The following is a 57,536-nucleotide window of genomic DNA, read 5'->3' as shown; positions in this document are numbered from 1 at the left end:
CCTTCATAGGCGTTCATGATCAGCCGCAAGTCGCTTATTTTTTGATTGAGGTTCGCTCCCCCCCAATCCACATTTTCCGATTGGGTAAAAGAAACGCCATACGACTTGCACTCGCTGATCAGACGGCCGAGCTGGGAGGCGAAGCCCGGCTGCATCGCAGACCGCCCGAATACTTGCAGCTCCTCTTTATGCCGCTCCAAAAGCATGCGCAGCACCATGTGCTTTCCGAGATCGTCAACCGCTACCGTCGTTAAATCCCCTAGTTCTTGTAGCAGCCGATGAGCCAGCCGTCCGAAGCTCAATACTTGCGAGCCAATCACGCCACTCAGCCCGGGCAAGGTGGCGAGGGCGTATTCTTCCTGAAAGCTGGCCTGTTCCGGCACAAGCAAAATCATCGGCGTACCCAGCGGCTGTTCACGCAGTCGCTGTTGCATCTGCTGACGAATCGCTTCTGTCTTGCCCGTTCCTGCCCGTCCCAGTATGAATTGGACTGCCATGTTGTTTCCCCTTCCCTACTCCATTTCCAGCATCAGCTTGCTGCCTTTGCCCATCGGCTCTGCCGGAGTCACTACCAGACGGCGCGGCATGCGCACACGTATTTCCGGAACGTGACTGATGACGCCAATCGTAAAATCGTCCATGCGCAGCCGCTCAAGCGCATCCATGACGACCTCCAGCAGCTCGGGATCGAGCGTTCCAAAGCCTTCGTCCAAAAAGAAAAATTCCAGTCTGCCGCCGCGCATCTGAATCTCCATCGACAAGGCTAACGCCAGCGACAGCGAGGTCAGGAACGTTTCTCCGCCGGACAAGGTGCTGACTGGACGGCGCATACCGCCTGCGCCCTCGTCGCGCAGGACAAACTCTCCCTCGTCGCCGATTTCCAATCCGTAGCGATTGGCCGTCATCCGCTTCAGATGGTAGGAAGCATCTCTCGCAATCGTCACCAGCTTTTCCTCGGCAATGAACTGGACAAACGCCTTGGCTTCAAACAGCTTTTTCAGTTCTTCCAGACGGCTTTGCTCATCTTGCTGCTCGACAATTTGCTGGTGCAGCTCCTGCCACTTGCTATGGTTTTTTTCCATGCGATCGACGTGCTCTTTCGCTACGGCGACTTGCTTTTGCGCCTCGGCAAAAGACTGCTCCCATGTGCCCCACGCCTCTTTGGCAGCGAGCAGTTCTTCCGTGCTGACCGTGCGCCCTGCAATGGCTTGCAGCAGCCTGTCTTCCTCGTAACGCAGCTGTGTCAAAGCACGCGTATACGCTTCGACCTGCTCCCTTGCTTGGGGCAATTGCCCGCGCTCTGCGTACCTTTCTTGTACCCGTTCCACGTTGGCGAAGCCCGTCTCCTGCAACCCTTGATACAAAGCCTCGTGCGCCTCTGACCGCTGTCTCGTCAAGACAGCCAGCGCCTCGGAATGCTTGACCAAATCGTTTTGAACCAATTGTCTTGCCTCGGCAGCCGTTTTTCGCTTGTCTTCTGCCTGTGCCAACGCTTGACGCAAAAGCGACAGCGCCTGCTCCGTCCGGGCCAGCCCTTCGCTCGCGGGAGTGCCGCCTGTCCGCTCCAGCCACTGGGCGTGCTTTTGCTCCCACATGCGCTTCCTGTCTGCCAGGCGTTCTCCGAGAGCAGCTTCACGGTTTTTCCAGTCGGCTCTGCGCGTCTTGGCTGTCTCCACCTGTGTCAAAAGCTGGCTTTTCAGCGCTTCCTGCTCGGCACGCGTGCGCTGCAACTGTGCCAGCAGCCGATCCAGACGGCCGATTTCCTCATACTGCTGGTCAATGTCCTCAACAGGAATGTCTTGGCGCACCTCATTCAGCGCTTGCCATGCCTGGTTGGCAGCTTGCTGCACCACAGCAAGGCGGGCTTGTATTTCCGCTGCTGACTGCTGCGCCTGTTCGAGCAACAGCGCGCTTTTTTCCATTTGCCGCTTCTTGTCGGCCTCTGCCTCGCGGAGCACTTCCAACTGCTTTTGCTGCTGTTCCCGCTCGGCTTTTGCCTGTTCCCGTTCGGCATGCTTGGCTGCCAACGCTTTTTCCTCGCGCTGGTACACACTGATCAGCTCTTCAAAAGTGTCGACTGCCCAAGGCTGTCCATGCCCGTGACACTCCGCCTTGATGGCAGTTAGCCGCGCCACCAGCTCTTTGTGCTCTGCCTGTATCGCGGCAAGCCGCTCCTCGACGGCTGCCAACGCCCCTTTGGCAACGACCCACGCTTCTTTGTCTCCGGCTGCTTTCTGTTCGGCAGCCTTCCCTGCTTCCTCTGCGGCTTTGATGCGTGTACGCAGCTCATCGCCAGCGACTTTGGCTTCACCGTCCGCCAATTGGTCCTGATGATCCAGCGAATGGTGCACAGAGCCACACACTGGACATTCTTTGCCCTGTTCCAGACGCTCTCGCAAATAGCGCGCCATGTTTTCCTGCTGCCACTGCTCCCACGCCTGCCTAAGCTCCTCCCGCTCGGTCTGGCGCGCAAGAACAATCGCCTCGCTCGATTGAGCGGCCAGCGCCAACTCTTGGCAGCGCTTTTGCACCTGTATGTGCTCCTGCTCGATCTTTTGCCGCTTTTCCTGCCAGCCTTCCACAGCCTGCAAACCTTCCCGCCATTGGCGGCCGATCTGCTTCATTTCGCCCAGCACATTGCGGGACTGCTCCCACTCTGCATCGCTCATGACCGGCTTGTCCGCTGCTTTCGCCATCTGCTCCTTGTGCGCTGCCAGGTGGCTCTCTGCCTGCTCCCAGTCGCGCTTATCCGCAGCGGCCTTTTCGGTCAACACCTGCAAACGCTGCACAAGCGTCTTCTGCTCTGCTTCTTGCTCACGCAGCTTCGCTTGCTCCCGTTCCCACTGCTGTTTCGCTTCTCTCGCCTGCGTGATCCGATCTCGCCACTCCGGAGCAACCATGGCCTTTTGGCTTGTTTCCTCCAGCCTGTTCCACTCCTGTTGCCAGTTCTCCAAGGCCGCTTCGTCTTGCTGTAGCTGCTGTTCTGTTTGCAAAAGGCCACGCGAGACTTCCTGCCACTCCCGCTCCAAAGCGGTCTGTTCCTCGCGAATCGCTTTTAGCTCGGCTTCCCATTCCTGCGCTTGCACCAGTCTGCCTTTTTGCTCGATCAACTGCGGTTCCTGAGCAGCCAGCTCCGCCTGAGCCTGCGCATATTGAGCTTCTGCCTCTTCCAGAGCAAGCCGCGCCGCTTCCTGTTGTCCGCGGCTTTGTTCCAATGCCTGCCCGGTCCTGACCCACTCTTGGTCGAGCCGCTCGTATTGCTGCACCAGCGGCCACAAGCGGATGCTCGCCTCCCACTCGCCCATTCGCGAAGTCAAAGCAGCCATTTCCGCTTCCTTTGCCGTCTGCTGTTGCAACTGCTGCTGCACGCCCGCAAGCTCTGCCTGCCACTGGTGAAGCTGTTCCAGCTCCTTGAGCTTGCCCGTCAGCTCCTGCTTTTGCTCCGTAAATTCCCGCTCGATGCTGGCTGCCTCTGCGAAAGTTTGTCTCGCCTGCTCCAAAGCCTCTGGCCCCGCATCTCCCAAAGCCGCTGTCGCAAGCTGTAACTGATGCATTTGCTCTTTTACCTGATCAAGGGCGTACCGTACCCGTTCGCTCAGCTTTTCCCCGTAAATATGCAGCCGGAACATCCGTTGCAGCATTTCATTGCGCTCGCTGCCTTTCAATGTCAGGAATCGCGAAAATTGCCCCTGCGGCAACACAACGGCACGGGTAAAGTCTTGCAGTGTCAAGCCAATCAAGTCCTCCACCGCCGCAGTGGCAGCCGTCGCCTTCGACTCCAGCACAACGTCCGGCTCTCCGGTCAAAGCGCCTGACTGAATCAGCCGCACTTCCGGCTGTCGCTTGTTTCCCTTTTTATCCAGGCCAAATTCCCGCTCGATCGTATATCGCTTGCGCTCATCCCCTGTGCCCAGCTCGAAAGTAAAAGAAACGAAGACGCGCTGCTCCAACTGGTTCAGCACTTCTTTCGGATGATTGCCTCCGCCCAGACGAACGACCTGACCGTAAAGCGCCAGTGTAATCGCATCGAGGATCGTCGATTTTCCGCTTCCCGTCGGCCCGAAAATCCCAAACAATCCCGCCTGGCACAAAATTTCGAAGTCAACCTCCTGCATTTCTCGATAGCTGTGCATTCCCGCCAGCTTCAATCGTATCGGTCTCACGCTTCTTCCTCCTCTCCTCCGGTTTCTTGGAGCAAACGCTGAAACAAGGCAACAAGCCGATCGTCCGGGGCCGCTCCCCGCTTGCGCTCATAAAATCGCCGGAACAGCTGATCCGCTGTCAGCTCGGTCAACTCCACCCGTTGCGCCTCTTCTTCCTCGCGCTGCTCGCGTACGACGACCCGCTGGATTTTCAAAAAGTCATCCGATAGCTTGCGCACACGCTGGAACTCAGCAGGGTCGATGACATCCGAAACATGCAGCTCCAGATCAATCCAAGAGCCTGCATCCCGCCCTTCTGCCAGCCAGCGCTCGACCTGGGCGATTCCTTCCGTCGCCTTCCAGCGAGCCAACGGTCGACCGCTCGTCAAGTAAATGATCTCTTCTTGCACCGACTGCCCCGGCTGCACCTCGACCAGTACGACCGCCTTGCTCTGTCCCGCTTCGGAAAAGCTGTAGGAAAGCGGCGAGCCACTGTAGCGAACGAGCGGCTTGTCACTGAGCTTTTGCAGCCGATGCAGGTGACCGAGCGCCACGTAATCGGCGTTTTTCGGGAACGCCTGCGGCGACACCGTCAAGGCGCCGCCTATCTGAATCGGCCGTTCCGAATCTGTCTCCATGCCGCCCATGACAAACAAGTGACTGGTGACGAGATTCACCGTGTCTTCGCGAAAATGCACGGACAAATCCGCAAACAGCTGGGCAATCCGCTCGGAAAAGGCGAGCTGCATCTGCTCCTGGGTAAAGCTCTCGCTGAGCAGCTCCTTCAAGCGCGACTCCGATGGATAAGGCAGCGCAAGCACTACGGCATGGTGCTCGCAGCCGGGCACCTTCAACTCCAGCCAGGAAGGCCCGCCCTGAACGATCTGCACGCGATCCGCCGACACTTCCTGGGCGATCAACGGCGCTTCCTTCGGCAAGCCGAGCAAGACAATCCCTTGCTTCGTAGCGAGCGGTGCTGCTGCCCTGACCCGTTCCGGCTGATCGTGATTGCCCGCAATCACAACGACACCTCTCCGCCCTTCCGCGGACAACCGTTCCAGCGCTTCGTAAAACAGCTCCTCTGCCCATGCCGGAGGGTTAACCGAATCGTACACATCGCCTGCCACCAGTACCAAATCGACTTCGCGTTCCTCCGCAATCCGGCAAAGCTCGTCCACAAACGCCGTCTGCTCCACGCGTCGGTCCCGGCCTTCGAGCTGGCGGCCGAAATGCCAGTCTGCCGTATGTAAAATGCGCATGACTTCCATCCTTTCCTCACGATCATGTGTTTGCTTTTCATTGTAACAAAAGACAGCGCTGTTCGTGATTGAAATTTACGGTACTTCCCGGTTACTTTTGCGCGTTCTCGACGTCTTTTTACTAGAATCACCTATTCCCTGGTACATGAAAGAAAGGAGCACGCTTATTTTGTGGACGCGCCGCCTGTTGTTTTTCGCCTTGGTCGCACTTGTTTTGCCTAACTTTGTACACGCTGCCACTCCCCCATCTGCCAAAGCCGCCACTCCCAACCCGGAGCAGGTCATCGGCTGGATCAATGCGAGCGCAAAAAATCTTGTCGCCTTGCCAAATTTTGATTTTCAACTGGCGAATCTGGACGACGACGCGGATTGGGAGATCGTCGCCAAACAAAATTCTACGGTACACCTCGGAACGTTTTACATCCTCGATCAAAAAGCGGATCGCACCTATTCGCTCGTCGCGGAAAAACCGTGGAACGTCCCGCACCTGCAACTGGAACGGTGGGACTTTTCCAGCGAGCGCAACCACCCGCAGCTTGATCCGCATGCTTCAGACGACTCTGCGGAAGTGGCGGGAAAACGCTTGTTTGAAACGGTTGACCATACAGGCGGAACGGGAATCTCTGTCTATGAAGCCCATCTCTGGTACATGGAAAAAGGCAAGCTGGTCGAAGCCTGGAGCGGTGTTTTGAAGCAAACCTCATCCGTGCCAGGCGGTCAACTTTTCCAGACGCTTGGCAACTACCAGCTGCTTACTGACGACGAGCAGCACCCTGCACTCTACTATTGGACGACGGAACAGGAGCTTGACCCGGATACAGGCAGCCCGCTCTCTGGCAAATCGTCAACCAAGCTGCAAGTATACCGCTTTGAAAACGAGGCATTCACTCTCGCGCCCTGACGCTTTTCGCCACAGATGCACAAAGCCGCACTCCCGGTCGATCAAAGGGAATGCGGCTCTTTTTTTCATCTTACTGCTTATCGTTTCAGCTTGTCCGGCCGCGGTGATTTGAGCGACTGCAAGCACATGTAACAAATGACGCCAAACAAAATCGTGATGATCATCGAGTGAAGCAACGTCGCGTAGAGGTGGAGCTGGAACAAGACGACGAAGCCGCCGCTGAACACTTGAGCGATGACCAGCACAAAAGCGAGGATGCTCGCCCCGTACAGATCGCGACGCGTTTGTTTGAAATGACGGATAGCGTAGATCATCGTTGCCAACAGCACAATCGCCAGCACCAGCGCCCCCAGCCTGTGTGCGAATTGAATGCCGATCTGCCCGGACAGCTCGGGAATGATTTGCCCCTCGCACAGTGGCCAGTCACTACAAGCCATGCTGGAGCCGGTATGTCTGACGTACGCTCCCAGGTAAACCACTCCGTACGTGTAGGCTGCCACAGCCCAAATCCAGTTGCGGAATCCTCTCGGGGCTTTTGCCTGCACCATGCTCGCCATTTTGTCGCGCTGCAACACGAACCCGGTCAAAAGGAACACGCCCGTGAAGGCCAGAAGCGAAAATCCGAAGTGCAGAGCCAGGACGGACGACGACTGCGGCCAGATCACCGCGGAAGCGCCAAGAATCGACTCCAGCACGATAAAAAACAAACCGAACAGGGCGAGATTGCGCACTTCCTGATTGCCCCGGTAATGACGCCAGCAAAGTACGGAGAAAACGATTACCACAATGCCTGCCACGCCTGTAATCAGCCGATGCATGTATTCAATGATTGAAGCCAAGGTATACTCCGGAACCCATTTCCCATTACAGAGCGGCCAGTCGTTTCCACAGCCCAGGCCCGAATCCGTTTTGGTCACAAGCGACCCGGCGATCATGACGATAAACATGACGAGAGTAGCAAGAACGGCTAGAGGTTTCAGCCATTTTTCCATAGTGAATACACCCTATTTCTTGTGATGTTTGAGACTCTCGGTGAAGCAGCCTCTTAACTGTTGCCCTCTCTAACATTAATGAAACATCCCCTGCTAAGCAAGGGATGTTCCGTGAACATTTGGTGAGTGTTTCGTGTCAATAATGGTACACCATTGTGCTGATGACAATGACGGCGCAAAAGACTGTCAAATACAGAATCGAGTAGCCAAAAAGCTTGCGCGCCCACGCCAGATCATCCTTGGCTTTGAAGCCTTGGAACAGCAGCACCATGTACACGATTCCCATCAAGCCCATGACAGCCAGGTAAACATAACCAACGCTTCCATGGATAAAGAGCAGCAACGAAGCCGGGAACAGGACAGATCCCCACAAAACCATTTGCCGCTTCGTTTCTGCGAAGCCTTTGACAACTGGCAGCATAGGCAGATTGCCTGCGCGGTATTCCTCGGTTTTCAGCATCGCCAGCGCAAGGAAGTGCGGCGGCTGCCACAGGAACAAAATCAGGAAAAGCAGCCACGCTGCCGGGTCCATGCTGTTCGTTACAGCAACCCAGCCGATTACAGGCGGAGCCGCACCGGAAATCCCGCCAATGACCGTGTTCAATGTGGTCACGCGTTTGAGCGGAGTGTAAATCAACACGTAGAAAATATGACCGATCAATCCCCAAACAGCAGCCAGCGGATTGGCGAATACGGCGAGCACCGCAAGACCTGCGAGCAGCAAGCCGATCCCCAAGAGGATGGCCGTGCGTGGCGCGATGCGCCCTGCTGCAAGCGCACGCCCTTTGGTACGCTTCATTTTTTTGTCCAAATCACGGTCGTAGTAGTTGTTTAACGTCGCACCCGACATGATCACCAAAGCTGTACCAATCATGGTGAAAATCGCTAGTTTCCAGTCTGGAAAACCGTAAGATGCCATCCATAGGGCAGCAAAGGTAGTCATCAGGTTGGACATGGTAATCCCAGGCTTTGTCAGTTCTACGTAGTCCCGAAAAGTCGCCGGCTCTCCCGGTTGTGCGTGCAGGGGTGTCTCGCTGTTAAGCGATTCCTGCATTGTCACTTGCTGGTCCACGTTTTGTACCTCCTGTCTGAATCTATCTGAACATGCGAATATCCGAATGAAGAACTAACTTCCATTGTATCGAAAGCAAAAGAAGCTAGTCAACTTGAAAAGCGCCCAAGCTACTTTCCAAAAATAACATCCAGAACGCCAGCCGTTTCCCCGCCCGGATAGATGATATACAGCAGAGTGTACACCGTAGCTCCGGTAATGGCGGTCACAAACCAGACGATCGACGTCCACGGCCCGATTTTGCGGTGGGCGGCAATGTTGTTCTTGTAGGCGTGTCTGAGCGTGATCAGCCCCATGACTCCCCCTACGGTTGCCAGCACGATGTGAAAGACGAGAAACGTCTGATAGATTGGCTTCAAGCTGTCCGGCCCGCCGAAATGAGTATTCCCGACAAAAGCCGTTCTGGATACATACGTGATGAAGAAGATCGTCGCACAGATGGCGGCCCACTTCATGATCTTCATGTGCTTATCAATTTGTTTCTTCGCGACCGCATACCAGCCACAAGCGACAAGAATACCGCTGATGACGATAAACGACGTGCTTATCGTAGGCAGCAAGATGGACATTTCTACACCTCATTCAAATAATCTATCTATATTTTTATACCCGGCCTTCATCCATCGTCGGCGTTTTTCTCAGCAGGGCAACCGCGGGCTGCTCATCCATCGGCAGGTCTTCCTGCTTCTCCTGCTTATACCAGTGGTAGAAAACGTAGGCGAGCACGGAACCATACACAAGCTCCTGCACCAGTTTCATGATGATTCCACCAAGTCGCTGGTCACTGAACGTGTCGAGGCTCGGGAACAGTTGCGGAGCCGAGATGTACGTCGCATACAAAGGATCGGACGCGAAAATAATCAACGCACAGGCAGGGGTAATCAGCACCCCGTTGGCAAAAATGTACGTCAATTTTTTTAATCCCGCCAACTGTCTCTTGCTGTCGGACAATGGACTGACAATCGGCCACCACATAGCGAAAGCAGCGAAAATCAAGACGACATGGTAGACTGTCATCCACTCGTGATTAAGAGCCGCTGCATCAAATATAAACGGTATATGGTAGAACGAAAACAGCGTGTTGAACAATAATGCCGCTACCAGCGGGTGAGTAACCGCGCGAAGAATCGCTTTGAGCGGCCGCGGCTGAAAGATTTTTTCCAAAAGCCACTCCGGCATCGCCAAGAGCACAATCGGAGGCAGGGCAAAATACAAAATGGACTGCTGCAGCATGTGCAGGCTGAACAAGTAATGATGGCCATAATAGCTGATCGGGCTTCCTTGTGCCGCGTAAAACAGCAGCAAGCCAAAGACAAACAGCAGCTTTTGCTTTGCTGTCGCCGTGGTGGCATGTTCAAAACGCTTGTGCATGGGACCCGTTACCAGGAAATATACCGTGGCAATTAAAAGAGTGAAGAGCATCACGTCGGGACTCCACAAATCTGAAAAGGATGCCCCCGTGTTCATCGCTGACAGCTCGTGTTGATGCTGACCCATTCATATCCTCCCTTCGAGCTGAGCTTTATCTCGATTTGAATTTTTTTACATTCTAATCTACCTAATAAGGGTGCCCTCTATACAATCTCCATTATACCGTTGATTGCCTGCTTCTTTGATAAGAAAAATGAACAAAGTGTTGACAAATGCTTTGGCAAAAAAAAAGAAGACCAGATCTCCTCTGGTCCCCTTGTAAAACGCGGTCTGGACTACACTCCGAAAGAAACGAATTTCGTCTCCAAATACTCATCCATTCCGTAACGTCCACCTTCGCGTCCGATGCCGCTTTCCTTGAATCCGCCAAACGGAGCTTGCGTCTGGGTCGGCGATCCGTCGTTGATGCCGACGATGCCGTACTCCAGCTGCTCTGCCATCCGGAAGCAGCGCTGGTTGTCACGCGTGTACACGTAAGCAGCCAGACCGTAGCGCGTATCGTTTGCCTGGCGCACGACGTCTGCTTCGTCTGAGAAACGAACGAGCGGAACAACTGGTCCAAACGTTTCTTCGTTTGCGATTTTCATCTCTTCGGTCACACCGGAGATAACGGTAGGCTCGCAATAGAAGCCATTTGCGTAGTCGCCTTCTGTCAGACGGTTGCCGCCGTATACGACTTGGCCGCCTTTTCCTTTCGCGTCCTCAATGTGCTCCAGCACTTTGGAAAGCGCGCGCTCGTTCACCAATGGTCCGATTTCGGTTTCCTTCAGTCGTCCGTCTCCCACTTTGGCCCGCTTCAGACGCTCGACCAATTTCTCGGTAAAGGCGTCGGCTACATCTTCGTGAACATACAGGCGATTCGTGCAAATGCACATTTGGCCGGAGTTGCGGAACTTGCTCTCAAACAATCCTTTTACTGCCGCATCCAGATCGGCGTCAGGGAAGACGATGAATGGCGCGTGGCCGCCCAGCTCCATGCTGACGCGCTTCACTTGCTTCGCCGCTCCTTCCATCAGCAGCTTGCCGACGCGAGTGGAACCTGTGAAGCCGATTTTGCTCAGTTTGGGATTCTCGATAAACTCTTGGCCGATCGATTCCGGCTTGCCGATGACGAGGTTGACGACCCCTTTTGGAAAACCAGCCTTCTCGATCAGTTCAAACAAGCGGATGGCAGACAGCGGTGTCGCTTCCGCCGGCTTCAAGACTACTGTGCAACCAGCTGCCAGTGCAGGAGCGATTTTGCGCGCAACCATGTTCACGGGGAAGTTCCATGGTGTAATCGCGCCGACCACGCCTACAGGCTGACGGAGCACCATGATTCGCTTGTTCGGCACGGACGAAGGGATCGTCTCTCCGTATACGCGCTTCGCTTCTTCCGCATACCAGACGAAGTTGTCCGCTGCACCCAGCACTTCGCCTTTTGCCTCGCCAAGCGGTTTGCCCATCTCCGCAGAGATGATGCCTGCCAGCTCGTCACGGCTCTGCTTGACCAGTTCGGACAAGTTGTACAAATACTTGGAGCGCTCGCGAGCAGTCAAACGGGACCAGCTTCCAAAAGCCTCATGTGCAGCGTCAATCGCTTTTTGGGCATCGCGGGAATCTCCAAAAGCAGCGCTTCCCACGACTTCGCCCGTCGCCGGATTCACGATTTGAATCGATTCGCCGCTCTCGGCAGAAACCCACTCTCCATTGATATACATTTGCTTGTACTCTCCCATGACTATCGCTCCTCTCACTCTCTTCAATAAATTGGCTTTAGCGCCTCAAACGGATTTTTGCAATGCCGGCAATACAAAATGCTGCGGCATGCGGCAGGGCCAAACAAGTTGTCAATTTGCGTATAAGGGGAGTCACAGTAAGGACAGGACACTTCCCATGTATCTCCCGGTTTGAAATCGATTGGCGGAGGAGCAATGCCGAAGCTCTTTAGCTTCCCTCTCGCCTCTGGCACGATGCGATCGGACGTCCAGGCGGGATCGTAGACAAACTGAACTTCCACCTTGCTGATTCCGTCCGCCTCTACCAGCTTCGCTGCGATATTTTTTTTCATGATTTCCAGCGCAGGACATCCGACAAAAGTAGGGAGCACGTCGACATGCGCGACATCGTCCTCTACCCGCACCTTGTGGATCATCCCCATCTCTACCATGCTTATGACCGGAATCTCCGGATCAGTCACTTGCTGTAGCAGTTCCCAGCATGTCGCTTCCAGCCCGTCATGTACATGCATTCCTTCTTGCGCCATGCAGATCACCCTTTCTACCAGCCCGCGGCCGGATCGATGCGATATACTTCCGACAAGGTAGCCAAAGCTTGTGCAAGCTCCGGCGTATGCTGACCGTGACGACCGCGCTGCTCAGGCACTCCCGGCTCACCCGCCCACACGAGGCCCGCTTTTTCAAAAATGCCCTGGGTCAATGTGAGCCACTTCTGTTTCAACTCGCCTTCGCCGGCAATCAGCCCACAGCGGACGATCGCGTCGGCGTTCGCACCGAGCTGATAAAGCTCGCCTGCATCCTTCCATACTTTCTCAATCGCGGCTTCCAGTCTTTTCCGCGCTTCGTCTGTACTGTTGGCCAACTGCGTGAGCCAAACTTGCCAGTGCATCAGATGGTAGCGATGCTCCGTCATCATTTTGCGGCTGACCAGTGCCAGCGGTGTGTACGATGATTGGAGCAAAGACTCCAGGCGAACCTGTTTGTACAGTCCGTACACATAGCTGCGGACAATCGCATACGCCCAGTCATAGTGAGGGTCGGTGTTGTAGTCGCCTTCCCCGTTTTTTCGCTCGACCAAAATCGCATTGCGGAACGCATCTGCTTCCCGAAGCTGTGCGAGATCGTCCGCCTTGCCTACTCCGAGCTGTTCCAGCATCTCGTAAAACATCACGGCATGACCCATCATGTCCTGCGACATCGAAGAAAACGCGACGTCCTCCTCGATGTGCGGAGCCAGCCCGAGCCATTCCGAACCGCGATAGGCGAGAATGAAGTCGTCGTCAGCAAGCTGGAACAGCAAATCAGTCAAGGCTTGCGCGTATTCCGGGTTTTGTTTTGCCGCTTCTGTTGTTTCTACTTGTGAAAAGTCGCCCATGATTGTATCCCCTCCTGCTTAGCTGCCGCTTTCCGCATGCTTTTGTTTTTCTTCGTACTGTTCTCTGTGATGGCGCCATCTTGCCTGCAAGTCGCCATAGCCTCGCGTCTCCCGGTAGCTCTTGTTGTCGAGCCGCTCCAAAAACGGACGCTCTTCCGGCGACAAGCCGTAAATATCGTCGCGCTTCACCACCCAGATGTTAAAACAAGTCTCGCGGCGCAGGAAGTTTTCTCTCGCCATCGCGAGCGCAACTTCCTTGTTTGGAGCCAAGAGGCTGAACTGATGGACAAAAGATGAGCTGACACTTCTTTGACTGAATACTTCGTAAATGAAAAAGTCGTCTCTGACTTCTGTTTCCTTGTTCATATCCATTCACCTACCCTACGTGGCGGCCGTACGACATGATTGCGTCGCGCACCCATTTTGTTTCTTCATACGATGTTTCCCTAAGATTCAGACGATGAGCAGAGCGCGGGCCGTTCCCCTTGACGATCTGCTTGAACTGTTCCCAATCCGGTTGCTGATACACCCATTGGTCTTTTTCTTCATCGAAGTGAATCGTCTCATCCGGCACAGTGAAGCCGAGGTGGAAAATGCGTGGCAAATACTTTTTCAAAAACACTTGCCGCAGTTCCTCATTCGTCTGCGTGCGAATCTTGTAACGCATGTTGGCGGATTGGTTGCTCGTAATCGTACCGTTCTCAGGCGGTCCGAAGAACATCAAAAGCGATGGCCACCAGCGCGTAATCGCTTCTTGCAGCATCTGGCGCTGTTCCTCCGTGCCCTCTGCCAGCTCCAGGACGATGCTCTCGCCGTGCTGCGCATGGAATTTCTCCTCGGCGCAAATCCGGTGCAGCGCCCGCGCATACGGCGCATAAGATGTATCGAGCGACATGGACTGGGTAATGATAGCCGCTCCGTCCACCAGCCAGCCGATTACCCCTGCATCTGCCCAGGTTGGCGCTTCCATGTGGAACACATTGTGAAATTTCAGTCTTTTTGCAAACAAGTCATTCATCAAGTCTTCGCGCGTCTTGCCAAGCGGCGCCAGCAAATCTTCCGCTACCCGCAGCAAAAGCTGCCCGTGTCCCATCTCATCCTGCACCTTCGCCATGATCGCCAGCTTGCGGCGCAACGTCGGTGCCTTGGGTACCCATTCCTTTTCCGGCAAAGCCCCCATGATTTCGCTGATGCCGTGCATCGAAATCAGCTTGATCAGCTGGTTGCGGTAGTCGTCTGGCATCCAGTCGTCCGCTTCGATTTTTCCTCCGCGGTCGATTTTCGCTAAAAACGCTTCCATTTTTTCGTTTTCGGTCAGATCAGAACGTTCCATCTGTGTTTGCATGGAGAATACCTCCTTATTAGCCGTTGTCCATTATGTTAAAATCATACTACGTTTTTATAACGTTATAATAACATAACGTCATACGTTTTAGCAATATCCTTCCGCCTGGAACCTTTGCTTATTCCATCCGCCCGGACAGGACGGCCGCCTTTTTCAGCTGTTCTGCCATATGCCGCAGCTCTTGCATGACAGCGTCCAGCTCCTGAATGCGCGTAGATTGTTGCAGGCTGTGATTCAGCGTCTTTTCCATCTCGCCTGACACGGTGCCGACAAGGGCGTTCATCTCGTCGAGAATGCGAAAAATGTCCTTTGCCGACGTCGAGGTCGTCTGCGAAAACTGGCGAATCTCTTCGGCGACGACAGAAAAGCCCCGGCCTGCCGCTCCGGCTCGCGCTGCCTCCAGGACGGCATTCAACCCAAGCACATTGGAACGGGTGGAAATGTTGCGAATCAGCTCATTGATCTGCGTCGTCTCCGCGATTTTCACTTCCATTTGTCCTGCCGCATCGCTCAGCGTATGGCTGGCCTGCGCGAGATGATCGGCGTCTTTTGCCAGGCTTTCCGTATGTACCGCAATGTTTTCCAAGGCGTTCGTCAAATTTTCCGCCAAGCCGCGCAGCCTGTCCTCCTGATCGGTCGTGACCCCTGTAGCCAGACAGCCCACTACTTGCCCCTTTTCCACGATTGGATAACCGACGGCAATATACGGAATGCCGTAAAGCTCCTTGGAGATCTTCTTCACCACCCGCTTGTTTTCCGCAATCGCCGTGGCATTGATGCTCCCCTGGCGCAGCGGGTCCCCGACTTTGATGCCCAGATTGAGTCCATGCGCCGGATAGTAAGCGAGAAACTTCTCCCGGTCGGTCACTCCGACCATGCAATCGAACAAAAAAGCCTTTTGCAAAATGGGGGCAACCATCAGCACGCTGTTTAACAGTTGAGACATGTATTTACCTCCTGACCAAGGGACGAAAACGGCTATTCTCTTCGCATCCGTCACGTTTGCGAAAAGAACAGCCATCGTCTCCACCTGCATCATCGATTGAATTACTTCACAATCTGGAATTTGCCGCCCTTCACTTCGACCATGATCATGCTGTCTTCCGTCAGTCCGTTGTGATCGTCATTCGAGAAGGTAAATTCCCCGGTAACTCCCACGTACTTCACTTTTTCCAAAACTTCGCCCAGCTTGGAAGCGTCGCCGCCTGCTTGCTTCAACCCTTCCACGAGCAGGTTCAGACCGTCGTAGCCGTATCCGGCAAAACCGTCCGGCTGCGAGCTGTACGCTGCTTGATAGCCTTCTGCGAACTTTTTGATGACCGCTGCTTGCGGGTCGTTTGCATCTACCTGATCCGGCACCAGCAGTTTGCCTGCTACCATCAGGACGCCTTCACCCGCATCGCCCACCAACTCCAAAAACTTGCTGTTGGCTGAACCGTGGCTGCTGATGATCGGAATCGTCATATTGAGCTGTTTCGCTTCCTTCACAATCGTAGCCGGGCCAGGGTTCGTTCCTGCAACGATCAGCGCCTGTGCATCCGTTCCTTTGATCTTGGTCAGCTGGGAGCTCATCGACGGGTCCTTCGTGCCGTACTTCTCTTCCGCTACGATCGTAATGCCGTATTCAGGCGCGTACTTTTGCAATTGCGTTGTCCAGCCGCTTCCGTACGGATTGCTGTCGTTGAGCGTCGCGATTTTGGTAATGCCTTTTTCTTTCAAGTATTTGAAAATGCGCTTCGTGCCGTGTACGTCGGTATGCGGTGTTTTGAAAATGCCTGCGCGCACCGGATTGGTAATCTGATCCGCTGCTGCCATCGAAATCAGCGGCAGCTTCTCTGTTGCGGCAAATTCGGCCATGCCGAGAGATGGTCCGCTGCCGGAGGAGCCGAGGACAGCGACTACTTTTTCTTTGGAAACCAGCTTCTTGATCGCTTTCACAGCTTCCGTGTTATCCGACTTGTCGTCCTCAAACACGACTTCGACCGGGCGGCCATTCACTCCGCCTGCTCCGTTGATTTCTTTGACGAGCAGCTCAACGGCTTGCTTCTCCGGTACCCCAAGCGGGCTGTTCGGGCCAGTCAGAGAGAAAATCGCCCCGACTTTGATTGGTTCCCCGCTGGCGCCACCTGTTGCCGCCGTCTGTCCGCCCCCTGCTTCTGCCGCTGGCTTCGCGCCGCCGCCACAGGCGCTGAGCAAGACGAGTGAAGCAATCGCTACCGGATACAGCCACTTGCGAAACGTTCCTTTTTTCATGGATAAGCCCCCTTGAGTATCTATCTTTTTATCAATGTCAAACCGCTTCGTGGGAGTGTCCCAGATAAGCAGATTGCACACGCGGATCGTTGCTGATTTCCTCAGCACTGCCTTCCAGCATCACTTCGCCTGTACTCAACACATAAGCCCTGTCGGAAATCGCCAGCGCAGCGCGAGCGTTTTGCTCAACCAACAACACGGTTGTACCCCACTCGGAGCGAATCTCCTGAACGATCGTCAATATTTCCTTGGCAATCAGCGGTGCCAAGCCGAGCGAAGGCTCGTCCAGGAGCAACAATTGCGGCCTGGATAAAAGCGCCCGTCCGATCGCCAGCATTTGCTGCTGTCCGCCAGATAGCGTTCCCCCCAGTTGCCATTTCCGCTCTGCCAAAATCGGAAAGCGCTCGTAAACGGTCTGCATTTCTTTGGCGATCTCTTTTTTGCTCGTTTTGGGCATGCGGTGGGAAGCGCCCAGCCACAAATTGTCCTCGACGGTGAGTGTGGAGAAAATTTGTCGGCGCTCCGGCACATGCGCCATCCCGCGCGGCACGACAAGCTCGGCCGGGATTCCGGTGATGTCGGCATCGCGAAACCAGATCTTCCCTTCTTTCGCTCCGTGCAGACCGCAGATGCAATTCAACAGCGTCGTTTTGCCAGCGCCGTTTGCCCCGAGCAGCGAGACGATCTCTCCTTCGTTCACTTGCATCGTAATTCCGTGCAGCACTTCTACAGGACCGTAGCGAGCCGTGACGCCGTCCACTTTCAAGATCGTTTTTCCCATCGTTTTCCCCCCCTACTCCTCTTCCGTTCCCAGATAAGCCGCGATGACGCGAGGATTTTCCTGGATTTCACGCGGGGTTCCTTCCGCAATTTTCGTTCCCTGATCGAGAACCACGATGCGGTCGGCGATGGTCATAATCATGTCCATGTCGTGCTCCACCAGCAAAATCGCCGTTCCGCTGTCGCGAATCTCGCAAAACATCCGGCTCATTTCCGCTGTCTCCGTATGGTTCAAGCCAGCCGCAGGCTCATCGAGGAGCAACAGCCTTGGCCCTGCGACCATCGCCCGGGCAATTTCCATCAGCCTCAGCTTGCCGTAGGGCAAACTTCCCGCCAGCCGCTGGGATTCCGTCGCCAGCCCCACTTGCCCGAGCCAGGCATGTGCCTTTTGCTCCATCAGCTTCTCTTCTTTTTTGGCCTTGCCCAAATTCATGCCGCAGGAGAACAGGCTGGAGCTTGTCTTCGTATGCATCCCGACCATGACGTTCTCCAATACTGTCATGTCGTCAAACGTCTGGAGATTTTGAAAAGTTCGGGTAATGCCCAGCCCGGCATATTCATAGCCCGGCACCTTCGTCATCGGCTTGCTCGCAAAGCGAATTTCGCCAGCGGACGGAGGAATGACGCCGGACACCATGTTGAGCACCGTGCTTTTGCCTGCTCCGTTCGGGCCGATCAGCGCCAAAATTTCGCCTTCCCGCACTTGAAAATCAACCTGATTGACTGCACGCACCCCGCCGAAATCGCGGGACAGCTCTTGTACTTCCAAAAGGGTCGTCATGTTGCCGCCTTCCTTTCCACTCGCTCACCAGACTGTGCTTTGACAGCAGCTTCCTTTGCCTTTTTGGCTTGCGCTTTTTCATAGACGGAACGAATACGCGGCACTAGACCTTCCGGCATAAACATGACAATCAAGACGAGTATGCCGCCGAAAACAATCGTATCGACATCGCCCTGCAAGCCCGGGATGACTTCGCTGAGCAAAATCAGTCCCTCGCTGATAAAGCCGATCAGTACCGTGCCAATCAACGCTCCCCATATGCTCGTCATCCCGCCGATGACGACCATCGTGAGAAATTTGATCGACTCGTGCAGTCCAAAAGGCTGCGGATCGAGTATCCCCATGTAGTGAGCGTACAGACCACCGGAAATTCCGGCGAACATGCCGCTGACGACGAAAGCGTTCAGCTTGAACTTGCTCACGTCAATTCCCATTGAGGTTGCGGCAATCTCACTCTTGTGAATCGCCCGAAACGCTCTGCCTACCCGCGAATGCAGCAGGTTGAGCGAGAACAGGAGCACACAAGTAACGACCGCCCAGATCAGATAGTACATGGACAGCTCGCTGCCTCCGAAGAACGGAACCTGTGGGATGCTGATCATCCCGCTCGCGCCCCCGGTGACTGGCTCCCATTCGGTAATCCCGATCTGGACGATATAGCCGAATGCCAGCGTCGCCATCGCGAGATAGTAGCCTTGCAGTCCCGCTATCGCTCGTCCGAGAATGAAGGCAAACAAGCCAGGAACAATTGCCGAGGCGATGAGGCCGACGAATGGCGACAGCCCGTATTTGGTCGTCAACACCGCGGAAGTGTAAGCGCCGATCCCCCAAAAGGCTGCTTGTCCGAGCGAAATTTGTCCAGCCAGCCCCATCACCAGGCACAGCCCGATCGTCACGATGGCATGCAGCCCGATAATAATGCCGACGGAACGGTAATACTCATCTGGCATCACAAACGGGAAAACGATCATCAAAGCGATGTAAATTCCGAAGCCTTTTCCCCATTTTTGCAACAACTGCTTCATCTATAGCCCTCCTTTCCCCACGCTGCGCTCTCCGAAGAGTCCGGATGGCTTCACCAGGAGCATGCCGATCAAGACCAGAAACGCGATGGCGTCCTTCATCCCGGAGCTGACGTATCCGGCTCCGAGCGACTCGACAATCCCGAGCAAAAAGGCAGCCACAGCCGCGCCAAGCGGATTGCCCAACCCGCCGAGAATCGCGGCGGAAAAGCCTTTGATTCCAAGCAGCACACCGATGTCGTAGGAGGTCACGCTCAACGGTGCGATGACGATTCCGGCAACAGCTCCGGTGGCTCCGCTGATGGCGAAGGCGAGCATGCTCATCTTCGTTGGAGAAATCCCCATCAGGCGGGCTGCCATCGGATTGACCGAACAGGCGTTGATTTTTTTCCCGAGAATCGTCTTTTCCATCAAATACCAGAGGAGAAACAAAATGATAAGGACAGCAGCCAAAATCCAAACGCTTTGCGTCGCGATCGTCACGCCCCCGAACGAGAGGGGTTCGTTGCTTGTAATCGGCTCCAGTGCAAAAGCATCCTTGCCCCAAATAAAGCTGGCGATCCCGCGGATTAAGGTGGAAATTCCTATTGTCAAAATTATCAAACTAATAGGACTAGCTTTTTTCACATAATCAATGACATATTTCTGCATGATGATTCCGATTGCCGTTACTGCCAGAATGGCAAGCAATGCTGCGAGTCCGTAAGGCAGATTCATCCCGATCAAAGCCACCGTAACCATCCCGCCGAGCATCAAAAACTCACCCTGTGCGAGATTGATGACCTTGCTCACGTTGTAAATCGTGATGAAGCCTACGGCAACAATCGCATAAATGCCGCCACTGACGAGGCCGTTTGCGACATACTGCAACAGTTCCGTCATATTCGTGCTGTACCCCCTCTTGTTTCGCGCCTTAACCGCTACCATCTAAAACGCTTACATTTTAATTAATGGAAATATTATTGAAGAAGAAATGCCCTAGCTTGTCACTAGGGCGCTTTCTTCGTAGCAACCGCTTAATGCACAGGTGCAACTTCATACACCGTCTCGAAGAATCGAACTGCCCCTGGATTTAATCGTTGATAATAGTTTTGGAACAATTGATCCGCCTCTTTGCCTAGCCACAGTTCCGGAAGCAGCTCCTGCGGCAAGTCCGGGTCGATAAACAAAAACTTGCGATATTCATGGACGAGCTTCGTCTTTTCCACAAAGCAGTGGCTGTCTGGCACTTCCTCGCCACTGTCTATTTTCGCGGATAGCTGCTCGAATTGTTCGCGGTAGTTGTCAATGAACTCTTTGTACTTCTCGTTGATTTCAGCGATGTTCCAGCACTTTTGCACCAATTGCTTCGGATCGCTCCAGCCCAGATGCTGCGCGCTGAAAATTTCTACATGGTCGGTGATTTCATGCGCCTCGGTCAACTCTTTCACCCGATCTGCGAGATTGTTCGGGCTGATCCACGTGCTCGTCGTCAGCATCCCGAAGCCCATCCACCCCAGTTCCTTGCGCAGCTGATCCCGCAACGCGCGGCGTTCCTCCGGTATGTTGTAGCTGGCGATGCACCATTTTCCGTCCCAGACATCTGTCTCGACTTTATAAATGCGGGCTGCCGCTTCCTCCAGCCGTTTTTTCCCACGTTCGGATACCGAGTAGTAGCTCTTGTTTCCTACTTTCCTGGATTCCAGCCAGCCTTGGCGGAGCATCCTGGAAATGGCGGCGCGAACAGCCGGTTCGGACAGACCAAATTCTCCCATGAGCCGTGTCAGGCTGCCGATCCAGATCTCGCTCCCGTAATGGCGAACATATTCTCCATAAATCGTAAAAAGCATGGATTGTGGCTTCACGTTCTTCAACCCCCAAATCGATTCATACCTTTATGCTGTGAAATTGTACCATATTCTCTAGAAGGTGCGTGAATCGTTTGAGAGTATGACGATAAAATCGTATAACGTAATTTTAACGTTATTATATTAAAACATTTTAAAAGAGTCAATTTATTCTGTACAATTATTTTCCGCAGCGATTTCTGCCTGGAGCGCTTCAAAGCGCCGCCTGATTTCGTGCTTGTTGAAAATCGCCTGGGTAAACGAACCGACCCCGACGCGATTCCGGGCGGTGTCGGCTGTCACCTCGCACACCACCCGATTTTTCGTGACTTCCTGGCACACGGCTTTGAAGGTCACCACTTGACCCGCTACCGCCGGGCCGACATGGCGGATATCCACAGCGAAGCCGGAGCCTTCCTCATCCGCTTCCAAATAAGGCAAAATCACCTGACGCCCTGCCCATTCCATGTAGTAGATCATGCTGACCGTCGACATGACCGGATGCACAACCTCCCCTGCAAACTTGGGCAGCATGTCCTCTGTGACGACCACCGTAAATTCGGCAGTCGTCCCTGGCTTCAGTCCTTCCTTCACGCACATGCACCTCTCGTCACGCGTGATTGCTTTCTACACGCGCTCAATAATCGTCGCGATTCCCTGGCCCACGCCGATACACATGGCAGCCAGACCATAGCGAGCTTCCCTGCGCTCCATCTCGTACAAAAGAGTGGTCAGGATACGTGCGCCACTAGCTCCGAGCGGATGCCCCAAAGCAATCGCGCCGCCATTGACATTGACCAGATCAGGATTGACTCCCAGCTCTTGTACGCAAGCTACCGCTTGTGCGGCAAAAGCTTCGTTAAATTCAAACAGGTCGATATCGGCAAGCGACAGTCCCGCCTGCTTCAACGCCTTGTGCGTAGCCGGAATCGGCCCAATCCCCATGACAGAAGGATCAACGCCTGCCACTGCGGAAGCGACGATGCGGGCGCGCGGTTTAAGCCCAGCAGCCAAAGCCGCCTTTTGCTCCATGATAAGCAGGGCGCTTGCCCCATCGTTCAAACCGCTGGAATTGCCCGCCGTAACGGTGCCGTTTGCCTGAAAAGCTGGCTTGAGCTTTTGCAGTTGCTCTATCGTCGTCTCCGGGCGAGCGTGTTCGTCGCGGTCAAACAGCGTGACATCCCCTTTGCGCCCTCTCAGCTCGACAGGCACAATCTCTGCTGCCCATTTTCCTTCCGCCAGTGCTCTCGCGTAGTTTTGCTGGCTTCGCAGCGCAAACTCGTCCTGCGCTTCGCGGCTGATCCCGTATTGCTCGGCAACCTTTTCGGCTGTTTCGCCCAAGCTGATCGGCGGATACAGCTCGTTCATTTTATCGTTCACCAGCCGCCAGCCGAGCGTCGTGTCCACAAGCTGCTGATTTCCGCGCTGAAAAGCCGCTCCAGGCTTCATCATGACCAAAGGTGCGCGCGTCATGCTCTCCAGTCCACCGGCAATGTACACTTCGCCAGCGCCTGCCTTGATCGCGTTCGCGCTTTGGTTCACGGCTTCCAGCCCAGAGCCGCACAAACGGTTGACAGTCACGCCAGGCACTTCGACAGGCAAGCCAGCCAAAAGCAGCGACATCCGCGCCACGTTGCGGTTATCCTCACCCGCCTGATTGGCACACCCCATCATGACATCGTCAATCGTTCCTACATCAAGCGGATTTCGTTCCAGCAATTTTTGGATAACCAAAGCGCCCAGATCATCCGGGCGCACCTCTTTCAATGCTCCGCCAATCCGTCCGATCGGTGTGCGTATCGCATCGATAATGACAGGTGTATTCATCTTCCACTCCTCCAGTACAGTAGGACATCCCGATTCATCTACAACGCTTCGACCAGCGTAGCCAATCCCTGTCCGCCCCCGATGCACAGCGAAACGATTCCGTATTTCTTTTTGCGGCGGCGCAGCTCGTACAGGAGCGTGCCTGCCAGACGAGCGCCGCTCATGCCGAGCGGGTGACCCAAGGCGATGGCACCGCCGTTCACATTGGTCTTCTCTGGGTCAAGCCCCAGCTCGCGCATGCAGGCGAGCGACTGGGAGGCAAAAGCTTCATTCAGTTCAAACAGGTCAATGTCTTCGACAGACAGCTTGACCTCGGCGAGCAGCTTGCGGATGGCTGCGACTGGTCCTATGCCCATAATGCGCGGGTCGACGCCAGCGCAAGCAAAATGCACGATGCGTCCCAAAGGCGCGGTGCCCGAACGCTTCAACATTTCCTCATTCATGAGCAAAAGAGCCGCCGCGCCATCGTTGATCCCGGAGGAGTTGCCTGCGGTCACGCTGCCGTTTTTGCGAAAAGCAGGGCGCAGCTTGGCAAGCGACTCCACACTGGAATCGCGGCGCGGGAACTCATCTGTATCAAACAGCGTTTCTTCGCCTTTTTTTCCTCGCAAAACTACCGGGATGATCTCTTCCTTGAACAAGCCGGCATCGATCGCCGCGATAGCACGTCTCTGGCTTTCGGCAGCAAACAAATCTTGATCCCCGCGGCTGATGCCGAACTTTTCGGCAACGTTTTCCGCCGTATCGCCCATGGTCAAATCTCCGTAGAGCGACACAGGCGCAGAGCGCGGGCCGCCGAACGATTCCATCAGCGTCTGTGCCCCGCGCTGGTACGGCTGCTCGAATTTCTCCATGATGTACGGCGAGCGCGTCAAATTTTCTACTCCGCCCGCAAGCATCGCCTGGCTGTGTCCGGTCTGGATGGACTGTGCAGCCAGATTGAGCGCTTCCAATCCGGAGGCGCAGACCCGATTCACTGTCAGTCCCGGCACGCTCTCCGGCAATCCTGCTTTCAACAGACCTACGCGCGCGATATTGATGAACGGCCCCGCGGAAATGACGTTCCCCATAATGACTCCGTCGATAGCATCGCTTGTTTGCCCTGCCTGCGCCAAGGCGCCATTCAGCACAAGCGCAGTCAAATCATCCATAGGCGTATGCTTCAGACTGCCCCCGAGCTTGCCGATCGGCGTGCGAACGGCGGCAGCTACGTATACGTCGTTTCTGTTCATCGTCATGCCTTCGCCTCCGCCTTGCTTTCGTATGCGTAAAAACCTTGCCCGCTGCGTACGCCGACTCGCCCCGCCAGCACGAGCTTGCGCAGCAGCGGAGCTGTACGGTAGCGCTCTTCCGCGAGGTCGCGCTGCAAGCCTCTGGAAATCGCATAAATCTCGTCCAATCCGATGCGATCCGCCCATTCCAGCGGACCATACGGATAGTTGGTGCCTTTTTTCATGGCAATATCGATATCGCGGGCAGTCGCCGCCTTTTCCATCAGCGTAAAAGCCGCTTCATTAATAATCAGGGAAAGAATGCGCGGGAAAACCAGCCCGACCTCGTCGTTGACGGCTTCCGTTTCTTTGCCAAGCGACTGGAAAAAAGCTTCCGCTGCTTGCAGCGTCTTTGCATCTGTTTGCAGCGCCGGAGCAAGCTCAATCAGCTCCCGCCCCACCAGCGGAACCAGCGTGCCGAACCCGCACACCCGCTCGGGATGCGCTGTCCAGGAAGCGACCTCTGTCGCCGTGATCGCAAGCGAAGTCGTGAGAATCGGCACATCAGGGGCAAGCAAGCTGTCCAACTGGCGAATCTCCTCAGCCTTTTGCTCTAAATCGAGATTGCTGACCTCCACTGCGAACGCCACCGCCGCAGAATTTGTAGCCGCTTGCGCCAGGGACAGCACTTGATATCCTTTTTCTGCAAAAAGTTGGTGCAGCTCTGCAAAAAGCGGGCTTGTGCCCGTCAGCACGACCGCCTTATTTGTCATAGTCATAGAAGCCTTCCCCCGTCTTTCTGCCCAAGCTGCCGGCCTGAACCATCCGCTGCTGAATCCGGCTGGGCTTAAATCGTCCTTCATGGAAGAAGTCGGTGTACACCGATTCCGTTGTGGCAAAATTGATGTCGATGCCGATCATGTCCTGCAACTCAAACGGACCCATTTTGAAGCCGCCTGCGCGTTTCATGATTCGGTCGATCTGCTCTACCTCTGCCACATGGTCGCCCAAAATGCGCAACGCCTCGTTATAGTACGGACGTGCGATGCGATTGACGATAAATCCGGGCGTGTCTGTCACCAGCACGGGCACCTTGCCCAGTTCTGTTGCGAAGCGATACGCCGCCTGCACGTTGTCTTCGCTCGATTTTTTGCCGCGGATTACTTCGACGAGCGGCATGACTGGCGCAGGATTGAAAAAATGAAACCCGAGAATGCGCTCGGGATGAGGAAGCCCTCCAGCAATTTGCGTAATGGAAATGGAGGAAGTATTGGTCAGCAAAAGCGCGTCCGGTCTGCAAATGCGGCTTAGCTCGCTGAAAATGCCCTTTTTCAAATCGAGCCGCTCCGGCACGGCTTCGATGACAATATCGCACGCCGCCAGTTGTTCCATCTCTGATACGAGCTTTGCCCTGTCCAGCATGTCCGCTTTTTCCTGCTCGCTGATTTTGCCTTTTTCCACATCTTTTCCCGTGATCGATTGCAAGTAGGTCAGCGCTTTGTCCAAAACCGCCTGATTGGCATCCAAAAGCACGACCTGATGTCCTTTGCGAATGCAGACGAGAGCGATCCCCGCTCCCATCGTGCCCGCACCGATAACGCCTACTGTTTTTGTATTCACTAGACTTGTGCCTCCCTTCGCCTAACGACCCGTAAAACGGGGAGCGCGTTTTTCCATGAAGGCCGCTACCCCTTCCTTGTGATCGGCTGTGCTGCCCGCAGCCTCTTGTGCGTAGGCTTCGTAGGCCAACGTCTCTTCCAGTCCCATTTCCAGCCCTTTGTACATCGCGCGCTTGATCAGCCCGATGGCTCTCGTCGGCAAGGCAGCCAGCTTGCGCGCATAGGCGAGGGCATCTTCCATAAAGCTCTCTGCCGGATACACCTGATTGACGAGTCCGATGCCGAGAGCCTCTTGTGCCGATACTTTTTCTCCGGTCATCGCCAGTTCCAGCGCCTTGCCGATTCCGACGATGCGCGGCAGGAAGTAGCAACCGCCCGAGTCTGGAACAAGTCCGATGCCCACGAACGCATTGACAAAAGATGCTTTTTCCGAAGCCAAGCGAATATCGCAAGCGAGCGCCACACTCATGCCCGCTCCTGCTGCCACGCCGTTAACTGCCGCAACAATCGGCTTCTCCGTTTTGTGCATCTGCAAAATCATCGGATTGTAACGCTCGCGTAAAAATCCGCCGAAATCCACGTCTCCGCCAGAAACTTCGCTCAGGTCCTGTCCGGCATTGAAAGCCCGGCCTGCGCCTGTGAGCAAAATGCAGCGAACAGCGTCATCCTTTTGCGCCTGTTTAAGCGCCGCAATGATTTCCTTGTGCATGACTTCTGTAAAAGCGTTGAATTTATCCGGTCGATTCAAGGTGACAATCGCTACGCCTTCTGACACTTCATACAGAATCGTTTCGTACATGGCCGCCTCCTAATTACCCGTAAACCGGGGTTTGCGCTTGTTCAGGAAAGCTTGCATTCCTTCCTTGCGATCCTCGCTGGCGAGCAGCAAATAAAAGCCGTTGCGTTCATAGTCCATGCCCTCGGCAAGCGGCAAATCCTCGGCTTTGTGCACTGCCTTTTTGATCACCTGTACAGCGAGCGGAGGCTGAACGGCAATTTGCTTTGCCAGCTTGAGCGCTTCCTGAAAATACGCCTCCACTGGCACGACGCGATTGACCAGCCCGTAGCGCAACGCTTCTTTGGCCGATATCGGTTCTCCCGTCAGCAGCATTTCCATTGCCTTGCGCATTCCCACCGCACGGGTCAGCCGCTGCGTTCCGCCCGCTCCCGGCATGACGCCAAGCTTGATTTCCGGCTGGCCGATGACGGCTGTCTCCGAAGCGATGACGATATCGCAGTTCATCATCAGTTCACAGCCGCCGCCCAGCACGAAGCCGCTAACAGCGCCGATGATCGGCTTGGAAATAAGCGACATGCGATCCCAGACGGCAAACTGGTCGCGCTTCATGATCTCGATTGCCGATGCCTCTGCCATTTCGTTGATGTCCGCTCCCGCTGCGAACGCTTTGTCATTGCCAGTGAGCACGATCACGCGAATGTCCGGGTCCCGATCCAGCCGTTCCAGCTCGGCGACCAGCTCATCAATCAACTGCAAATTCAGTGCGTTAAGAATCTTCGGTCGATTCAAGGTAATAATACCGATACCGTCTTCGCTGGCCGTTTTGATATATTCGTAAGCCATGCGCTGTTCACACCCTTTTTCGCAGGTAGTCGAGTCGTTAGGAAACTCGCCAGCTAGATCGCTGCCTGGGCTTTGCCCCGATTGTCCACAATGCGAATCGCCTTTCCTTCGCTGCGCGTCAAGGAATTTGGTTGTTGAATCCGCAGCACGACAGACACACCCAATGTATTTTTGATCATATGCCCGATCTCTTTTACAAGATGCGACAACGCAGCGCTTTCATTTCCGTTGATTTCACTGGCGTACTTCTCGGTCAGCTCGCAGTGCACCTCAAAGCGATCCAATGCACCATCGCGCTCGATCACTACCTGATAGTGCGGAGCCAACTGGTTGAAGGTCAGCAAAACAGACTCGATCTCGGTCGGGAACACATTGACGCCGCGAATGATGAGCATATCGTCTACACGGCCTTTGATGCGGGACATGCGCATGGTGGTGCGGCCACACTTACAGGGTTCCGGGTTGAGCGATGCGATATCTCCTGTGCGATAACGAATGACAGGGAATGCTTCTTTCGTCAGGGAAGTGAAGACAAGCTCACCTTCTTGTCCATGCGGCAGCACTTCACCTGTATTCGGGTCGATGATTTCTGCGTAGAAATGATCTTCCGCAATGTGCAAGCCATCCTGGGCCTCGTGGCATTCGATCGATACGCCCGGTCCCATGACCTCGCTCAATCCGTAAATGTCCACCGCCTTGATGTCGAGCGCTTCTTCGAGCTGAACGCGCATTTCCTCCGACCATGGCTCGGCCCCGAAAATGCCGTACTTCACGCTTGTCTCCCGCGGGTTTATGCCTTGCTTTTTCATTTCTTCGACGATGTTGAGCACGTAAGACGGAGTGGCTGCAATCCCGCGTGGCTGGAAGTCCTCAATTAGTGTAATTTGCCGGGAAGTATTGCCCCCGGATACAGGAACCGCTACCGCGCCCATGTGCTCGATTCCGTTATGCAGGCCAAGACCGCCCGTAAACAGGCCATAACCGTAAGCGTTGTGGAAAATATCCCCTGGCTGGCCGCCCGCACAGCAAATGGCGCGAGCGACGATTTCCGCCCAGTTTTCCAGGTCTTTCTTCGTGTAGCCTACAACAGTCGGCTTGCCTTTTGTGCCGGACGAACCGTGAATGCGCGCTACTTCCTTCATGTCCACAGCGAACAGCTTGAACGGATAATTTTCTCGCAGATCGGTTTTTTTCATGAACGGCAGCTTCTGAATGTCTTCGATGGACTGGATATCTTCCGGTTTTACGCCTGCTTCGTCAAAAGCTTTTTGATGAAAAGGCACTCGTTCGTAGACGCGCGCCACCGTTTCTTTCAAACGCTCCACTTGAAGCTTTGTCAGCTCTTCTCTTGACAACGTTTCCATTTCTGTATTAAAGATCATGCCGTTTCCCTCATTCCGTCACGTTATGTCTTTGTAGCTATCGCCTATTCTCCCTTGAATACAGGCTTTCTTTTTTCGCGGAAAGCTTCCAGCGCTTCCAGGCGGTCTTTCGTTGGGATAATGACTTCATAGCACATCGTTTCCACGTCCAGCCCTGTTTGCAAATCGACGCTGCTTCCGCGGTCGATGGCCGCCTTTGCCTGATAGACGGCGAGCGGTGCGTTGCCGAGAATCTCTTGGGCCAGCCCCATTGCCAGCTCCAGCAATTGTTCCCCGTCTTGCGCAACTCCATTCAATATCCCCAAGCGGCAAGCTTCGTTCGCCTGAATGCGCCGGGCTGTCAAAATCAGTTCCTTCGCCTTCGCCGGACTGATCAAACGCGACAGACGCTGCGTTCCGCCCGCTCCGGGAATGATGCCCAGACTGACCTCGGTCAGCCCCATTTTCGCTTCCTCCACGGCGTAGCGGAAATCACAAGCGAGCGCTAGTTCAAATCCACCACCGAAAGCGAAGCCGTTGATCAACGCGATCGTCGGCTGCGGCAATCGTTCCAGCGCAGTGAACACATCGCGAATTTTGCGGACGTTTCTGCGGACTTGCTGTTCGTTCAGCGTGCGCCGCTCTTTCAAATCAGCTCCTGCGCAAAACGCCCGGCCTTCGCCTTTTATCAGCAGCACCCGAATGTCTTTTGAATCAAGCCGCACTTGTTCAATCAGATCACCCAGCCGCTCCAATGTAGCGTAGTTCAGTGCATTCAGCTCATCCGGACGGTTGAGCGTGATGATCGCCACATGGCCGTCTCGTTCAAAGCGAACCGTTTCTTCCACTTCTATCCCCTCCTCGTGCAACCATTCTCTTTAGCTTCGATTGGGATTGACCCGCGCATACGTTCCCGTGGCAAAAGCAACGAGCTTGCCGTCACAGGTGACGCGCGCCTCCATAATGATCAGGCTCTTGCCCTGCTTCAAAACGCGAGACTCAGCTTCCAGCCTCTCCCCGCGGGCAGGGTACAAATATTGAATTTTGCTCTCTACCGTAACGCATTGCTGCACGCCGTCTACATGTGGCGCAGCTCCATGTCCCATCGCTACGTCAGCCAACGTCGCCGTCACGCCACCATGTACGACCCCATCTATGCTGTTGAACAGTTCAGGGCGAATTTTCAGTGCTACCTTGCAGCCCTGCTCATCTCGGTGTACGACTTCTATGCCCAGGTAGTGATTGAATCGATTGCGGATTTCCACTGTCATCCTCTCGCCCCCGTGTCTGGTATCCTCGTGAAACAGGGAAAGGAGCCTGTGCACGCGGCATTCGGCTTCCTTTCTCCGTTTTGTGTGTGCATTTGGTTATTCCTTGTCGTCCAGCGAAATGAAGTATTCATTTTTCCGATAAGCCAGTGCGTCCAATGTCGCTACCAGGCCGTGCTCGGATTCTACGCGGATGCGGTACCAGGCTGTCCGGTTGTTCTTCTTCTCTTCCGTAGCCGTTGCCACAAGCCGGTTTCCTTTCATTGCTGCGGCCAAAAATCCGATGTTCATCGAGAGCGCAACAGATGTTTTTCCGTAGGAGTTACAGGCTGCGGCAAAAACAAAATCAGCCAGGGAGAAAATGATGGCGCCGTGCGCTGTACCGTGCGCATTCAACATATGATCGGCCACCGTCACCTCTGCTGTCGCAGTCCCCTCGCCAAGCTCGATCAGCTTGACTCCCAAAAACTGGGCGAACTGGTCTTGTTTCAGCTTTTCGCAAATCTCGTCGTAATGTTTATGATGCAGCTCGCGCTCGTCAACAAACGATTTTGTTCCCATACGTTAAACCACTTCGGCAAAATGCATGGACACTACTTGGCCTGCAAAACCGCGCAAGTCTTTTCCTGCTGCACGCCCCTCTGGAGATGACAACGCTTCCAACAAGGCTTCCTTCGTTTCAAAGTACATTTCTGCGAGCAGATGCAGATCGGATTCGCCCATCGGCGTGCCGTATACTTTGCTTACCTCCATCTTGATCAAGCCAGGCATTTTCTCAGCGAGTGCAGCGTGCACTTCAAAATAGTGCTTGTCAAAAGCCTCGATATCTTCCGGCTTGCGATAAATTGCCACCAATTTCACCATTGCGATCCCTGCTTTCATTCATTTATTTTCACAAAATATGTGACGACTTAATAATATAACGTTATTTTAACGCATGTTGATATTTTTATTATATAAAGCCTTGTAGATAGGTGCAAGTATTTTTCAAAAAGCGAGAAAACTCTGTCTGCTCCCTCCCTTCCCGAAAAGCCGCTCCTATCCCATGCTTATCTCAATTCCCGCTCGATAGTACAAAAAAATGGCTGCCAGAAATGACTTCTGACAGCCCGAAAAAAAGAGGACAGACTTTTGGTCTGCCCTCTTGCCCTTGCCAAGCGTTCTAGATCCACACCCAGTAAACGAAGACGATTACTGCAAGCAGGATCACGAACAGCCCGGCGAAAATGCTGATCCGTGCGAACTCGTGGCCTTTTTGATCCATGTGCATCCAAACAAACAGTTGGAAGAACGCCTGGATGAAAGCCAAGACGACGATGAACGGTACGGTAAAACCTACCGGAATCACTTCATACGCAACAGCAATAAATGCAAGTGCGGTCAATACGAGAGATCCGATGAAAGCTACAACGTGTCTTTTTGGACCGTCGTGTTTTACTTTCGGCTTGCGTACCTCTTCATTATGAGCGTGTGCTCCCATAGATTATCCCACCTTTCCACCGATCATACCCATGAGATATACCACGGTAAAGATGAATACCCATACTACGTCGATAAAGTGCCAGTACAAGCAGGCCAGGTAGAACTTAGGAGCCGTTACTACCGTCAAGCCTTTCTTCACTGCCGACAACTGCAACAAAGTGATCCAGAGAATCCCGAACGCTACGTGACCCCCGTGGAAGCCAACCAATGTGTAGAACGCAGAGCCGAATGCACTTGTCGAGATTTTATGTCCTTCATGCACATAATGCACAAACTCATAAATCTCCAGGGCAAGGAATCCGAGACCGAGCAATACAGTGATGGTCAGCCAAACTTGAATCATTTTCAAGTTTTTCTTGTGCAGAGCGAGTGTAGCCATAACACTTGTCATCGAACTGGTAAGCAAAAGAAGTGTTGCAGCTGCAACCAGCGGCATGTCAAACAGTTGCTGGGACGTCGGTCCGCCGTTTGCTTGATCACGCAGCGCGATAAAAGTTGCGAACAACGAACCGAAAAGAACAGTCTCTCCACCAAGGAAGAGCCAGAAGCCAAGAATCTTGTTCTTGCCTTCAAGGGTGGCTTTTTCCGGTTCATCAGGTAAAACTGCATTTGCGTGATGTGTAGCCATTAAGCCTTAACCCCTTTCTCTTCGATTTCATCCTCATGAATATGATAACCAGGATCGTCTTTTACAGAACGTGCGAACATGCATCCGAAAGTCAAAATCAAGCCGATCGCTACTACAACGTAGTTGTGGTACATGAAGCCATAGCCTGCAATGAACAGACCGACGGACATCAGGAACGGCAGGAACGATGGCGATGGCATGTGGATGTCACCGAGCGGTTCAGCAGGTGTCATGCCTTTGTTGCCAGCCATTTTCTCGATCCAGAATGCATCCAGACCACGAACCAGAGGTGTTTGGGCAAAGTTGTACTCAGGCGGCGGCGACGGAATTGTCCACTCCAGCGAGCGTCCATCCCACGGGTCCGCAGGTGCGCGTTTGCCTTTTGCTGCAACGACAACGTTGATGAGGAACAGGATTGTACCGATCGTCATACCGAATACACCGATGGTACTGATAAAGTTCCCTACATCCAGGTCCTGACCTTTCAGGTATGTGAAGACGCGGCGCGGCATCCCCATCAGACCAAGGAAGTGTTGCGGGAAGAAGGTAAGATGGAAACCGATAAAGAACGTCCAGAAGTTCCATTTACCGATTGTTTCATTCAGCATTTTACCGAACATTTTCGGCCACCAGTAGTAAAGACCGGCGAACAGACCGAAGACGAGACCCCCTACGATAACGTAGTGGAAGTGAGCTACTACGAAGTAGCTGTCATGGTATTGGTAGTCAGCTGGCGGAACCGCGAGCATAACCCCTGTCATACCACCGATCGTAAATGTCGGAATGAAGCCTACTGCAAACAAGTTTGCGGTAGGGAAGCGAATTTGTCCGCCCCACATGGTCAATAGCCAGTTAAAGATTTTAATACCCGTAGGTACCGCAATCAGCATCGTAGCCAGACCGAACAGCGTGTTGGCAATGGCGCCCAAACCAGTTGTGAACATGTGGTGAGCCCACACCATGAAACCGAGGAAGCCGATCAGCGCAGTTGCGAATACCATGGAGCTGTAACCGAACAGGCGCTTTCTTGCAAAGGTGGAGATAATTTCAGAAATAACACCGAATGCCGGGAGAATCAGGATGTATACTTCGGGGTGACCGAAGATCCAGAACAAGTGCTCCCAAATGACAACGTTACCACCCGCATCCGGGTTGAAGAAGTTACCGCCAAACAAACGGTCGAACATCAAGAGAACCAGACCTACTGTAATCGCCGGGAAAGCGAACAGAATCAGACCGGATGTAATAAAAGACGCCCAGGTGAACATTGGCATGCGCATGAATGTCATCCCTGGAGCACGCATGTTGATGATGGTAACAAGGAAGTTGATACCACCGATCAGCGTACCGAGACCGGCAATTTGCAAACCGAGAACGTAGAAGTCTACTCCGCGGCCGCTATATTGGTTCAAAGCCAAAGTGGTATAAGATGTCCATCCGGCATCTGGTGCTCCGCCAAGGAACCAGCTGGTGTTCAGGAGCACTCCTCCGAAGAAGAACAACCAGAAACCGAGAGCGTTAACAAAAGGGAACGCTACGTCGCGCGCTCCGATTTGAAGCGGAACGACTGCGTTCATCAGCGCGAAAATGACTGGCATGACCGCCAAGAAAATCATCGTCGTGCCGTGCATGGTAATCAATTCGTTAAACGTCTTGGCACCAACTACAGAAGCTTCTGGATACATCAACTGCAAACGGATCAACAGGGCCTCATAACCACCGGCGAGAAAGAAAATACCACCGGCAATCAAGTACAGGATCGCGATCTTCTTGTGATCCACTGTCGTGAGCCAGTCCCACAGCCCTGAACGTTTTGGTGCGGGTGCGTGAGAAGCATGTGCAGACACAGGTTTACCTCCTTTTTAAGCGTCACTGCCTATGACGAAATGTCATTTCATTACGGTAGTTACTTCACGCTGAGTGTAGACATGTACTCTACAAGCGCTTTCACTTGTGCATCGTCGAGGTTGAGGTTAGGCATGTTGTTGCCCGGTTTTACCTTTTGCGGATCTTTGAGCCACTCTGCCAGATTTTCAGGCGTGTGGGCAAGAATACCTGCTACGCGTTCGCGATCTGCGAAGTTGGTCAGGTTTGGACCCAGTTTTCCGCCTTTTCCAGCGATGGCGTGACAGCCGAGACAGCTTTTGTTGAAGATTTCTTGACCTTGTGCAGCACTTGGAGCTGTAGCGGCTACCGGCTCTTTGGACTGAACGCCCTTCATGCCGTTTGCCCAGCTGTCAAATGCAGTCTGGTCCATTACTTCTACCTTGAAGTCCATCAAGGCATGGGACGCTCCACAGAGCTCCGCGCATTTTCCGTAGAAAATACCTGTTTTGTCTGCTTGCAGCCAAATCTTGTTTTCTTGTCCCGGGTTGGTATCGATTTTACCGCCCAGAGCAGGAATCCAGAATGCGTGCATAACGTCAGCAGAGGTCACTTGGAACTGAACCTTTTTGCCAACTGGCAGAACCAGGTCTTGTGCGGTTGCTACTCCCAGATCCGGATACTCGAACTCCCACCAGAACTGGTGAGCGGTTACCTTCACTTGAAGCGCTTCCTCTTTTGGAAATTCCTTGTGCAGGGCGAAACCGGTTGTAACGGTTGGAATCGCCATCACAATCAGGAGCAGGAAAGGAATTACTGTCCAAAGAATCTCAAGTGCATGATTGCCTTCGACCTGCTTTGGAACGCCTTGCTGCCCTGGACGCTTACGGTATCGGATAAGGACGTACGTAAAGATCAGCATAACGACAATGAAGACGCCGATCATGATAGCGGAGGACAGCTTCATCAGGTCATACTGCATCGAAGCAACCGGGCCGGAAGGCTTGAGCGCTGAGAGCTCATCTTTGCCACACCCGGTTAACACCAGCGCCAGCAGACCAAACAGAGAAAGCTGACGCCAAAACTGTTGCCAACCCTTCATACCAATGAACCCCTCTTTCTTCGTGTTGGTAACGTTCTAGCCACGCATACAAACTAGAAGCTTTTTGCTCTTTCAATTTTGCACAAGGATGGCTATCTATTCCTTCCCCAACTATCATACCCAATCAGGAAAAGTATTAGCAGTCATCCCAAAAACAAACAGAAGGAGCAAAAGGGCCGAGATTGCAGACTCCTGCCAATGCGTGGTAACCATTTAAGTATACATAAATTTTCCTTAATCTAAAGGCTATTTGTTATCATTTTGTTAACAAATTTATGAACAAATTTGTGAACTTTTAAGATAAATGTAACCAGTTTAGGCAACTTAAAGGAGAAATATATGAAAAAAAGACCAATTGCACTAATCACTGGCTCCTCCAGCGGCTTCGGCATGCACGCTTCTGTGGCATTAGTCAAGGCTGGATTTTACGTAATTGCTTCCATGCGCGACCCGCAAAAAAGAGGCCCACTTGACAAACTCGCAAACTTGCATATAGCAACCGAACATATGGAAGTGATTTCCTTGGATGTCACCAGCCCTCCCCAGATCGAACAGGCGATCGCCGACATCGCGGATCGCCACGGGCGAATCGACCTGTTGCTCAACAATGCCGGATGCGCATACGGAGGCTTCAGCGAATCGTTGCGCCTGGAGCTGGATCGAACGGATCGCAACCAAAAAGCTGGCTCCTTCGAAAAACGATTGACGCGCGCGCAGAAAAAAAGACAGCCCCGTCTTTTCGCAGATGGACGGGGCTGTCCCGGCAACAATGGCACCTCTATGTGTTTTCCGAGCGGATCGCACGAAGCAGCCATGTATGCTGCAAGTATTCGGCCACACCGTAAAAGATGGCGACAAATCCCGCTCCCATTGCCGAGATTTGGGCATCAGGCAAAAAGACGATGCTGCCGTATACAATCAGAAAACCGATGATAAAATCAATGGCGGTTGTAAGCCACAGACTGCCTGGAGCCAGAATGGCCCTGTCCAGAAAAAATCCGGCAAGAGCAAGGACAAAGCCGACACCGACAGACTGGTACAGGTTCGCAAAATTCACCTCGGGAAAGAGGGCATCAGCCAAAACAACCAAGATCGGGCTTACCAGAAGCTTCATCAAAAGACCGTCCACGTGTGTTTCCACTCCTTTGCTGAGGTCTTCTCAGTATGCCCCGCTTTCCAGCGGCAATCCTCGCGGCAACAAGCCTCCGTCCTCAATGCAGCCACTGCTTGATCCAGTCATCCATCGGCTTGTAGATGATTTCCATCGCATAGACAGGGTTGGGCACAAGACCAAATTGTGTAGCGGCATACATCCCGACACTGATCACGAGCATGACGATAAACACAATCGTTTCTTTTCGCTGTTTCTTGCGGATCAGCCTGGGCAGCTCGTACAGACTGACGACGATGGAGATGAAGACTACCGTCAATACCGACATGACTCCCCCTCCTGATCACTCATTTTTCCTTGAAAGCGTTGTTGATCGTTCCCAGTCGCCTGATTTTCACTTCTGCCTTGATGTGAACCGGGAGCTTGGCAAATTCCTTGTTCCAGTTTTTTTCGAGTTGTTTCCACACCTTCGGATACTGGCGGTGGATGACATCTCCGAATCCGAAAATGTCCACTTCATGCTGCTTCGCATAAGTGACCGCCCGCATTCCTGTAGCAACCATGCCTTTTTCGGCTTCTTTTTGGATTTCTTCGATCGTCTCCATTTTGGTCAGGTCGATTTTGCACTGCACTTCGCCGATGTCATTTTCCAGGTGAATATCGACCATGATTTCCGGCTTGCCATTTTTCAGGATGGCTTTCACCTTGGAGTTCGACTTCATAATTTCCATCGTCAGGCGCCCTCCCCCTTTGCACGGAAGGCTAGCCGTACTTTTGACATTTCCGGTTATGTAGTTGTACGCCTTGCTGTCCTTCTCGTTGAGCCAGCCAATCAGCTTGTCTCCCCGAAAGGCAGCGAGTGTCGTGTACTGCAAAAGCACGTTGGAATCAATCTGCTCCACATTTTCGCGCTGATCCCCTTCCTCCGGCGAGCCTGTCAGCTTTATGCCCGTCAGTACCGCCTGTTTGCCCTTATTCGTCAAGTCCGCAATCAGTTGATCAAGGGTAATCGCGGCGGTTGGCGCCCACGCTTTGGACGACGTCTCCAAGGAAGCGAACAGCTCATTGGCGGGAATCTGCTCCAACGGCGTAATGACCTTCAAGATGTTGTGAGCTGTCGTACCGCGAGCCACAGCAATGTAAAAATCCGTCCGAAACTCGTGATCGCGCGAAACAAAATCAAGCACAGGCGCAATTCCTTCCCGTGCCAGTTCCTCCCCCAAAATCAGCATCCTCGTGTGCGACATATAAATTTTCCGCGGCGATATCGTCGTCATTTTGCGGAGAGCTTCAAATACAGTGGCACCGCTCATCGTAAACAGCGTAACAGGAGCCCTCCCCGGTTTGCCTTTGTTGGCTGCCACCTCAGCCGGGTCCACGACCTGGACAGACACGCTATACCCGGTCTTTACCTTGTCAATTCCGATGCCGACGCAAATCGCCAGATCGTTCAGCTCCTTGCGATTCCAGCAACCGCCCAGCAGGAAGACAAGTGTCAAGCAGAGAAGCACTTTGATGACTTTCATAGAAGTTCACTCCTTGCCTTTTTACCTTAATGCTCTGGCGGCTTCGGCTTCAAATTCGGAGATTGACGGCGCATGTTTCGTTTGGTGATCGACTCTGGGCGTTTGTCCATCATCCAGCGCGGCGCGCGCAAGATCGCATCACGCTGTTCTTTGAAGGAAAACGGGGCGAATGTACTCATGTAGGGTACGCCAAACGAACGCAGGCTGCACAAATGCAGAACCAGCCCAAGCACTCCGACGATAATCCCGTAAATCCCAAAGGAAGCTGCCAAAATCATCAACGGAAACCGGAGAATCCGCACGGGAATCGACATGTTGATCGCGGGAAAAATAAAGCTGGAGATCGCCGTAATCGACACGACGATAACCATCGCTGCCGAGACGATTCCCGCCTCTACCGCCGCCTGTCCGATGACCAGCGTTCCGACAACGGAGATCGCTTGACCGACCGCACGCGGCATGCGGATGCCCGCCTCTCGCAAAATTTCGAACGCGATCTCCATCAACAGCGCCTCTACCAGCGCGGGAAAAGGCACGCCCTCACGCTGCGCGGCCAAGCTGATCAAAAGCTGTGTCGGCAACATCTCCTGATGGAAGGTCGTGATCGCAATATAGAGCGACGGCGCGAGCAAGGCGATAAAAAAGCTGACAAAGCGCAGCATCCGAATCAACGTACTGAAATCAGCCCGCTGGTAGTAGTCTTCAGCCGAATGAAAAAACTCGACAAACAAAGAAGGGACAGTCAAAACGAACGGAGTCCCATCGACTATGATGGCAACTCTCCCCTCCAGCAAATTCGCCGCAACCACATCGGGACGCTCGGAATTGGAAATCGTGGGAAAAGGAGTGTACGCCGCATCCTGTATCAGTTCCTCGATCATCCCGCTCTCCATCAGGCCGTCCACATCAATCCGATCCAGCCTGTTGCGAACCTCCTCGATTACGCCTTCCTCGACCAGACCTTTGATGTACACGACGGCGATCTCGGTCTTCGTCACTTCCCCGATTCGCCTAGTTTCCACCCACATCTTTTCGCTGGCGATCCTTCTGCGCAAAAGAGTGATATTCGTCCGCAGACTTTCCGTAAAGCCTTCCCTCGGCCCGCGAATGACCGTTTGCGCTGTAGGCTCGGTCACTCCCCTGTCTTTCCACTCCTGCAAGCCGATGGCCATTGCTTTTTCATAGCCGTCTATGAGGATGATGACACAGCCGGAAAGCATGGCTGTAAACAGCTCGGGAAAATTGTTGACGTCTCCGATATCTCCAACGGTCAGAACCGCATCCTTTAAAAAAGGGACGAGATCTTCCTCTCGTTCCAGCTCTATTTCTTTGAACCGGGTCTTGTAGAGCAGACTGTTAATCAAAACGCCCTGTACCATGTGCGAGTCGACCATCCCATCCGTGTAGAGGATCGCAGCACGTACAGGCTCCCGGCTATCCAGCACCAGTTCGCGAATTACAATATCATTGCTGTACCCAAGCGACTCTTTCACAAAATGAACATTCTCATCCAGGCGAGGGCCAATCTGAGCCATCTCATTGCTCCTTACATTGGCAATTATTTATCCAGTTTTTCCACCCGAGTCTGTTACTAAACGAAAACATCAAAAAGAAAAGGCGCCCTCCCCCGTTCAATCGGGAAGAGACGCCTTTTCAGCTGGTTTATCCGGCAGCGGGCTTGTTCGGCTCGTCAAAAGACGGATCGTACCATTCTACCTTGTGGTTTTTCTGGATGTCATTCAGCCAGTTGTTGTAGTTCTCGCTGCGGTTTTTATCGGCCAAAACAGATTTGATCTGATCCCGCACCTTTTCAAATTCCGGCGCTGGCGATCCCATCTGCTGTTTGTTTTCATCGTAATATTGTTTCACTTGCTCATCTGTGACCGGGAATGCCTTGTCGAGCAGCTTGTCGCGGGTCATCAGGACAGACATCTTTTCACGAAGCTTCTTTTCGTCTAGCCCCATTCCCTGAAGATAGCTTTGAAAAGCTTCCTCGGAGCCGACTTGCTGTTTCATCGAGGCGATTTCCTTGTCCATTTCCTCTTTGGTGACCTGGATCTTCTGTGCCTTGGCTTCCTGCGAAATCAAAGATTGAGCGACCATCTCATGTATCATTTGCTTGCCGTACGTGCTTTTCATTTCATCGTACAGCTGGTATTGCGTAATCGAGGTATCACCGGCCTTTACCAGAACCGGATCTTTCTTCGCTTCTCCTGCCTGATAGACACCGAGTACAGCCAGTCCGGTCAGTAAAATGGCAACTGAGAGTATGGAAACATCAAACTTCTTCACGTGGATATCCTCTCTTTCAATGTTCTGCCCATCAAGTATAGCCAGGAGATGCGGTAGAAAAATGGAAAAGCCTTTACACAACTTTTCCACATTTTATATCATCATGTGCCGATTTGGCGATCGTCATTCACGGAAAGTGTCACCTTACATGAAAAACCGTGCAAAAAGAGAGGTGAGAACGGAGGCAAGGACGGGACCTAAAACCGCCCATATTTGTAAAAAGCGCTCTTGCTTTCTGCTTCTGTCTCCTTCGATCATCTGTGCCAAATTTTCTTTGTCCCGATTGTCGTTGTTCAGTAGCTGCATGATGATATCTTTCTCTTTGTTTGCTTTTTCTTCTCTCAATTTCAGCTCCGTCTGTAGCTTCGCGATCGCTTGCAACAAATCTATGCGTACGTCTTCCATGCGTTCTAATCTGTGTTCTATGCGTTCCAACCACTTTGTTGCGACTGTCATTTGTCCCTCAAGCTGGTCGATCCTCTCTTCGAATTTGTCCAGTTTCTGGTAGATGCGCTGCATTTGCAAGTCCATGTCTCTTTGGTTGTCCTGTTGCCCCGGCGTCATAGGTTCCACCTCCTCCGTCCTTTGTAATAATGGTTTATGTTGCGCAGTCAGCCATTGCTTGTACGGTTATCCCTTTCCTCTTCACCCGCAAGCAAAAAAGGCTGTGCACAGCGTTTTTCCAAAAAGCTGGGTTTTCGGCTACAATAGGGGGATGACCGATTGCCATTTGCTTTGGCGAGAAGGAGGAACTTATGAAAGCCTTGCTGGAAGTCAACAACGTAACGGGCGGCTACTCCCCGAGCCGTGCCGTCATCCAAAATATTTCCTTTGATATTCATGCTCACGAAATCGTCGCCTTGATCGGACTGAACGGAGCAGGGAAAAGCACGACGATTAAGCATATTCTGGGTCTTTTGCAGCCGCTGGAAGGCTCTATCCACATTGCAGGCCAAACCTTTCAATCCGATCCCGACCACTATCGGCTCTCTTACGGCTACATCCCGGAATCTCCCATCTATTACGAGGAACTGACACTTTGGGAGCATATCGAGCTGATGGCGATGAGCCACGGTTTGACAAAAGAGCAGCTTGACCAGCGAGCTTCCGTCCTGCTCAAAGAATTTCGCATGGAGGAAATGAAAAACCGTTTTCCGCAGCAGTTCTCCAAAGGGATGCGGCAAAAATTGATGATCATGATGGCGCTTCTCGTCCAGCCGCCTCTGTATATCGTCGACGAACCGATCCTTGGTCTTGATCCGCTCGGGATACGCTCTTTGCTCACCTGGCTGGAGCGCTGCAAGGAGCAAGGGGCTGGCATCCTCATGTCTACACACATCTTGGCGACCGCAGAGAAGTATTGCGATCGTTTTATCCTGCTCCACAAAGGACAAATCAAGGCCCAGGGCACGCTTGCAGAGCTTCGCCAGTTCACAGGTCTGACCAACCATTCGTTGGATGACATCTACTTACATATCGTAGAGGATGAAAAACAGTGAAGATGGATATGGAGCAGCTGTTTCAAAAAAGATTGCACGCCTTTTCCACAGAGTTCATCAAATACGCGCAATACATGGCCAATGGCGGTGTCTTGTTTGTCGCCGTTTTCCTTGCCGGATTGATCTCCATGTACTACCGCAGCATAATCGAACTGATTCCGGCCTGGTTTCCACTCGTCCACGCACTGGCACTGGTTATGGCCATCGTGGTGACGCGCAGTCCGCACCGCACCTTTTTGCTGGAAGCAGACCTGATTTTCCTCACTCCGCACGAGACGCGGCTCGCTGGCTATTTTCGCCGGGCGCAGGTCTATAACTTTTTCGTCCAAAGCGTGGGACTGTTTGTGCTGGTTCTCTTGCTCTTCCCTATGTACACAAATGCTGCGGGAGCGGACAAAATACAGCTCTGGCTGTACTGGCTGATTCCGTTTTTGCTGAAGGGCTGGAATGTTCACAGCAGCTGGATTTTTTTGCGCCTGCCTGCCGTCCAAGCACAGCGCCTGTTCTTTGCCGCCCGCTTTTTGCTGTCCTATCTGATTCTTGCCTGGATTTTCAGTGCGGGGCAATTTCTCACTTTTGGATATGTGCCTTGTGGGGCCGTCCTTAGCGCCCTTTTGCTTGTCTGGCTCCATCGGCAAATGCGCAAAGTGCAGGCCCAGCATCCGCTCAAATGGTATCGGCTGCTGGCGATGGAAAACGGGTTGCGTCAGCGGTTTTATCAGATCATGAACAACTTCCGGGACGTTCCTGCCTTGCAGCATCAGGTGAAGCCGCGCTTTTGGCTGACCCGCCTGGCGCAGCTTCTGCCTTACAGTCCGGCTCATACGGCGCGTCATTTGTACGCCCGGACGTTCATTCGCTCCGGGGATTACGCCGGGATTTACGCCCGCCTCGTCTGCCTGGGCATCATCGTCATTCTCGTCCTGCCGAACCTGTACGCCAAAGCGATTGCTGCCGCTCTCTTGCTGCTGATGACAGCAAGTCAGCTGGGCGGCATCTGGCGACAACAAGGCAAGCGAGCCAGCCACCAGCTTTTCCCTGTTCCGCCTTCCGAGCAAAAGCGCGCATTTGTCTGGCTGCGCTCGACCTTGCTGCTGTTTCAGGGCGTCGTGCACATCGCCGTACTTTTGTGGTAACCAGCACCTTTTCGCTGCCAACAAAAACAGCCCTTCGCTTGGCAAGAAAGCCAGTGCGAAGGGCTGTTTTGTTTCGGGCAAAGCTTACAAGCGGAACGTATCCACTTTTCTGCGCAACTCCTGGATGCTTTCGGTAACGTCCTGAATTTCGACGACAAACTGGTCCACGTTGCCGCTGACGTCATGAATTGTAGCCGACACCTCTTCGGTCGCAGCGGCTGTCTGTTCGGAAATCGCCGTTACGGTCAATACGGATTCGTTCACCTTGTTTTGACCGTGCTTCATGGTTTCAACGCTTGCAATCACATTGGCCAGCGAAGTTTTGAGCGTGTTCGTCATCGTGGACAGCTCGGTGATTCCTTTTGCCACCGAATCGAGGCGCTGTGTTCCGGCATTGTAACGGTTCAAAGTTCCGTTCGTTTTTTCGGCTGCCTGCTTCACCTGATCCTGGATGTCCTTGATGCTCTCCTGAATGACCAGCGTTGCCGCTCCTGTCTGCTCAGCCAGTTTGCGCACCTCGTCTGCAACCACGGCAAAGCCGCGACCTGCTTCCCCGGCCCGGGCGCTCTCGATGGCAGCGTTCAGCGCGAGCAAGTTCGTCTGTCCTGCAATTTGCTGGATCGTTTCAATTACGTCATTGATTCGGCGCGATTTTTCCTCCAAAATCATCATCGTGTTTTGGACATCGTGGAACTGGTTGTTCGTTTCCGTTCCGTCAGCCAAAAACTCCTGCAATACTGTGTAGCTGCTCTGGCCGATGTCAGCTACCTGGTTAGAGACAGCATCCATCGCTTCGATCGCGCTGTTCAGCTCGGACAGCTCGCTCAAAAATTCTTGAACCGTTTGCACGGTAGTTTCCATCGCCGTTGCCGTTTGTTCATTGCCAGATGCGATCTCCTGGCTCGTAACCACGATATTTTTATTTTGCTCGCGAACAGAGGAAGCGCCTTCCCGAATGGAAACAGCCATATTGTCGATGCGCTCTGTCGTCTCCTTGACGCCGCCGATAATTTGGCGAAGCTGTGTTGTCATCTCGCTAAAAGCGACAACGATCCGGCCGATTTCATCATTTCGCTTCGTGACGGCGATCTTCGCGTCTGTCAAATCGCCTCCAGCGATCCTCGCCGAGGCTTCCTGTACGATTCCCAGCGGACGCAGCATTCTTTTCACCACGAAGTAGACCGCAATCAAAGCGACTATCGTCACCGCCGCCATGGAAATAATGATGCGCGGCATCGTTTCACTCAGTACAAGCTCGTTGATCAGCTCGACCTTTTCCGCAGCGGTATCGACACCGAGAATAGCCATAACTTGCCCGGACTTGTCCTGGATCGGTGCAAACGCACTCAGATACGAACCGTAAACCGGATCATTGACGATGGGCGTATTGCTCGTTCCGCCTTGAAGCACGGGCGCGATGTCTGCAAAGGTGGTCGAAGTCGTAGGCTGTCCGATCGTGAAGCTATCCTCGACCATGCCGTCCGCCATGATTTTGACCTTCTCTCCATCTGCCTGGAGAATGTATACGTATAGCGCTCCCGTCTTGTCCATGTACTCTTTCAGCGTCTTTTGGATGGACATGTACTCGTCATTTTTCTCGGGCTTGGCCAAGAAACTGGCGAGCTTCTCTGTATCGATGCCTGCCGCTACATGCATCGCGGTTCCAATACTTGAGCGTGAAAGCGTCCGTTCGATCGTGGTTGCGCTGTTTTGATTGATCATGAAGACGTTGACTGCCATCGTCAAAACGACAATCACAGCCACGAGCGCGACCACCCGACTAGCCAAGCTCTTGTTCATCCTTTCTCACTTCCCCTTTTCTCTGTACGATAGATTAATAGATCGATAATTCCCCCACAGAAGTTTCTTCAAACAAAAAACGCCTCAAAGGGCGCTTTTGTACTGAACTCCCTATTTGTCTTATCGACAAAAAGGAGCCTATTTATTAACTGAATATGACCCTAATTTTGCCAAAATCATGAAACGATGGTTAGGAATATCCACATAGCCGATCGGCTCCATTTTCTTTTGCAAAGCAAGCAGCGCTTCCGCGTATTGCTCTACCGCGAAGTCGCGAATCTGCCATTCGATCGCCTTCAAATAGTAGACGATTGCCCCGACGTCATAGAAACGGGTGAAGCTCATTTCCTCTTTTTGCTGCAAAATGACAAAGCCTGCGTCCTGTAGCTCGGCGGCTGCAAAAGCCAGATTCCAGTGCAAATAATCGGGAGGAATCGGCGCTCCGAGCAAACGGTTCAACTCCAGGTTGTCCTGCCCGCCGACCTGCTGGGTTACGAACGTCCCGGTCGGTTTCAGCAAGCGCGACAGCTCACTCGGCAAATACGATTCATGACGATTGATGATCAGATCAAAAGTGCGATCCGCGAATGGCAGCACATCTTCTCCGTCCGCCTCGACCACCTCGATGCCCAGTGGCGCAAGATTGGCCCGGGCTACTCCTACGTTGGGCTGGTATCCTTCTGTCGCAAACGTTCTCGCCGGATGCGGCTGCAAGGAAGCGAGCAGTTCTCCCCCGCCTGTTCCCATATCGAGCATCGAGTCAATCCCGTTCATCAGCGCTTTGACGATACTCGCATAATTCCAGGTCAGCGGAGCTTCCTGCATTCTCCCTGTCTGGGTGAGCCGCTGAAAATTCCATCCGGCAAATGGCGCTTCTACCTCTCGCTTGAAAATCTCCCATGCTGTTCTTTGTTCCATGATTGATGTCTCCTCCTGTTTCTGTCGTTTGCCTCGAATTGGCTGGATGACGATGATCCAGGTGGAGAACGACAGCGTTCCGAGCGTTGTTATGTCTCGAAAAAGTCAAAAGACATGCCTTCTGCACTCCTTTCACTCACATGTATCCGTCCCGAGGCGGAGGGAAAATACTGCCCCAGTACGTTTGGCTGATCAGCGATGCTCTCTATCATGTAAGAATGGAACTGTTCACGGGAGGAATTATTTATGGCAGATTTTGCGGTGCTCGCCGGAACCCACCAAGGCTTGTTTCTCGTTCTGGTCCTCACGACACTCATCCCGGCCCTTATCGCCCATACGCTCGTCTATCAGCCAACCAAACGAGCGCTTGCAAGAAAGACCCGCTTGACTCTGCTGTTTGTCTGGATATCGCTGTCTGTATTCGCCGGACAACTGCTTTTGACCTGGGCGTATTTTCAATCATTCGGTTGGCTTTACATAAAGGACAAAACAATCGGCTTTCTCCCGCTGATCGCTGTCCCTGTTATTTGCGTGCTTTTTTTCTCGCTTCCCCGCTTGCTGGACCTGGCAGCAAAGCTGGGCAGATGCAGCAACAAGCCATCTTATATTGTCGATAATCCCGACATGTCTCTGATTGCGCAAGAGGTTGCTTCAGCAGACATGAGTCTTTTGCGGCAAGCAGACCCTTTTTACACTACAGATCATGAGCGGGTGGATGAACATCTCCGAAAAATGGTTTCGGCGCCTGAACTGATCGTTCCCTTGCAGCTTGCCGTTCTGGGCAGTGTCACAGCCTGCTACCTGCAGCTTACCTTCCCTGCTGTCACGCTGGAGCCATCCACGCTGCTCGTCGCCTGGGTGGTAATGGTGGCTGCCACCTCAGCTCTCTGGATCGTTCAATCATGGCAGCAGCAGCGTTGCTCCCACCCCGGAGAATGGAAGCGCCCTGCGCCGCTTTTTCGTTTTTTGCGGGCAACGGGTGTATTCATGGTCCTGTCCACCGGACTTGTCGCGTTTGGCAGTCAGGCCCTTCAAGCCAGCCTGCTTCCGGAACAGTTCAACATGACCAGTCACACGAACGTCGATACTGGGCTAAGCACAAAGCAACTTGCCCACCATTCGCACGCTAGTCATGCGCCGGACAGCGGCACTGCGCCCTCGTCGAATGCCAAAACGGTCAGCGTAGCGGACTTGACCGGGCCGCGTGCGGGCACGGCAGATCGAAAATTCGCATTGACGGCACAAAAAGCGACGATTCGGCTGCCTTCCGGAAATACGCTGGAAACCTGGACCTTTAACGGGCAATACCCCGGGCCAGAGCTGCGGCTCAAGCAAGGCGAGCTGGTTGAGATCGTCCTGGAAAACAAAGATATCGCTGATGGCGTCACCATTCACTGGCACGGTCTGAACGTTCCCAACGCCGAAGATGGCGTAGCCGGAGCGACACAGGACGCTGTACTTCCTGGCGAAAAGCACGTCTACCGCTTTCGCGCCGAGCAAGCCGGAACCTTTTGGTACCACTCGCATCAGCAAGCCTCTGTCCAGGTGCGAAAAGGGCTTTTTGGCGCTATGGTGATTGAGCCTGCTGCCAATGCAAATGCATCTCGGTCAGAGCCTGCCATCCGCGATCTTGCCCTCATTCATCACAAACCAAAAGGAGAGGGACCGACGCTGAATGGCGCAGACATGCTTGCCAAGCAAACGGTTGCCCCTGGTACTCCTGTAAGACTTCGTTTCATCAACGCGGAAAACCTGCCCGTCACTTATCAGCTCCTCGGCACTTCTTTTCAAGTGAGCGCCATTGACGGAAACGAAGTCAACGAGCCGAATTTGCTTGCCAACCAAGCGCTGAAGCTTGCTGCCGGAGGGAGATATGACGTCTCCTTTACCATGCCGAATCGCCCCGTCTTGTTCACACAAGCGACCCAAGGCAAAAACCGCGGCAAAGGATTGCTGCTCAGCCCGGACGGAGGCGATGCCTTGCCGAACCTGCAAGCAGACTTGCCGCTGTTCGATCCTGCTCGCTACGGCGCTCCGCTGCCTTTGCCTTTTGATCTCGCCACATCGTACGATCGCGAATACGTTCTGCTGTTTGATGTCGCCTTCGGGATGTACGATGGCCGCATCGACGGTCTGTGGACGATAAACGGCGAGGTGTTTCCCGACACGCCGATGATGCTCGTCCAGGAGGGCGACCTGGTGAAAATGACTTTCGTCAACCGCAGCTTCATGGATCACCCGATGCATCTTCACGGTCATCACATGCTCGTCCTCACACGCAACGGCAGACAGACTACAGGAAGTCCCTGGTGGACGGACACGCTGAATGTAGCGCCGGGCGAGACATACGAAGTCGCCTTTCGCGCTGACAATCCCGGCCTTTGGATGGACCATTGCCACAATCAGGATCACGCCGCGCTTGGCATGAGCATGCATCTTTTGTACGAAGGAGTAACCACTCCCTACGAAGCAGGTCGCGCTACCCGCAATCATCCCGAATAATAGAAGAAAAAGCAGCCTGGCCATGTACCGGGCTGCTTTTTCGCTGCTCACGGTTTGCTTCGACGTTTCTTCGCCGCGAGCAGCCTGTTGAGCGTATCATCCGAATCTTGCTGTTCCTCGCGGGACGGCGGCTGTTGTCCCGATACCGCTGCTGGTCTGTTTTTCAACGGTTCCTGCACGGTCTTGGCCGTGCCTTTTGCTTGGAAAGCAGTCAAATCACTGTCTTTGCGAATGTGCGCCGGGGCATCTGAACGCGAACGCTGGGTCGCGGAACGTCTGTCTGACAGCTGCGTCCATACCGTTTGCTGCGGCTGCGACCCGGCTGTTGCAGGCGATGCTGATCTGCGCCACAGGCCCGCGAGCCTTGTCCACCATTGATCGGGCAGTTGCAAGCGGCGCGCCGCAATATCTACTGGCAAAAGCAATGCCGCAAGCATCAACAGCCACTCCCCGATGGATTGCGTGTCCCACTTGGCGGGAAACGGACCGCCGTAGACTTCCTGCGGTTCGCTGATCTGTTTGCCGCCACCTGCGAGCAGCCAGGTGCGCAGCTCTGTTTCTCCATCCCGCGACATTCCGTATTCGGGAGAGTAAGATACGGTCAGTCCTGTCGTTTGACTCGCGAGTACGCGTCCCTGACTCTTTTCGGATATCTGGATCATGTACGTGCCGGGGTCTGCCGTCTCGAACTTGCCTTCCATAACCCCTGGGGCAATCGGTTTGAGCTTGATGATCTCCCGCTGCATTTTCTCGTTGAGGACAACCGCCTCCAGCTCTTGCGGCAAGCTTGCCCCGGCAGGCATCGTCACTTTTACACTGCCCGCAGCTCCGTCCAGGCTTGTCCGCGCTTTCCACTTTCCTTCCGCGATTTGCGGGAATGTCCAGGCGACTACCTCATTCCACAGACGGCCAGTGCCACCCCAACTCACCCAGTCAGGCGCCCATTTGCCTTCGAGATCGCTCGTCCAGACAACAGCGCGTCCCAGCCCGTACTGCCAGCGGGTCAAAATCGGGTCGTCATCCATACTCATCAGTGACGTCTCCGCTGTCTGTTTGGCTGTTGTCGCCACATACGCCCTTAGCGGCGGCAATGCCTGCTGCAAGCTCGGCCACATGCCGGCTCCTGTCACTTCGGGAATTTGCGGCTTTTCGACGATGAATGTCCGGCTGGCCAGTGCCGTCTCCTTGCTGAAAATTTTCGGAATCGATTCGGCGTCATTGGCAAAGTAATAGCGGCCATTGCCTGTTTTCGCGATCATTTCCAAAAGCGTATGATCCGCATCATCTCCCACCGCGACTGTCGACACCGTAATATTTTCGGAGGTCATTTGCTGCAATAGCCCCTGGTAGTCATCCTGCATGCCTGACTGTCCATCCGTCAGCAAAATCACGTGCTTGCGCTGCGTATTCATCTGTTTCACCCGATCGTACGCCAGCTGCAGCGCGGGGTAAATATCTGTTCCGCCATCGGCGCGAATGCGGCCGATTTGCTGGTGAATCTCTTCTTTGTTGGCGACGGTCTGCGGGGCAACCACTTCCCACGGATCACCGTCAAACGCGATGACTCCGATGGAATCTTGCTGATTCATCATGGTCGTAGCCCGAATCGCGGCTTCCTTCGCCAGCTCCATTTTATCGACACCTCTGGCATCTGAGCTCATGCTGCCGGATTTGTCGATCACCAGTTCCAGCCCGAGAGAAGGAAGCTGTTGTTTTCCGCGCAAATCCATATGCACCGGAAGCGCTTCTTCGATCGGCGTCTGGAACCAGCCGCCCATTCCGAAGCTCTCGCTTCCTCCGGTCATAATCAGCCCCAGCCCCAGATCGCGCACCGCTGTCCTCATGCGCTCCATGTCAGCGTCACTCATTTGGGTAGCGGACACATCGGACAACACGATCGTCGCGTATTGCTTGTAGCCCGCAAGCTCCTTGGGCAAAAGCGCAAGCTCGCGCTGTTCGACCTGCATCCCGCCTGCCCGGAGCGCCTGCACGAGATTTTTCGCCGCGCCCGGATGTCCTTCCAGCACGAGGACGACAGGCGCTCCGGCTACCTGGGTATAAGCCGTTGCCTGATTGTTCGCCTGAACGGTATCCTGGCGAGGCTCGATTTCCACCCGATAACGGTGAAAGCCTTGCTCCATCGCTTTTTGCGAAAAGACAAAGCGGTTTTTTCCTTTATCGATTTGCACCGTTTGCTGACCAGCTGCTCGGTTGCCTTCGTACAACCGCAGCGTCGCTTCTGTGGCAAGCGAACTCTCCACATCGACTGTGATCGCATACTCTTCTCCGGCGTACAACCTTTGCGGAACTTGCACAGACGAGAGAACGACTTCGTCTCCTTGCGGCTGCTGCAAGGACACAGCCTCTACACTGATGCCGCGTTCTTGCGCCAGCTTCGTTTGCCGGGAAGCATCGCCGTTCGTCGCGATTCCATCGGTGAGCAGCACGACTTTGCCTCTCGTGTTGCTCCCAATCATCGCCGCCGCAAGCCGTATTCCTTCTTCCAGATTCGTCGCGTTGCGGTTCACTTCGACTCCCAGCGGCGCAAGCTCTTCGCGCGATGTCAACGGCTGGTCGACAACGGCGTCAGCTCCGACGGCAACGACTGCATACTTGTCTTCCGCACGCTTTTGTCCGATAGCGTCTCGCAAAAACGAGAGCACCCGCGGATCGTCCTTCATCGAGGCTGAACGGTCCACGACAAAAACAACCGTCTTGGCTTGAACAGGCGTGAGCAGCTGCGTCCCTGCCAACGCGAAAATGAGCAGCGCGAACAAAACGAAACGAAGGGTGGCAATAACGGTTTTTCTGCTTGCGGGCATCTGCTTTTGCTTTTGCCACCATTGGATCACGAGGTAGGCAGCAGGCAACAAAAGCAGCAAAAGCCACGGCTGTGTAAAGTTAATACCCACGTTGGTACACCCTCCATTCCACAAGCAAAACCAAGAGCACAAGCGCTGCCAGCCAGTACGTCAACTCCCGCGTGCCTGTACCCGCTCTTTGCTGCTCTGCTTCGCCTTGTCCAGCCTGCGAACTGGCAACACTGAGCGTTTTTGGCGTAATATCCGACTCGCTCTCACTCAGGCGCACGGAAAAATACTTGCTCACAGCTCCCGCGTCCAATGTCTCGTCCAGTTTGTACAAGCCGATCTGCTCCGGCACCTGTATCGTCAAGACCGTTCCGTTTGCCTTGATCGCTTGCCGCTGACCATCGGGATACGTCAAGCTTCTCTCCGTTGCCCCCGGCGTGAGCGGAATACTCAGGCTCTCTCCCGGATGACTGGTGGCGATGGGTGCCGTTTGCGCTGGCGACAGCCAGTTCACAACATTTTGCATGAAAATGGGAAAAGCCGGGCGCAACGGAAAATCAGAATCGTGCAAGTCAAAAGCAAACACGACGATGCGCCTGCCGTCGATCACGCCTGCCTTGACCAAATCCGCGTCACCAGCTCGCACGAGTGTCTTCATCCCGGGCATTTCGCCTAAAACCGCCGCTTTGGCAATATGCACCTCGCGCCAATCCACGTATTTGAGCATCGGATCATCTGCGGAGACGGCTTGCGGTCCCTGCTCCAGCTCCTGCTCGCCTGCAAGCGGCAGCCAATCCGTTTTCCTGTCTGGCGCGATCAGCAAAATATTGCCCTGCGGCAGCTTGTCCGGCACTTCGCCGTCGAACACCCACAAATCGCGCGCCTCGGCATTCGGTCCGGGAGCGTTCTGAACGGTTTCCACCACCAGGCTGCCAACGGTCTGCATGACCTGATGCAAAAAGCGATTGCCCGCTGGAGTGTACAGCACGGCTTTTCCTTTGCTCGCCGCAAATGGCACGCTCCAGATTTCATTGTCTTGCGGCAAGCCGTCCTGCTCCGGCGCAATGACAGCGCGATAGGCAGTCGAGACAGGCAGCTCTGTGAACGAAAACGTCCCGGAACCTGCTGTCTCGATGGCAAACTGGTTCGTGTCCAGCAGCTTGCCTTTGTCATCAAAAATCGTGACGGTTCCTCGCGACTGGGCGCTGCCATGGTTATCGATGCGCAAAAGGGCTTCGACACCGTTTGGCCCGGCCTGTGTCACAAATGCGGCAATCGCCGCATTTTCACGCGTTCTCCCCATCTGCATGAAGCGAAAGCTTGCGGACGAGGCGGACAATGACTGGGTCGTCAGCTTGCGCTCCACATTGCCATCCCCGATCCAGATGACGCCGCTTCCCGGTTCATTCGCCGCGATCGCTCCCGCCAGCGACAGCGCAGACAGCGGGTCAGACGTTCCCATGTTGGCTGTCAGCTTTTGCAGCGCCGCTGTCAGCTCGGTTTTGTCGGCGCTTTTGGACGCCAGCACATTCGGCTCGCTCCCGGCGGCAATCACGGTCATCGTCTGAGCGCTGCCGAGCTTCTCGACCAGCGCCTTCGCTTCGGAGACGGCTCGTGACAGCCTCGTCTCTTCGCCCTCTTTTGCCAGCATGCTGCCTGATGTATCGACGACAAGCACGGTGTGGTCAGCCGTGATCCCTTCCGTTGGCATAGCTGGTCTGGTCAGCGCCAGAACGAGCAAGCATGCCGCCAGCAGTTGCAGGAACAATAGCAAGTTGCGCCGCAGCTTTTCCCATGGCCGCACCGCTTCCCAGTTTTGCAACGTTCGCTGCCAAAGCAGCGTGCTCGGCACGACGCGATCCTCTACTTTTCTTTTGAGCAGGTAGAGGACGATGATGGCCGGGATGATCAGTGCAAACCAGATGCTGGAAAGTCCCATCCACTGCATGAAGTCTCTCTCCTCTCTAGCGAATCATGCCCGCCTGCCGAAATACGTGAAAGACGACCGATTCCAGCGATTGCTCCGCTTCGATCTCTGTGTAAGCGATGCCTCTTCCGTAAGCAAAAGCAGCCAGCTCCTGGCGAAAATCGCGCAAGCTTTTCGCGTACTCGGCCAGCAACAAGGCAGTCATCGATGCTTCTTTTGCCTGTCCGGTCTCGGCGTCGATCAACCGCAGCTCGCCTGCGTAATCCGGCTGCCGTTCCTCCTGGGAAAGTACCTGTACAAGCGTCACCTCTTGCCGCGCCGCCTGCAAGTAGGCCAGCCCTTCCGCGTAGCCGTCCGGGAACAAAAAATCGGAAAGCACGATCGAAATACCTGCTTTGCCGCGAACTGCTCCAGGCTGGCGGAGTGCGCCATGCAAATCCCCCGGGCCGCCTTCCCCGATCGCCGATAAAAAGGAAAGCAGCCGATGCGCCTGACCTTTGCCCTGCAACCCTTGCAAGGACGCTACGATGCGGTGATCGAATGCGTAGACGGATACGTGATCGAGGTGGCACAGCGACAAGTACCCCAAAGCCGCGGCAATCTGCACCGAGCGCGACAGCTTGCTCGGCTGCCCGTAGCCCATGGAGCGGCTACAATCGATATACAAGCTCACGTGAAGCTCGGTTTCATCCAAATACTTTTTCAAAAACAGCTTGCCGGAGCGCGCATACGCATTCCAATCCAGCTGGCGCAAGTCGTCTCCCGGCACGTACGCCCGGAAGTCGGCAAACTCCATCGAGCTGCCCAGCTGTCTGGCCCGTCTCTTTCCCGCATGGCTGCCGCTGACGGCTTTCCTGGTGGCAAGCTGCATCCGTTCCAGTCTGGCAAGCCATGCCGGGTCAAGCAGGTGCTGACTCATGCTTTCTGCCCCGACAGCGCGTCCAAAATATCGCGGATGATCTGATCGGCCCGCACTCCGCTCGCCTCGCCTTCAAAATTGAGGAAAATGCGATGGCGAAGGGCTGGCAAAGCTACCGCTTCCACGTCCTCGTAGGCGAGATTGTAGCGCCCGGAAAGCAGCGCCCGCACTTTTGCCAGGGAGACGATTGCCTGCACCCCGCGCGGCCCTGCCCCGTTTCGCACGTACTGATTGACAGAAGCGACAGCCCGCTCGCCAGGGTGAGTCGCAAGCAGCAAGTTGACAGCATAGTCCAGCACCGCATCTGCCACCAAAATGTCGCGGGCGGCCTGCTGAATTTGCCCGATTTGCTCGCCGGATGCCACCTTTTCTACCGGAATCGCTTGCCCGGTCGTCGTGCGCTGTACGATTGCCTTCAGTTCGTCAGCTGTCGGGTACGGCACGTCGATTTTCAGCAAAAAGCGGTCCATCTGGGCCTCGGGCAGCGGATAAGTCCCTTCTTGCTCCAGCGGGTTTTGTGTCGCCAAAACGAAGAACGGCGCAGGCAGCGGTCGAGTGACGCCCCCTGCGGAAACCGTGCGCTCCTGCATCGCCTCAAGCAGCGCGCTCTGCGTCTTCGGTGTTGCCCGGTTGATTTCATCGGCGAGTACGACATGGGCAAAAATCGGTCCGTGCTGGAACTGGAACGACTGCTGCCCCGTCTCGTCCACGAGAAGAATGTTTGTCCCTGTAATATCAGTCGGCATCAAATCAGGAGTGAACTGGATGCGTTGAAAAGACAGTTCAAAAGCTTGCGACAAAGTTTTCACGAGCAGCGTCTTCCCCAGACCGGGTACGCCCTCCAAGAGAGCATGGCCTCCCGCGAACACCGCCCACAAAAGTTGCTCGACGACGTCTTTTTGTCCCACCAATACTTTTCCGATCTCTTGTCTGACTAGCTCTACTCTCTGCAAGCAATCTTCTAGCGTTTGCTGTGCCATAGCCGCGCCCTCCTTTTCTAAGGCTCAATTTTGCTGAAATAGTCTTTGACGATATCTTGATAGTCGCCGGGAATCGTGCCTTTTTCCATGCTCTCGCGGGCGAACTGCTCGTACTGGCCGTACACTTCCTCATACGGCAGCGTTCCGCCGGAGGTCACCTGTGTCTGGCTGCTTTGCTGCGACTGGGAAGGACCTGCTCCCAAAGGGCCGCCTACCGTTTCGGAAGGGCCATTTTCCCCGCCGATGCGGCTGGTCGGAATCGTGACCAGCTCGTGCTTTCCTGCGCCCAGTCCGCCTCCCGGCCCTTGACCGTTTCCGTTTCCGCTTCCGCCGCCTGCTCCGGCGCCATTTCCCGAACCATTTCCCGCACCGTTCCCGGCACCTTTTCCTGAGCCGTTGCCTTGACCTGCTCCTGTGTTGCCGTTTGCAGGCGGATTCGCCTGATTCGTCTGATTGGCCGCAGCGTTCGCATTGGCTGACGCTCCGCTGCCCGTTGCTGCCTGGTTGTTTCCCGGGGTAGTCGACGCAGGGACTGCCTGGCCTGCTCCGGTTCCACTCGCCCCGTTATTGCTTCCGGCAGCTGCGGCGCTTGCCAGCGTCATCTGCGACTGATTGAGCGAAGCTGCCGCCTGGGAGGCCGCGAGCATCGCCTGCTGGGACTGCTGGGTTGCTCCCATCGCTTGCAGCAGGCTGTTTTCCAGCGCCTTCATCGCTTCCGGGTCTTGCCCGGCTGCGATTTCCTTGGCGGCCTGTGCCAGTTGGTTGGCCGTATCCGCCAGCTCTTGCGCATTGGCGGATTCCGCATCCTTTTTCAACTGTTCTGCGGCTTTTTCCAGTTCCCGGGCCAGATCAGCCCGCTCCTGTTCTTTCATCTTTTCCAGCTCTTTTGCCATCTCGGCAAGCGCCGTTTTCAATGCTTCGCGATCGCTTTTGGCCAACGCGTCGGCCACTGATTTTGTCGACTTCTGGCTGCCGAGACTGCGTTGCAAGCTTTGCAGCGATGCTGTCTTGTTCTGCTCCGCTGCCCGCAGTTTTTCCAGCTGCTTTTCTGCCGCCCGCAGCGCGTTGAGCCGTCCGGCGGGATCGCCTGCTTTGGCGATGCTCTTCTTCGCTTGCTCCAGCATCTCTTCCAGCTGTTTCTTCTGAGCCTCGCTCAACCCTTCATTTGCTTTCGTTTTCGCCTTGATTTCCTCGATTTCTTTTTCCACCTTGGCGATTGCCTGTTTTGCCTGCTCCATCTGAAGAAGCCGCACATCTTGCGGATTGGGCCAAACCAGGAGCAGCAAGCACAGCAAAAGCAAACCGCCTGTGACGAACAACCTGTTTTTCAGCCCGGCCCAAACGCGAATGCTCTCGATAATATCCGGCAAGTTTTTGCGCAAATGCCGCAGCGCATCTTCCCGCTGCATGACCGCGACGGAGGAGGTGCTTTCGCGATGCTCCCACGCCGTTTCCACACGCTGGGCAAGCCCGTTGCCGTCTGCCGCCTGCGCACTCTTTTGCCAAGTCGTTTGTCGCCACTTCGTGCTCATCCAGCCAATCGCCAGCCCTAGAGGAAACATGGCTACCGCCAGCCACGCGTAATACGGGATCGGCCAAAAACGGGCAGCGAGGAGAAGCAGTCCGCTTCCCCCCGCCCCCCACAAGCCGTACAACGTGATTTGTTGGATCAGTACCTGGTTTTGCAGCTTTCTGCGCACTGGCTTCAGCAGCGACTTCAGCTCATTGTCCGGTTTCGCGGTAAACATGGCTTACTGCTCCCCGGCTGACGCCTTGCGCTTCCGTCCGCGCACAGGCTGGATGAAGTAAATCGCAAGCAACAAGCAGACAACAGTCAATCCCCCATAAAACAGGCAGTAATTCCAAAATGGATCGACATTCGCCCAAAAGCTCTGGGCGTTGGTGAAGCTGCTCAAATCCTGGACAGGCCCTTCTTCAAAAATGTTCAGCATGGCAAACACCGGATTGATGCTGTGCAACAGATCGGGCCAGATGGAGTTCGGCGGAGAAGTCACCTGATTCATCCGATTTTGATAACGGATGAACTGGCGAATAATTTCCGCCAGCACGCTTGTGCCGATCGCCACACCGAATACGACTGCATAACTGACGACCGTGGCAATTCCCGTCCGTTTGATCAAGGTCGATATAAGTACGCCGATGCTGCCGACTACCAGCATGGTAACGACGTAGAAGCCGAACACTTTGATCAGTTGCAGCGGAGACACCCCGCCATACAAAAAGACAATCGCGTACAGCGGGATGGTGGCGAACACGAGAAACATCATGAAGCTGAGCGAAGCCAGCCATTTTCCCAAAATCAGCCTCGTGGCGCTTATGTTTGTCGTCAGCAGGATGCTCAGCGTCTGCCGTTCGCGCTCTCCCGAGATTACGCCGGCGGTCAGACCCGGAACGAGAAAGCCGATCATGCCGAGTTGAAAGATCGACAGCATCATGAACAGCTCCCGCGTCTCGCCAGGCTTGTAGTAGCTACCGCCATTCGTCATGAAAAAGATGGCGAGCAACGTCATAGTTCCCAACACCAGCAAGTAAAACAAAATGATCCACGGGGCGCGGTTCGTCCGCATCCGCAATTTCCATTCGTTGAATAACACAGGGTTGCGCAATCTTCTCAGGACGTTCATGAGCCCACCCCTTTCGTAATTTCCAAAAAGATGTCTTCCAGATCGCCCACCGCTTCGTTGAAGGCTGCCACCGGATAACCAGCTGTCGTCAGTTCCCGCAACAGCTCCACCTGCTGCTCGTCGTTTCCGGCAAACCCGGCGACAACCCAGCTTCCTTCGCGCGTTACGCTCGTGATCACAGGCATTTCACGCAACCGCGTCATCGCTTCCTCAAGCTGGCCAGTCAAGCGAATGCGCAGCACGCGCTGCTCCTGCATTTTCGCGTAAATCTCATCGACTCGTCCAAATGCGACGAGATTCCCTTCTTCAATCACCCCGATGACATCGCACATCTCTGCCAGCTCAGGCAAAATGTGCGAGCTGATGATGATCGTCTTCCCCATATCGCGCAGTTCCTTCAAAATCTCGCGCAGCTCGATCCGCGCCCGCGGGTCCAAACCGGAGGCGGGCTCGTCGAGAATCAGCACTTCCGGGTTGTGCACCAGGGAGCGGGCCAGCCCAAGCCGCTGCTTCATCCCCCGCGACAACGAATCAACGTACGCGTCGCGCTTGTGGCTGAGATTGACCAGATCGAGCAGTTGCGGAATGATCTGTTTTCTTTCCGCAGCCGGAATATCGTAGTTCGCACCGTAAAAGTCCAGGTACTCCTCTGCCGTCAAGTTGTCGTAGA

General features: G+C 54.2%; 54 protein-coding genes and 1 pseudogene (2 of these 55 only partly in view). 5 read left to right on the top strand and 50 right to left on the bottom strand.

The window, feature by feature from the left end; translation table 11 throughout:
• The 3 genes in view from addB to IRJ17_RS08820 are tightly spaced (at most 15 nt apart) and all read right to left on the bottom strand, a layout consistent with a single transcriptional unit that may run on beyond the window.
• Positions 1-497, bottom strand: the 5' portion of a protein-coding gene (gene addB / locus IRJ17_RS08830; RefSeq protein ID WP_173598545.1) for a helicase-exonuclease AddAB subunit AddB. The gene continues 3,001 nt to the left of window position 1, outside the view; only the first 497 of its 3,498 coding nucleotides appear in the window; the start codon lies at positions 495-497; its stop codon lies off the left edge, out of view.
• Positions 498-512: 15 nt separating this feature from the next.
• Entirely contained in the window at positions 513-4,163 is a 3,651-nt protein-coding gene (locus IRJ17_RS08825; protein WP_242774330.1) for an AAA family ATPase, read from the bottom strand.
• Entirely contained in the window at positions 4,160-5,401 is a 1,242-nt protein-coding gene (locus IRJ17_RS08820; RefSeq protein ID WP_122964336.1) for an exonuclease SbcCD subunit D, read from the bottom strand. The genes IRJ17_RS08825 and IRJ17_RS08820 overlap by 4 nt, the downstream gene beginning before the upstream one ends.
• A 169-nt stretch (positions 5,402-5,570) precedes the next feature.
• Here IRJ17_RS08820 and IRJ17_RS08815 point away from each other — a divergent pair, with 169 nt between their 5' ends.
• On the top strand, positions 5,571-6,302 hold the full coding sequence (locus IRJ17_RS08815; RefSeq protein ID WP_242774329.1) for a hypothetical protein: 732 nt from the start codon (positions 5,571-5,573) through the stop codon (positions 6,300-6,302).
• Positions 6,303-6,379: 77 nt separating this feature from the next.
• Here IRJ17_RS08815 and IRJ17_RS08810 read toward each other — a convergent pair whose 3' ends face one another.
• From IRJ17_RS08810 to coxB, 32 genes are all read right to left on the bottom strand, one after another.
• A complete protein-coding gene (locus IRJ17_RS08810; protein WP_122964334.1) occupies positions 6,380-7,294 on the bottom strand; it encodes a COX15/CtaA family protein in 915 nt (304 codons plus the stop codon).
• A 136-nt stretch (positions 7,295-7,430) separates the two neighbouring features.
• On the bottom strand, positions 7,431-8,366 hold the full coding sequence (gene cyoE, locus IRJ17_RS08805; protein ID WP_122964333.1) for a heme o synthase: 936 nt from the start codon (positions 8,364-8,366) through the stop codon (positions 7,431-7,433).
• 110 nt (positions 8,367-8,476) lie between these two features.
• A complete protein-coding gene (locus tag IRJ17_RS08800) occupies positions 8,477-8,935 on the bottom strand; it encodes a DUF420 domain-containing protein (RefSeq protein WP_122964332.1) in 459 nt (152 codons plus the stop codon).
• A gap of 34 nt (positions 8,936-8,969) precedes the next feature.
• On the bottom strand, positions 8,970-9,863 hold the full coding sequence (locus IRJ17_RS08795; protein ID WP_122964331.1) for a cytochrome c oxidase assembly protein: 894 nt from the start codon (positions 9,861-9,863) through the stop codon (positions 8,970-8,972).
• A 209-nt stretch (positions 9,864-10,072) separates the two neighbouring features.
• A complete protein-coding gene (locus IRJ17_RS08790; protein WP_122964330.1) occupies positions 10,073-11,515 on the bottom strand; it encodes an NAD-dependent succinate-semialdehyde dehydrogenase in 1,443 nt (480 codons plus the stop codon).
• Between the two features lie 23 nt (positions 11,516-11,538).
• Complete coding sequence (gene paaD, locus IRJ17_RS08785; protein WP_063230860.1) at positions 11,539-12,042, bottom strand: 1,2-phenylacetyl-CoA epoxidase subunit PaaD; 504 nt, start codon at positions 12,040-12,042, stop codon at positions 11,539-11,541.
• Positions 12,043-12,056: 14 nt separating this feature from the next.
• Positions 12,057-12,890, bottom strand: a complete 834-nt coding sequence (gene paaC / locus IRJ17_RS08780; protein ID WP_173596658.1) for a 1,2-phenylacetyl-CoA epoxidase subunit PaaC — start codon at positions 12,888-12,890, stop codon at positions 12,057-12,059.
• A gap of 18 nt (positions 12,891-12,908) precedes the next feature.
• Positions 12,909-13,256 (bottom strand): 1,2-phenylacetyl-CoA epoxidase subunit PaaB, encoded by a 348-nt coding sequence (gene paaB / locus IRJ17_RS08775; protein ID WP_063230858.1) that lies wholly within the window; start codon positions 13,254-13,256, stop codon positions 12,909-12,911.
• Between the two features lie 10 nt (positions 13,257-13,266).
• Complete coding sequence (gene paaA, locus IRJ17_RS08770) at positions 13,267-14,235, bottom strand: 1,2-phenylacetyl-CoA epoxidase subunit PaaA (RefSeq protein ID WP_122964328.1); 969 nt, start codon at positions 14,233-14,235, stop codon at positions 13,267-13,269.
• 118 nt (positions 14,236-14,353) lie between these two features.
• Complete coding sequence (locus tag IRJ17_RS08765) at positions 14,354-15,181, bottom strand: methyl-accepting chemotaxis protein (RefSeq protein WP_242774326.1); 828 nt, start codon at positions 15,179-15,181, stop codon at positions 14,354-14,356.
• A gap of 101 nt (positions 15,182-15,282) precedes the next feature.
• Positions 15,283-16,488 (bottom strand): ABC transporter substrate-binding protein, encoded by a 1,206-nt coding sequence (locus IRJ17_RS08760; protein ID WP_122964326.1) that lies wholly within the window; start codon positions 16,486-16,488, stop codon positions 15,283-15,285.
• A 37-nt stretch (positions 16,489-16,525) separates the two neighbouring features.
• Entirely contained in the window at positions 16,526-17,269 is a 744-nt protein-coding gene (locus IRJ17_RS08755; RefSeq protein WP_122964325.1) for an ABC transporter ATP-binding protein, read from the bottom strand.
• Positions 17,270-17,281: 12 nt separating this feature from the next.
• On the bottom strand, positions 17,282-18,049 hold the full coding sequence (locus IRJ17_RS08750) for an ABC transporter ATP-binding protein (RefSeq protein ID WP_122964324.1): 768 nt from the start codon (positions 18,047-18,049) through the stop codon (positions 17,282-17,284).
• On the bottom strand, positions 18,046-19,074 hold the full coding sequence (locus tag IRJ17_RS08745) for a branched-chain amino acid ABC transporter permease (RefSeq protein WP_173596656.1): 1,029 nt from the start codon (positions 19,072-19,074) through the stop codon (positions 18,046-18,048). The genes IRJ17_RS08750 and IRJ17_RS08745 overlap by 4 nt, the downstream gene beginning before the upstream one ends.
• The gene (locus tag IRJ17_RS08740) at positions 19,075-19,953 is read right to left on the bottom strand and encodes a branched-chain amino acid ABC transporter permease (protein ID WP_063230851.1); all 879 of its coding nucleotides are present in this window, start codon (positions 19,951-19,953) and stop codon (positions 19,075-19,077) included.
• Between the two features lie 134 nt (positions 19,954-20,087).
• Positions 20,088-20,915: a phenylacetic acid degradation operon negative regulatory protein PaaX gene (gene paaX, locus IRJ17_RS08735; RefSeq protein ID WP_122964322.1), complete on the bottom strand. Its 828-nt coding sequence runs from the start codon at positions 20,913-20,915 to the stop codon at positions 20,088-20,090.
• A gap of 150 nt (positions 20,916-21,065) precedes the next feature.
• Entirely contained in the window at positions 21,066-21,491 is a 426-nt protein-coding gene (locus tag IRJ17_RS08730) for a thioesterase family protein (RefSeq protein ID WP_122964321.1), read from the bottom strand.
• Between the two features lie 33 nt (positions 21,492-21,524).
• Positions 21,525-22,724 carry a thiolase family protein gene (locus IRJ17_RS08725; protein WP_217022191.1) on the bottom strand — a complete coding sequence of 400 codons (1,200 nt, stop codon included), beginning with the start codon at positions 22,722-22,724 and terminating at the stop codon, positions 21,525-21,527.
• 38 nt (positions 22,725-22,762) lie between these two features.
• Complete coding sequence (locus IRJ17_RS08720) at positions 22,763-23,962, bottom strand: thiolase family protein (RefSeq protein ID WP_242774323.1); 1,200 nt, start codon at positions 23,960-23,962, stop codon at positions 22,763-22,765.
• On the bottom strand, positions 23,959-24,714 hold the full coding sequence (locus tag IRJ17_RS08715) for a 3-hydroxyacyl-CoA dehydrogenase family protein (RefSeq protein WP_242774320.1): 756 nt from the start codon (positions 24,712-24,714) through the stop codon (positions 23,959-23,961). Before IRJ17_RS08715 ends, IRJ17_RS08720 begins: the two co-directional genes overlap by 4 nt.
• The gene (locus IRJ17_RS08710; protein ID WP_122964317.1) at positions 24,698-25,555 is read right to left on the bottom strand and encodes a 3-hydroxyacyl-CoA dehydrogenase family protein; all 858 of its coding nucleotides are present in this window, start codon (positions 25,553-25,555) and stop codon (positions 24,698-24,700) included. Before IRJ17_RS08710 ends, IRJ17_RS08715 begins: the two co-directional genes overlap by 17 nt.
• Before the next feature lie 21 nt (positions 25,556-25,576).
• Positions 25,577-26,353 carry an enoyl-CoA hydratase-related protein gene (locus IRJ17_RS08705; RefSeq protein ID WP_122964316.1) on the bottom strand — a complete coding sequence of 259 codons (777 nt, stop codon included), beginning with the start codon at positions 26,351-26,353 and terminating at the stop codon, positions 25,577-25,579.
• A gap of 9 nt (positions 26,354-26,362) precedes the next feature.
• Positions 26,363-27,136 carry an enoyl-CoA hydratase-related protein gene (locus tag IRJ17_RS08700; protein ID WP_122964315.1) on the bottom strand — a complete coding sequence of 258 codons (774 nt, stop codon included), beginning with the start codon at positions 27,134-27,136 and terminating at the stop codon, positions 26,363-26,365.
• 53 nt (positions 27,137-27,189) lie between these two features.
• Positions 27,190-28,518 (bottom strand): phenylacetate--CoA ligase PaaK, encoded by a 1,329-nt coding sequence (gene paaK, locus IRJ17_RS08695; RefSeq protein ID WP_122964314.1) that lies wholly within the window; start codon positions 28,516-28,518, stop codon positions 27,190-27,192.
• A 44-nt stretch (positions 28,519-28,562) separates the two neighbouring features.
• Complete coding sequence (locus IRJ17_RS08690; RefSeq protein WP_063230841.1) at positions 28,563-29,345, bottom strand: enoyl-CoA hydratase-related protein; 783 nt, start codon at positions 29,343-29,345, stop codon at positions 28,563-28,565.
• A 30-nt stretch (positions 29,346-29,375) separates the two neighbouring features.
• Positions 29,376-29,768: a PaaI family thioesterase gene (locus tag IRJ17_RS08685; protein WP_063230840.1), complete on the bottom strand. Its 393-nt coding sequence runs from the start codon at positions 29,766-29,768 to the stop codon at positions 29,376-29,378.
• Between the two features lie 96 nt (positions 29,769-29,864).
• Positions 29,865-30,326: a hotdog fold thioesterase gene (locus IRJ17_RS08680; RefSeq protein WP_063230839.1), complete on the bottom strand. Its 462-nt coding sequence runs from the start codon at positions 30,324-30,326 to the stop codon at positions 29,865-29,867.
• 3 nt (positions 30,327-30,329) lie between these two features.
• A complete protein-coding gene (locus IRJ17_RS08675; protein WP_122964313.1) occupies positions 30,330-30,629 on the bottom strand; it encodes an EthD family reductase in 300 nt (99 codons plus the stop codon).
• Positions 30,630-30,927: 298 nt separating this feature from the next.
• Entirely contained in the window at positions 30,928-31,245 is a 318-nt protein-coding gene (locus tag IRJ17_RS08670; protein ID WP_122964312.1) for a cytochrome C oxidase subunit IV family protein, read from the bottom strand.
• 3 nt (positions 31,246-31,248) lie between these two features.
• Positions 31,249-31,875: a cytochrome (ubi)quinol oxidase subunit III gene (locus IRJ17_RS08665; protein WP_122964311.1), complete on the bottom strand. Its 627-nt coding sequence runs from the start codon at positions 31,873-31,875 to the stop codon at positions 31,249-31,251.
• Positions 31,875-33,722, bottom strand: coding sequence for a cytochrome c oxidase subunit I (ctaD, locus tag IRJ17_RS08660; RefSeq protein WP_122964310.1), 1,848 nt, complete (start codon positions 33,720-33,722; stop codon positions 31,875-31,877). The genes IRJ17_RS08665 and ctaD overlap by 1 nt, the downstream gene beginning before the upstream one ends.
• Positions 33,723-33,781: 59 nt before the next feature.
• On the bottom strand, positions 33,782-34,801 hold the full coding sequence (coxB, locus tag IRJ17_RS08655) for a cytochrome c oxidase subunit II (protein ID WP_122964309.1): 1,020 nt from the start codon (positions 34,799-34,801) through the stop codon (positions 33,782-33,784).
• 339 nt (positions 34,802-35,140) lie between these two features.
• On the opposite strand from coxB, the pseudogene IRJ17_RS08650 reads away from it, so the two are divergent.
• Positions 35,141-35,380: pseudogene (locus IRJ17_RS08650) on the top strand (SDR family NAD(P)-dependent oxidoreductase); the annotation flags it as partial.
• A 199-nt stretch (positions 35,381-35,579) separates the two neighbouring features.
• Here the strand turns inward: IRJ17_RS08650 and IRJ17_RS08645 are convergent.
• The 6 genes from IRJ17_RS08645 to IRJ17_RS08620 all read right to left on the bottom strand — a co-directional run bounded on the left by IRJ17_RS08645 (position 35,580) and on the right by IRJ17_RS08620 (position 40,261).
• Positions 35,580-35,930 (bottom strand): DUF2512 family protein, encoded by a 351-nt coding sequence (locus IRJ17_RS08645; RefSeq protein ID WP_063230832.1) that lies wholly within the window; start codon positions 35,928-35,930, stop codon positions 35,580-35,582.
• An 82-nt stretch (positions 35,931-36,012) separates the two neighbouring features.
• On the bottom strand, positions 36,013-36,240 hold the full coding sequence (locus IRJ17_RS08640) for a hypothetical protein (RefSeq protein ID WP_122964308.1): 228 nt from the start codon (positions 36,238-36,240) through the stop codon (positions 36,013-36,015).
• 19 nt (positions 36,241-36,259) lie between these two features.
• Positions 36,260-37,438 carry a Ger(x)C family spore germination protein gene (locus IRJ17_RS08635; RefSeq protein WP_242774316.1) on the bottom strand — a complete coding sequence of 393 codons (1,179 nt, stop codon included), beginning with the start codon at positions 37,436-37,438 and terminating at the stop codon, positions 36,260-36,262.
• Between the two features lie 26 nt (positions 37,439-37,464).
• Complete coding sequence (locus IRJ17_RS08630) at positions 37,465-38,973, bottom strand: spore germination protein (RefSeq protein ID WP_122964306.1); 1,509 nt, start codon at positions 38,971-38,973, stop codon at positions 37,465-37,467.
• 127 nt (positions 38,974-39,100) lie between these two features.
• Positions 39,101-39,730, bottom strand: a complete 630-nt coding sequence (locus tag IRJ17_RS08625) for a SurA N-terminal domain-containing protein (RefSeq protein WP_122964305.1) — start codon at positions 39,728-39,730, stop codon at positions 39,101-39,103.
• Positions 39,731-39,874: 144 nt separating this feature from the next.
• Positions 39,875-40,261, bottom strand: a complete 387-nt coding sequence (locus IRJ17_RS08620) for a hypothetical protein (RefSeq protein WP_229049749.1) — start codon at positions 40,259-40,261, stop codon at positions 39,875-39,877.
• A gap of 224 nt (positions 40,262-40,485) precedes the next feature.
• On the opposite strand from IRJ17_RS08620, the gene IRJ17_RS08615 reads away from it, so the two are divergent.
• Both IRJ17_RS08615 and IRJ17_RS08610 read left to right on the top strand, forming a co-directional pair.
• Positions 40,486-41,229, top strand: coding sequence for an ABC transporter ATP-binding protein (locus IRJ17_RS08615; protein ID WP_063230827.1), 744 nt, complete (start codon positions 40,486-40,488; stop codon positions 41,227-41,229).
• 2 nt (positions 41,230-41,231) lie between these two features.
• Positions 41,232-42,365, top strand: a complete 1,134-nt coding sequence (locus IRJ17_RS08610; RefSeq protein WP_217365106.1) for an ABC transporter permease — start codon at positions 41,232-41,234, stop codon at positions 42,363-42,365.
• Between the two features lie 84 nt (positions 42,366-42,449).
• On the opposite strand, the gene IRJ17_RS08605 is transcribed toward IRJ17_RS08610, so the two are convergent.
• Positions 42,450-44,165, bottom strand: a complete 1,716-nt coding sequence (locus IRJ17_RS08605; protein WP_122966375.1) for a methyl-accepting chemotaxis protein — start codon at positions 44,163-44,165, stop codon at positions 42,450-42,452.
• A gap of 138 nt (positions 44,166-44,303) precedes the next feature.
• On the bottom strand, positions 44,304-45,083 hold the full coding sequence (locus tag IRJ17_RS08600; RefSeq protein ID WP_173596652.1) for a class I SAM-dependent methyltransferase: 780 nt from the start codon (positions 45,081-45,083) through the stop codon (positions 44,304-44,306).
• A gap of 246 nt (positions 45,084-45,329) precedes the next feature.
• Between IRJ17_RS08600 and IRJ17_RS08595 the strand changes: the two genes are divergently transcribed.
• The gene (locus tag IRJ17_RS08595) at positions 45,330-47,585 is read left to right on the top strand and encodes a multicopper oxidase family protein (RefSeq protein WP_242774313.1); all 2,256 of its coding nucleotides are present in this window, start codon (positions 45,330-45,332) and stop codon (positions 47,583-47,585) included.
• A gap of 47 nt (positions 47,586-47,632) precedes the next feature.
• On the opposite strand, the gene IRJ17_RS08590 is transcribed toward IRJ17_RS08595, so the two are convergent.
• The 7 genes in view from IRJ17_RS08590 to IRJ17_RS08560 are tightly spaced (at most 17 nt apart) and all read right to left on the bottom strand, a layout consistent with a single transcriptional unit that may run on beyond the window.
• Entirely contained in the window at positions 47,633-50,497 is a 2,865-nt protein-coding gene (locus IRJ17_RS08590) for a VWA domain-containing protein (RefSeq protein WP_242774305.1), read from the bottom strand.
• Positions 50,487-52,343: a vWA domain-containing protein gene (locus IRJ17_RS08585; RefSeq protein ID WP_242774303.1), complete on the bottom strand. Its 1,857-nt coding sequence runs from the start codon at positions 52,341-52,343 to the stop codon at positions 50,487-50,489. Before IRJ17_RS08585 ends, IRJ17_RS08590 begins: the two co-directional genes overlap by 11 nt.
• Before the next feature lie 16 nt (positions 52,344-52,359).
• Positions 52,360-53,241, bottom strand: coding sequence for a DUF58 domain-containing protein (locus tag IRJ17_RS08580; protein WP_242774300.1), 882 nt, complete (start codon positions 53,239-53,241; stop codon positions 52,360-52,362).
• Entirely contained in the window at positions 53,238-54,221 is a 984-nt protein-coding gene (locus IRJ17_RS08575; RefSeq protein ID WP_122966381.1) for an AAA family ATPase, read from the bottom strand. Before IRJ17_RS08575 ends, IRJ17_RS08580 begins: the two co-directional genes overlap by 4 nt.
• 17 nt (positions 54,222-54,238) lie before the next feature.
• On the bottom strand, positions 54,239-55,969 hold the full coding sequence (locus tag IRJ17_RS08570; protein WP_242774296.1) for a coiled-coil domain-containing protein: 1,731 nt from the start codon (positions 55,967-55,969) through the stop codon (positions 54,239-54,241).
• A gap of 3 nt (positions 55,970-55,972) precedes the next feature.
• A complete protein-coding gene (locus tag IRJ17_RS08565; RefSeq protein ID WP_122966383.1) occupies positions 55,973-56,866 on the bottom strand; it encodes an ABC transporter permease in 894 nt (297 codons plus the stop codon).
• Positions 56,863-57,536: the 3' portion of an ABC transporter ATP-binding protein gene (locus IRJ17_RS08560; RefSeq protein ID WP_122966384.1), read on the bottom strand. Its footprint extends 253 nt past the window's final position; 674 of the gene's 927 nt are visible here — the last part of the coding sequence; the start codon falls outside the window, past its right edge — the gene reads right to left on this strand; the stop codon is at positions 56,863-56,865. The genes IRJ17_RS08565 and IRJ17_RS08560 overlap by 4 nt, the downstream gene beginning before the upstream one ends.

The sequence above is a fragment of the Brevibacillus parabrevis genome (assembly GCF_022701015.1).
In the GTDB taxonomy this organism is placed as follows: Bacteria; Bacillota; Bacilli; order Brevibacillales; family Brevibacillaceae; genus Brevibacillus; species Brevibacillus parabrevis.
The sequence above is the reverse complement of the archived record's forward strand: the minus strand, read 5'-3'. Positions and strand labels throughout refer to the sequence as shown.

Coding starts and splice junctions, on each gene's coding strand:
- paaD (WP_063230860.1), bottom strand. CDS start 12,042: ATGGCGCAAGAAGGAATGCATGTACATGACGGGCTGGAAGCGACATGC.
- IRJ17_RS08700 (WP_122964315.1), bottom strand. CDS start 27,136: ATGGCTTACGAATATATCAAAACGGCCAGCGAAGACGGTATCGGTATT.
- IRJ17_RS08685 (WP_063230840.1), bottom strand. CDS start 29,768: ATGACAGTGGAAATCCGCAATCGATTCAATCACTACCTGGGCATAGAA.
- coxB (WP_122964309.1), bottom strand. CDS start 34,801: ATGAAGGGTTGGCAACAGTTTTGGCGTCAGCTTTCTCTGTTTGGTCTG.
- IRJ17_RS08610 (WP_217365106.1), top strand. CDS start 41,232: ATGGATATGGAGCAGCTGTTTCAAAAAAGATTGCACGCCTTTTCCACA.
- IRJ17_RS08635 (WP_242774316.1), bottom strand. CDS start 37,438: ATGAAAGTCATCAAAGTGCTTCTCTGCTTGACACTTGTCTTCCTGCTG.
- IRJ17_RS08615 (WP_063230827.1), top strand. CDS start 40,486: ATGAAAGCCTTGCTGGAAGTCAACAACGTAACGGGCGGCTACTCCCCG.
- IRJ17_RS08580 (WP_242774300.1), bottom strand. CDS start 53,241: ATGAGTCAGCACCTGCTTGACCCGGCATGGCTTGCCAGACTGGAACGG.
- IRJ17_RS08630 (WP_122964306.1), bottom strand. CDS start 38,973: ATGGCTCAGATTGGCCCTCGCCTGGATGAGAATGTTCATTTTGTGAAA.
- IRJ17_RS08760 (WP_122964326.1), bottom strand. CDS start 16,488: ATGAAAAAAGGAACGTTTCGCAAGTGGCTGTATCCGGTAGCGATTGCT.
- IRJ17_RS08725 (WP_217022191.1), bottom strand. CDS start 22,724: ATGAATACACCTGTCATTATCGATGCGATACGCACACCGATCGGACGG.
- IRJ17_RS08605 (WP_122966375.1), bottom strand. CDS start 44,165: ATGAACAAGAGCTTGGCTAGTCGGGTGGTCGCGCTCGTGGCTGTGATT.
- IRJ17_RS08765 (WP_242774326.1), bottom strand. CDS start 15,181: ATGTCTCAACTGTTAAACAGCGTGCTGATGGTTGCCCCCATTTTGCAA.
- IRJ17_RS08620 (WP_229049749.1), bottom strand. CDS start 40,261: ATGGACTTGCAAATGCAGCGCATCTACCAGAAACTGGACAAATTCGAA.
- IRJ17_RS08595 (WP_242774313.1), top strand. CDS start 45,330: ATGGCAGATTTTGCGGTGCTCGCCGGAACCCACCAAGGCTTGTTTCTC.
- IRJ17_RS08705 (WP_122964316.1), bottom strand. CDS start 26,353: ATGTACGAAACGATTCTGTATGAAGTGTCAGAAGGCGTAGCGATTGTC.
- IRJ17_RS08565 (WP_122966383.1), bottom strand. CDS start 56,866: ATGAACGTCCTGAGAAGATTGCGCAACCCTGTGTTATTCAACGAATGG.
- IRJ17_RS08600 (WP_173596652.1), bottom strand. CDS start 45,083: ATGGAACAAAGAACAGCATGGGAGATTTTCAAGCGAGAGGTAGAAGCG.
- IRJ17_RS08820 (WP_122964336.1), bottom strand. CDS start 5,401: ATGCGCATTTTACATACGGCAGACTGGCATTTCGGCCGCCAGCTCGAA.
- IRJ17_RS08585 (WP_242774303.1), bottom strand. CDS start 52,343: ATGCAGTGGATGGGACTTTCCAGCATCTGGTTTGCACTGATCATCCCG.
- IRJ17_RS08715 (WP_242774320.1), bottom strand. CDS start 24,714: ATGACTATGACAAATAAGGCGGTCGTGCTGACGGGCACAAGCCCGCTT.
- IRJ17_RS08680 (WP_063230839.1), bottom strand. CDS start 30,326: ATGGGAACAAAATCGTTTGTTGACGAGCGCGAGCTGCATCATAAACAT.
- IRJ17_RS08570 (WP_242774296.1), bottom strand. CDS start 55,969: ATGTTTACCGCGAAACCGGACAATGAGCTGAAGTCGCTGCTGAAGCCA.
- paaC (WP_173596658.1), bottom strand. CDS start 12,890: ATGGGCGACTTTTCACAAGTAGAAACAACAGAAGCGGCAAAACAAAAC.
- IRJ17_RS08755 (WP_122964325.1), bottom strand. CDS start 17,269: ATGGGAAAAACGATCTTGAAAGTGGACGGCGTCACGGCTCGCTACGGT.
- IRJ17_RS08800 (WP_122964332.1), bottom strand. CDS start 8,935: ATGTCCATCTTGCTGCCTACGATAAGCACGTCGTTTATCGTCATCAGC.
- IRJ17_RS08750 (WP_122964324.1), bottom strand. CDS start 18,049: ATGACGACCCTTTTGGAAGTACAAGAGCTGTCCCGCGATTTCGGCGGG.
- IRJ17_RS08665 (WP_122964311.1), bottom strand. CDS start 31,875: ATGGCTACACATCACGCAAATGCAGTTTTACCTGATGAACCGGAAAAA.
- IRJ17_RS08670 (WP_122964312.1), bottom strand. CDS start 31,245: ATGGGAGCACACGCTCATAATGAAGAGGTACGCAAGCCGAAAGTAAAA.
- IRJ17_RS08575 (WP_122966381.1), bottom strand. CDS start 54,221: ATGGCACAGCAAACGCTAGAAGATTGCTTGCAGAGAGTAGAGCTAGTC.
- IRJ17_RS08790 (WP_122964330.1), bottom strand. CDS start 11,515: ATGGGAGAGTACAAGCAAATGTATATCAATGGAGAGTGGGTTTCTGCC.
- IRJ17_RS08740 (WP_063230851.1), bottom strand. CDS start 19,953: ATGACGGAACTGTTGCAGTATGTCGCAAACGGCCTCGTCAGTGGCGGC.
- paaK (WP_122964314.1), bottom strand. CDS start 28,518: ATGATCTTTAATACAGAAATGGAAACGTTGTCAAGAGAAGAGCTGACA.
- paaA (WP_122964328.1), bottom strand. CDS start 14,235: ATGCAAACACAGATGGAACGTTCTGATCTGACCGAAAACGAAAAAATG.
- paaB (WP_063230858.1), bottom strand. CDS start 13,256: ATGAACAAGGAAACAGAAGTCAGAGACGACTTTTTCATTTACGAAGTA.
- IRJ17_RS08810 (WP_122964334.1), bottom strand. CDS start 7,294: ATGGAAAAATGGCTGAAACCTCTAGCCGTTCTTGCTACTCTCGTCATG.
- IRJ17_RS08795 (WP_122964331.1), bottom strand. CDS start 9,863: ATGGGTCAGCATCAACACGAGCTGTCAGCGATGAACACGGGGGCATCC.
- IRJ17_RS08745 (WP_173596656.1), bottom strand. CDS start 19,074: ATGAAGCAGTTGTTGCAAAAATGGGGAAAAGGCTTCGGAATTTACATC.
- IRJ17_RS08720 (WP_242774323.1), bottom strand. CDS start 23,962: ATGACGATGAACAGAAACGACGTATACGTAGCTGCCGCCGTTCGCACG.
- IRJ17_RS08640 (WP_122964308.1), bottom strand. CDS start 36,240: ATGTCGGTATTGACGGTAGTCTTCATCTCCATCGTCGTCAGTCTGTAC.
- IRJ17_RS08675 (WP_122964313.1), bottom strand. CDS start 30,629: ATGGTGAAATTGGTGGCAATTTATCGCAAGCCGGAAGATATCGAGGCT.